The sequence below is a fragment of the Streptomyces sp. NPDC088707 genome, from assembly GCF_044752725.1.
Lineage (GTDB): Bacteria > Actinomycetota > Actinomycetes > Streptomycetales > Streptomycetaceae > Streptomyces.
Genome location: NZ_JBIVLV010000007.1, coordinates 281301 through 337559 on the forward strand (window position 1 = coordinate 281301; position 56259 = coordinate 337559).

Below are 56259 nucleotides of genomic sequence, written 5' to 3' on the forward strand. Positions count from 1 at the left end.
CTGCTCGAGATAGGCAACCTGACCGGCGGGGTCTTCAGACCCCCGCCCCGGCCGGATGCCGCGGTTGATGTCGTCGTCGTGGGCTGCCACGGTCCTCACCTCCTCCAAGGGGAGCTGGACGCTTCCTGACCCTACCTGCGTGGGTGGTGATTGAAACCCCTAGATCAAAAAGACTCCGAGGTGTGTCCGATCTTCACCCTTGCGCTTCCCCTGTCGACAGGGGAATACCCACCCTTCGCAGGTTGAAAGCGGGCGGTTGTATCGTCGTCGTGGGTCAACACCCGTCAGAGGCGGCCCGACTTACCCGCGAGAAGCGACACGCGAAGCAGAAACGGCAGGAGATATGACCGTGCAGCACGAGGCTCCGTCCACGGGCGCCGCAGAGGCGCTGGAGGTCTGGATCGACCAGGACCTGTGCACCGGGGACGGGATCTGCGCGCAGTACGCTCCCGAGGTCTTCGAGCTGGACATCGACGGGCTCGCATATGTGAAGAGCGCCGACGACGAGCTGCTCCAGGACACCGGTGCCACGACACCGGTCCCGCTGACGCTGCTCCAGGACGTGGTGGACTCGGCGAAGGAGTGCCCGGGCGACTGCATCCATGTGCGCCGGGTCGAGGACAAGGTCGAGGTGTACGGCCCCGACGCGGAGTGACGGGTCAGGCGCCGCGCGCTTCGGCCTGTCCGGTGCGGACGAAGGCGCCGCCCTTCCAGTGCCAGCTGACCTGCTCCTTCTCGTCGGGGCAGCAGCTGGGCACGTCGGGGGACGAGTAGCCGAGCAGGGTGGCGTGCACCGCTCCGTCGCGTACGGAGAAGTCGGTGACGCTCTTGAGGAGCTCGGGTGCGACGAGGGTGGCCACCACGCGCGCGGGCGCGCCGGCCCGCTTGCCGCGGGTGAGGACGTAGACGCCGCTCGGCGGCGTGCCGGAGCCCGCTTCGCAGTGCACGACCGCAACGGTCTCGGGGTTCCCGTCTCCGTCGAGGTCCCCGGACGCCCGCTTGGCGACCTTGTGGGGCGCTCCCCCGCAGTCCAGCGGGTAGGCGACCCCGGCGGCCTCGGGGGCCGGTGCGGGGCGCGGTGCCGTGGCGGTGGTCGCGGTGGCTCCGGCGGGGCCTGGCTGCAGGAGGCCCGCGAGGGCGACGACCGCGGCGGTCGCGGTGGCGGTGGCGAGCCAGTGGGCCGGCCGGGCGTGGGTGTGTGCGAGGTCCGCGAGGTCCGGGGCGGCGGAGGGCTGCACGCGAGACGTCTCCTGTGGGGTGGTGCGGCGGTTTCGGGCATCGTGCCACACGTCACAGGGGGACGGAACCGTCGGGGTCGGCCTCGTGCGGGGCCGCGTGCCCGTCGAACATGAGGACGCCGCCGCCGAGTTCCGCGCGGGGGCGGAGAACTCGGCGGCGGCGCGCCGTGGGTGTCGGGACGTCAGCCCTTGTTGGGGCCCTCGTAGTCCTCGCCGTAGGCGCCCTTGGCCGGCCGGCGGCGGCGCATCGGGGGCTCGACGCCGTCCGCGAGGCGGCGGGCGGTGACGAGGAAGCCGGTGTGGCCGATCATGCGGTGATCGGGGCGGACGGCGAGGCCCTCGACGTGCCAGTTGCGGATCATGGATTCCCAGGGCTGCGGCTCGGCGTAGCAGCCGAACTCGCGGATGGACTCCACGGTGCGGGCGAGCTGGGTGGTGGTCGCCACGTAGCAGCAGAGGATGCCGCCGGGGACGAGCGCCTTGGAGACGGCCTCCAGGCACTCCCAGGGGGCGAGCATGTCCAGGATGACGCGGTCGACGTCGGTGTCGGACAGGTTGTCCTGGAGGTCGCCGACGGTCAGCTGCCACGCGGGGTGGGGGCCGCCGAAGTAGCGTTCGACGTTGCCCTTCGCGATCTCGGCGAAGTCCTCGCGGCGCTCGTAGGAGTGCAGCATGCCGCTGTCTCCGATGGCGCGCAGGAGGAAGCTGCTCAGCGAGCCCGAGCCCACTCCCGCTTCCACGACGCGGGCGCCGGGGAAGATGTCGGCGAAGGCCAGGATCTGCCCCGCGTCCTTGGGGTAGACCACGGCGGCGCCGCGGGGCATGGACAGGACGTAGTCGGGGAGCAGGGGGCGCAGCGCGAGGTAGGCGACGTTTCCGGTGGTGCGGACAACGCTGCCCTCGGGGGCGCCGATCAGTTCGTCGTGCGGGAAAGAACCCTTGTGGGTGTGGAAGTTCTTTCCCTCTTCGAGCGTGAACGTGTAGTGACGGCCCTTGGGGTCGGTCAGCTGAACCTGGTCCCCGACCTTGAAGGGCCCGCGTCGGCGGGCGGCACCGGTCGGTTCGGACATGTGACCAGAGTACAAGGACTACGAGGAGGGTCGTGCCATGGCCTTGACGAAGGCGCGCTCGACGTCGGTGGTGGAGAGGACTCCGTAGATCTCGCCGGTGTCCTCGACGACGAGGTACTCGGTGGCCGGGCTGGCGCGGAGGTGGTCGAGGAGGGGCTGGCCGGTGAGTTCGGCGGGGACGCGCATGCCGTCGGTGAGGTCCTGGGCGAGGGTGCTGACGGCGACCCAGGGGCGGCGGTGCTCGGGGACGGCGGCGATGGCGGCCTCGCGGACGATCGCGGTGGGGAGGCCGTGGCCGTCGACGACGACGAGGGCGCGGGCGCCCGCCTCGTTGGCGCGGCGGAGGGCCTCAGAGAGGGGGGTGACGGGCTCGACGGGGATGGCGCGGCGGGTGAGGGTGCGGGCCCGGAGCTCGGGGAGGTGTTCGCGGAGGCGGGCCATGCGGAGGCTGTTGCCCGCGCCGGTCCAGATGATGGCGGCCAGGATGGCGGCGAGCAGGGCGTCGGTGACGGTGTTGAGGCCGCTGATGTCCTCGGTGGAGTTGCCGAGGAAGCCGGTGCGGGTGAGCAGGGGCAGTCCGACGAGGACGAGGACGGCGAGGGCGCGGCCGACCCAGGCGGCGGCGATGGTGCCGCTCATGGGCTTGCCGGTGATCTTCCAGACGACGGCGCGGAGCATCCGGCCGCCGTCGAGGGGGAGGCCGGGGAGCAGGTTGAAGATCGCGACGATGAGGTTGGAGATCATCAGGCCGGCGAGGAGGACGCCGGGGACGGTGCCGGGCTCGACGGCGTACATCGAGAGATAGAACACGCCGGCGAGGACGAGGGAGAGGAGGGGGCCGACGAAAGCGAGGACGAACTCGCGGCCGGGGGTCTCGGTCTCCTTCTCGATCTCGGAGACGCCGCCGAAGAACTGGAGCTGGATGCGGCGCACCGGGAGCTTGAAGCGGAGCGCGGCGATGGTGTGGGCCAGTTCGTGGACGAGCACGGAGGCGTAGAAGGCGACGGCGAAGAAGAGGGAGACGAGGTAGCGGGCGGCGCCCAGTTCGGGCAGGACGCGCTCGATCTGGTCGCCGAAGACCCAGGTGATGAGGGCGGCGACGAGGAACCAGCTGGGGGCGACGTAGACGGGCACGCCGAAGGGGCGGCCCATGAGGATCCCGCCGCCGGGCTCCTCGGTCCGCTGCGGCTTGGGCTCGTCCTGGTTCACGGGTTCCTTTCGTCGCGGAGGGTGACCCACGTCGGTGTGTCACGGTTCGATCATGCAGTGCGACGGGGTCCCAGGTCGATGGTATTCCGCTCGCTGTCGGTGGCGGGTCGTAGGGTCTTCGTCATGAGTACGAGCGAGCAGGTGCCGGCGGAGCCCCGGGCGCCCATGTCGTTGTCGCCGTCGCGGGCGAGCGATTTCATGCAGTGTCCCCTGCTGTACCGGTTCCGGGTGATCGACCGGCTCCCGGAGAAGCCGAGCGAGGCGGCGACCCGGGGGACGCTGGTGCACGCGGTGCTCGAGCGGCTCTTCGACGATCCCGCGGTGGAGCGGACGGCTCCGCGGGCGCGGGCGATGGTCCCGGGCCAGTGGGACCGGCTCCTGGAGTCGAAGCCGGAGCTGGGTGAGCTGTTCGCGGAGGATCCGGAGGGCGAGCGGCTCGCGGGCTGGCTGGGTGAGGCGGAGCGGCTGGTCGAGCGGTGGTTCACGCTGGAGGACCCGACGCGCCTCGAGCCCGCCGAGCGGGAGCTGTTCGTGGAGACGGAGCTGGATTCGGGGCTGCGCCTGCGCGGGGTGATCGACCGGATCGACGTGGCGCCGTCGGGTGACGTGCGGATCGTCGACTACAAGACGGGCAAGGCGCCGCGGCCGGAGTACCGGGACGGGGCGCTGTTCCAGATGACGTTCTACGCGCTGGTGGTGTGGCGGCTGCGGCAGGTCATCCCGCGGCGGCTGCAGCTGGTGTACCTGGGCAGCGGGGAGGTGCTGACGTACGACCCGGTGGAGGCGGATCTGCTGCGGGTGGAGCGGAAGCTGCTGGCGCTGTGGGAGGCGATCCGGCTGGCGACGGAGACGGGCGACTGGCGGCCGCGTCCGACGAAGCTGTGCGGCTGGTGCGATCACCAGGCGGTGTGTCCGGAGTTCGGGGGGACTCCGCCGGTCTATCCGCTGAAGATCGTTCCCGCGCGCCCGCCGGAGTCGGGCGATTCGGGGCAGGGCAGAATGGGCCTGGCCCCGCCGGCGCCGTAGTGCCGGTGTACCTCGTGAGCTCAGCCCCGTGAAGGAGCCCTTGTGACGATCCGCGTCCTCTTGGTCGACGATCAGCCGCTGCTGCGCACCGGCTTCCGGATGATTCTGGAGGCGGAGCAGGACATCGCGGTGGTGGGTGAGGCCGGGGACGGCCTCCAGGCACAGGACCAGGTGCGGGCGCTGCAGCCGGACGTGGTGCTGATGGACATCCGGATGCCGCGGATGGACGGGGTGGAGGCGACCCGGCAGATCACGGGTCCGGGCCGGGACGGTCCGGCGAAGGTGCTGGTGCTGACGACCTTCGATCTCGACGAGTACGTGGTGGAGGCGCTGCGGGCGGGGGCGAGCGGTTTCCTCCTGAAGGACGCCCCGGCGAACGAGCTGGTGCAGGCGATCCGGGTGGTGGCGGCCGGTGAGGCGATGCTGGCGCCGTCGATCACGCGCCGGCTGCTCGACAAGTACTCGGCGCATCTGCCGACGGGCGAGGAGCAGGTGCCGGACACGCTGAACACCCTGACGGACCGTGAGGTCGAGGTGCTGAAGCTGGTGGCCCGGGGCCTGTCGAACGCGGAGATCGCGGCGGACCTGTTCGTCAGCGAGACGACGGTGAAGACGCATGTGGGTCATGTGCTGACGAAGCTGGGCCTGCGGGACCGGGTGCAGGCCGCGGTGTACGCGTACGAGAGCGGTCTGGTGCGGCCGGGGGCCAACGGGCAGTAGCCCCGGCGGCCCGAGCGGGTACGGCGGGAGCGGATACGGCGGGAGGGGCCCGGGGCGCGTGGTGCGCGCCGGGCCCCTCCTGCCGTGTCCGGGGACGGATCTCGTGTCCGGGGACGGATCGCCTGGCCGGGGACGGATCCCCTGGCCGCTGACGGATCGCCTGGCGGGGACGGATCGCCTGGCCGGTGGCCTGTCAGCCCTTGCGGATCTCCCAGAAGCGGAAGACCGTCGAGGCGTCGAGGGTCCATTCCAGGCCCGTGACGCCCTGGCGGGCGACGGCGTACTGCTTGCCCTGCCAGAGCGGCAGGAGGGGCAGCTGCTCGGCGACGAGGTCCTGGAGCTTGCCGTACTCGTCGGCGGTGGCGGCGCGGTCCGGGGCGGCGGCGGTCTTGGGGAGGAGGCTGCCGGTGATGGTGGCGTTCTCGTAGCGGTTGCCGAGGACGTTGCCCTCGCCGAAGAACGGGGTGGTGAAGTTGTCGGCGTCGGGGTAGTCGGGGACCCAGCCCTTGACGTAGACGCCGTACTTGCCGGCCGCGATGTCCTTCTCGTACTGGTCGTAGGCGACGGACTTGACGTCGGCGTCGAACAGGCCGCTGGCGTTGAGCTGCTCGGCGATGGCCTTGAGCTCCTGGTCGGTGGACGGGCCGTAGCGGCTGGGCGTGGACCAGAGGGTGAGCTTCACCTTGTCGGTGATGCCGGCGGCGCGCAGGGCCTTCTTCGCCTTGGCCGTGTCAGGGACGCCGTAGGTGTCGTAGAAGGCGGTGTTGTGTCCGGCGATGCCGGCCGGGACGATCGAGTACAGCGGCGTGGCCGTGGACTTGTAGACGCCTTCGACGAGGGCCTCGCGGTCGACGAGGTGGGCGATGGCCTGGCGGACGCCGAGCTTGCCGGCGACCGGGTCCTTCATGTTGAAGACCAGGTGCTGGACCTCGGCGCTGCTGCCCTGGACGACCTCGATGCCCTTGTCGTCCGTGGTCTCGGAGGTCTCGAGGGTCGCGATGTCCTCGGCGGAGAGGCCTCGGTAGGCGACGTCGACGTCTCCGTCGGCGAGACCCTTGGCGAGGGCGGAGCGGTCGCCGCCGTAGAGCTTGAGGGTGACGGCTTCGTTCTTGCGCTGCGCGGTGCCCTTGTAGCCGGAGTTGGCGGAGAAGGTGGCCTCGGTGGCGCTGAAGGAGTCCAGCTTGTAGGGGCCGGAGCCGGTGGCCTTGCCGTCGGTGCGCAGGGCGTCGGCGGGGTACTCGCGGTGGTCGACGATGGACCCGGCGCCGGAGGCGATCTTGCTGGGGAAGGTGGCGTCGGGGACCTTGAGGTGGAAGACGACGGTCCTCTCGTCCGGGGTCTCGATGCTCTTGATGGTGGCCAGCAGCGGCGCGGGGCCCGAGGGGTCGGCGATCCTGAGGGCGCGCTCGAAGGAGAACTTGACGTCCTCCGAGGTGAGCTTGTTGCCGTTGGAGAAGGTCAGGCCGTCGCGCAGGGTGCAGCTGTACACGGTGCTGCCGGTGGTGAAGCCGCACTCGTCGGCGGCCTCGGGCTCCGGCTCTGAGCCGCCCTTGGGGAAGGCCAGCAGGGACTGGAAGACGTTGTTGAACAGCAGCCAGGAGCCGGGGTCGTAGCCGGCCGCCGGGTCGGTGGCGACGATCTCGTCGGACATGCCGACGCGTATGCCGTTGCCGGAGTCGCCCGAGCCGCCCTGCTCGGTGCCGCAGCCGCTGAGGAGGGCGGCGGACAGACCGGCGGCGAGGGGGGCCGTCAGCCACTTGTTGTGCGTCTTCACAGAACGTGCCTCGTGATCTCTTGTCAGGCCGGCCGCGCGCGGGTGCGCGGCCGGTGTAACCGATCCAGTCGACGGGGTTATGCGGTACCGCGGCCCAGTTCCCAGAGCAGGAGGTCGGAGGACGTGTTGAGGGCGTACTCGACTCCGTTGAGGTCGTCGCGCGCGGCGACGTACTGCTTGCCCTGCCACAGCGGCAGGACGGGTACGTCCTCGGCGACGATCTTCTGGATCTGGTTGAAGACGGGGCTCGCGGCGGTGCGGTCGGCCTGGCGGCGCGAACGCGGGATGAGCTGGTCGCGGACGACCTTGTTCACGTACGGGGTGTTGAGGAAGTTGTCGCTGTCCAGGAACGGCGCGATGTAGTTGTCCGGGTCCGGGTAGTCGGGGAACCAGCCGAGTCCGTAGACGGCGTAGTCGCCGCGCTTCTGTGCGGTGCGGAACGTCGACCACTCGGCGCCCTGGACGGTGACGTCGAAGAGCTCGCTGGAGACGAGCTGCTTCTTGAGCGCCTCGAACTCCTCGGCGGTCTCGGCGCCGTAGTGGTCGGTGGTGTAGTTCAGCGTCAGCTTGACCGGGGTCTTGACGCCGGCGTCCTTGAGGAGCTTGGCGGCGCGGGCCTGGTCGGGCTCGCCGTAGGTGTCGAAGAAGGGGGTGGCGTGGCCGGTGATGCTGGAGGGGATCAGCGAGTACAGCGGCTCGGCGGTGGTGCCGTACACCCGGTTGACGAGGGCGCCGCGGTCGACGACGGCGGCCATGGCCTGACGGACGGCCTTCTCCTGGACGGCGGGGGCCTTGGTGTTGAAGCCGAGGTAGCGGATCTCCAGGCCGGGGACCTCGATGACCTCGATGCCGTCCTTGGGCGTCTCGGTGAGGTCCTTGACCTGCTTGCGGGACAGGGAGCGGGCCATCATGTCGATGTCGTCGCTCTCCAGGGCCCGGCCCATGGTGCTCGCGTCGGCGTAGGGGCGCAGCTCGACCTTCTCGTTGCGCAGGGTGATGTCGCCCTTGTAGGCGGGGTTCCTGGTGAAGACGAAGCGGGTGGCCTTGTCGCCCTCGCGCTCGACCTTCATGGTGTACGGGCCCGAGCCGTCGACGTCGAAGCCCTCGCGGAGCCGGCCGGCCTCGTACTTGTCCTTGCTGAGGATGCCGGCGACGGGGGTGGAGAGCTTGTACGGGAAGGTGGCGTCGGGGGTCTTCAGGTGGAAGACGACCTCGTCGGTGCCCTTGGTCTCGATGGTGTCGATGTTCGAGAGGAGGGCGGCGGTGCCGTTGTCCGACTTGATCTTCAGCACGCGCTCGATGGAGAACTTGACGTCCTCGGCGGTGATCGGGGTGCCGTCGGCGAAGGTGAGGCCGGCGCGCAGCTTGCAGCGGTAGCTCTCGCTGGCCTTGTCGGAGAATCCGCAGTTCTGGGCGGCCTCGGGGACGGGCTCGCCGCTGTCGCGGGGCACGTGCATCAGGGTCTGCACGGTCTGTCGCAGGATGTTCCAGGCGCCGGTGTCGTAGGCGAAGGCCGGGTCGAGCGGCGCGGGGGCGTCCGCGGTGGCGATGAACTGGTCCGTGGTGCCGACGACGATCGCTCCGCCTTCCTCCGCACCGCCGCAGGCGGCGAGCAGGGGGGCGAGCAGTCCGGCCACGGCCGGCAGCACCAGGGTCTTGCGGTTCATCAGGGACGATCTCCTCATCCGGCACTGGGATACAGCGGTCAGTGGAACTCCGCCGCCGGCCGCCCGGTCTGGGCGGGAGCGATCGGGCCGGGTGTTGCGATCGGTCCTGTGTTCACGGCGACTTGGGTGTGCGCCGGTGCACGCGGGTTATGCGGCGAAGTACTCGCGAAAGATTAGTGGGCGGCGCCGCTATTGCCTGACCACGGGGGGCCGCGGGGGTAATCGCACAGTGATCATGAATACGAGGGTCTCGATAGTCATGCGCCGGATGATGCGGACGGTGCCGATCGAAACGGGACACAGGGGGCGCCAAAACACGCCCCAATCGGACAGGGAACGCACGGAGGCCACCCACCGTCCGGCACTCTGCGTGACCAACGTCACGCAGGGGCCTTTTCGGCGAATGGCCTGATCGTTTTCTCCGGGCGTTCCCCGGGTGCACCGCGGGTGTCCCCCGGGTGCCCCCGGGGGTGTCTCCGCGGTATCTCCGGGGCGAAATCGCATTCGCCCGGGGGAAGCTCAGATAAAGCTCAGATTCCGGTGATCAATGTACGGAGGAAGGGCACGTCGACCTCTTCGAGGGAGCGCACGACGACCCGGCCCGGGGAGGGCGCGATCGGGGCGACCGAGGGCACCGCGACGACCCGGCAGCCGGCCGCCTCGGCGGCCGCCACCCCGGTCGCGGTGTCCTCGATGACGGCACAGAGCACGGGGTCGGCCCCGACCCCCTGGGCGGCCGCCAGGTACGGCTCCGGGTGCGGCTTGGTCCGGACGACCTCGTCGCCCGCGACGGTGAGCGCGAAGCGGTCGCGGCCGAGCGAGTGGAGGACCTTGTCGATGATCCGCCGGTGCGAGGCGGAGACCAGTGCGGTCGGGATGGAGTGCCGGCTCAGCTCGGCGAGGAGCCGTTCGGCGCCGGGCATGAGGGGCACACCGCGCGCGATGCGCTGCTCGAACTTCTCGTTGAGCAGGACGGTCAGCTCGGCGACGGTGATGTCGGCGCCGGTGGCCTCGATGAGGTAGCCCGCGCTGCGCGTCATCGGGCCGCCGACGACGACGTCCCGCCAGGCCTCGTCCAGCCGGTGTCCGAGGTCGGCGAAGGCCTCGACCTCCGCGTCCCACCAGAAGTCCTCCGTGTCGACGAGGGTCCCGTCCATGTCGAGGAAGACCGCCTGCAGGGCGGAGCTTCCGTTGGTACGGATCAGGGACGCGGGGACCGTACTGGTCATCCGGCACACCTCCATGGAGGGACGAGAAGGCCGGCCCCCCTCCCCGGTACGGGGAGGAAGACCGGCCTGCACTGGACCGATAAGTGTACGTCCGGATCACCGAAAGGGCGCGTATTTACCCCCGGGGTCCCCCGGGGCGCCGTCCGGGACGGTTGTCCCGCCGGGTTCCGGCGGGACACCCCGGACCCCGGTCACCGGGCGTTGAAGTACTTCGCCTCGGGGTGGTGGATCACGATGGCGTCGGTGGACTGCTCGGGGTGGAGCTGGAACTCCTCGGAGAGGTGGACGCCGATCCGCTCCGGACGCAGCAGCTCCGCGATCTTCGCGCGGTCCTCCAGGTCGGGGCAGGCCCCGTACCCGAGGGAGAAGCGCGCGCCGCGGTACTTGAGGTCGAACATGTCCTCGACCGCGTCCGGGTCCTCGCCGCCGAAGCCGAGCTCGGCGCGGACCCGGGCGTGCCAGTACTCGGCCATGGCCTCGGCGAGCTGGACGGAGAGGCCGTGCAGCTCCAGGTACTCGCGGTAGGAGTCGGACTCGAACAGCTTGGCGGTGGCCTCGCCGATCTTCGAGCCGACGGTGACGACCTGGAGGCCGACCACATCGGTCTCGCCGGAGTCCTCCGGACGGAAGAAGTCCGCGAGGCAGAGCCGGCGGCCGCGGCGCTGGCGCGGGAAGGTGAAGCGGGTCCGCTCGTTGCCGGCCTCGTCGAGGATGATCAGGTCCTCGCCCTTGGAGACGCAGGGGAAGTAGCCGTAGACGACGGCCGCCTCGAGCAGGTTCTCGGTGTGCAGCTTGTCGAGCAGGCCGCGCAGCCGCGGCCGGCCCTCGGTCTCGACGAGCTCCTCGTACGTGGCGCCGCCGACGCGGGCCTGCTTGAGGCCCCACTGGCCCTTGAAGAGGGCGCCCTCGTCGAGCCAGGAGGCGTAGTCCTTGAGCGGGATGCCCTTGACGACGCGGGTGCCCCAGAACGGCGGGGTGGGGACGGGGTTGTCGACGGCGACGTCGGAACGGCCGGCCGGCTCGTCCGCCTCCTCCGCCTGGAGGACCGGCGTGTCCCGCTTGGGGACGCGGCGCTGCTTGAGCTCGGGGAGCTTGGCGCCGGGGACGCCGCGCTTGACGGCGACGAGCGCGTCCATGAGGCGCAGGCCCTCGAAGGCGTCCCGGGCGTAGCGGACCTCGCCCTGGTAGATCTCGTGCAGGTCCTGCTCGACGTACGCCCTGGTCAGGGCGGCGCCGCCGAGGATCACGGGGTACTTGGCGGCCAGCTCGCGCTGGTTCAGCTCCTCCAGGTTCTCCTTCATGATCACGGTGGACTTCACGAGGAGGCCGGACATGCCGATCACGTCGGCGCTGTGCTCCTCGGCGGCCTCCAAGATCGCGGAGACGGGCTGCTTGATGCCGATGTTGACGACGTTGTAGCCGTTGTTGGAGAGGATGATGTCGACGAGGTTCTTGCCGATGTCGTGGACGTCGCCGCGTACGGTGGCCAGCACGATCGTGCCCTTGCCCTCGGCGTCCGTCTTCTCCATGTGCGGTTCGAGGTGGGCCACCGCGGTCTTCATGACCTCGGCGGACTGCAGCACGAACGGCAGCTGCATCTGGCCCGAGCCGAACAGCTCGCCGACCGTCTTCATGCCGTCGAGCAGGATCTCGTTGACGATCTCCAGAGCGGGCCGGATCGTCAGGGCCTCGTCGAGGTCCGTCTCCAGGCCGTTCTTCTCGCCGTCGACGATCCGCCGCTTCAGACGCTCGTCGAGGGGCAGGGCGAGGAGCTCCTCGGTCTTGCCCGCCTTCATCGACTTGGTGTTGACGCCCTCGAAGAGGGCCATCAGCTTCTGCAGCGGGTCGTAGGCCGGTTCGTCCCCCTGCTGGGGGCGTCGCCGGTCGTAGATCAGGTCGAGCGCGGTGGTGACCTGCTCGTCGTCGAAGCGGGCGATCGGCAGGATCTTCGAGGCGTGGACGATCGCCGAGTCGAGTCCGGCCTTGACGCACTCGTCGAGGAAGACGGAGTTGAGCAGGATGCGCGCGGCCGGGTTCAGGCCGAAGGAGATGTTGGAGAGGCCCAGGGTGGTCTGGACGTCCGGGTGGCGGCGCTTGAGCTCGCGGATCGCCTCGATGGTGGCGATGCCGTCCTTGCGCGACTCCTCCTGACCGGTACAGATGGTGAAGGTCAGGGTGTCGATGAGGATGTCGGACTCGTGGATGCCCCAGTTCCCCGTCAGGTCCTCGATGAGCCGTTCGGCGATGGCGACCTTGTGCTCGGGGGTACGGGCCTGGCCCTCCTCGTCGATGGTGAGGGCGATGAGCGCGGCGCCGTGCTCCTGGGCCAGCCGGGTGACCTTGGCGAAGCGGGACTCGGGGCCGTCGCCGTCCTCGTAGTTGACGGAGTTGATGACGGCCCGGCCGCCGAGCTTCTCCAGACCGGCCTGGAGGACGTCCACCTCGGTGGAGTCGAGGACGATCGGCAGGGTGGAGGCGGTGGCGAAGCGGCCGGCGAGCTCCTGCATGTCGGCGACGCCGTCGCGGCCCACGTAGTCGACGCAGAGGTCGAGCATGTGCGCGCCCTCGCGGATCTGGTCGCGGGCCATCTCGACGCAGTCGTCCCAGCGGGCCTCCAGCATGGCCTCGCGGAACTTCTTGGAGCCGTTGGCGTTGGTGCGCTCGCCGATCGCCATGTACGCGGTGTCCTGGCGGAACGGCACGGTCTGGTAGAGCGAGGCGGCGCCGGGCTCGGGGTGCGGCTCGCGCGCGGCGGGGGTGAGGTCCCGGACGCGCTCGACGACCTGGCGCAGGTGCTCGGGGGTCGTACCGCAGCAGCCGCCGATCAGGGAGAGGCCGTACTCGCGGACGAAGGTCTCCTGGGCGTCGGCGAGCTCGGCGGGGCTGAGCGGGTAGTGGGCGCCGTCGGAGGTGAGGACGGGCAGGCCGGCGTTGGGCATGCAGGAGAGGGGGATGCGCGAGTGGCGTGCCAGGTAGCGGAGGTGCTCGCTCATCTCGGCGGGGCCGGTGGCGCAGTTCAGGCCGATCATGTCGATGCCGAGCGGCTCCAGGGCCGTGAGCGCGGCGCCGATCTCGGAGCCGAGGAGCATGGTGCCGGTGGTCTCGACGGTGACGGAGACGATCAGCGGCACGTCGGCGCCGAGGGTGTCGAGGGCGCGGCGGGCGCCGATGACGGAGGCCTTGGTCTGGAGCAGGTCCTGGGTGGTCTCGACGAGCAGGGCGTCGGCGCCGCCGGCGAGGAGGCCCTCGGCGTTCTGCTGGTAGGCGTCGCGCAGCAGGGTGTACGGGGCGTGGCCGAGGGTCGGCAGCTTGGTGCCGGGGCCGATGGAGCCGAGGACCCAGCGCTGGCGTCCGGTGGAGGCGGTGAACTCGTCGGCGACCTCGCGGGCGATGCGGGCACCGGCCTCGGAGAGCTCGTGGACGCGCTCGGGGATGTCGTACTCGCCCAGGGCGGCGTGGTTGGCACCGAAGGTGTTGGTCTCGACGCAGTCGACGCCGGCGGCGAAGTACTCCTGGTGGACCGATCGGACGATGTCGGGCCTGGTGATGTTCAGGATCTCGTTGCATCCTTCGAGGTTCTGGAAGTCCTCGAGGGTGGGGTCCTGTGCCTGGAGCATGGTGCCCATGGCGCCGTCGGCGACGACCACTCGGCTGGCGAGTGCCTCGCGGAGGGCTGCGGCGCGGTTCCGGCTGTCTGCGGAAGGGGTCGGCAACGAGGCCATGGATGAGCTCCCTGGGATGCGACGGCTGTCGGCTTTGCACCTTCGGAGGAGGGTGCACGGGGCCAGCGTAACCGCGCTCCGGCCAGGGTGGACACGGCGTCTCGCGGGGCGGACGGCATCCTGTGTGCGGGGACTCCCGGTTCTGACCGTTCTTGACTGACACTGTCATGTGTTCTGCAAGGTCGGCATCGACCGATAGTGTTCAGCATTGTCGAACAGCGTGAGAGGGAGAAGGGGTCGGGCGATGGCGAAGAACATCCAGTCGCTTGAACGGGCGGCGGCCATGCTGCGACTGCTCGCGGGCGGCGAGCGCCGGCTGGGCCTGTCCGACATCGCGTCCTCGCTGGGACTCGCCAAGGGCACCGCCCACGGCATCCTGCGCACGCTCCAGGCGGAGGGCTTCGTGGAGCAGGAGGCGGCCTCGGGCCGGTACCAGCTCGGCGCGGAGCTGCTGCGGCTCGGCAACAGCTACCTCGACGTGCACGAGCTGCGCGCGCGGGCGCTGGTCTGGACGGACGACCTGGCGCGGTCCAGCGGCGAGAGCGTGCACCTGGGGGTGCTGCACCAGCAGGGCGTCCTGATCGTGCACCACGTCTTCCGGCCGGACGACAGCCGCCAGGTCCTGGAGGTGGGGGCCATGCAGCCGCTGCACTCCACGGCGCTGGGCAAGGTCCTCTCGGCGTACGACCCGGTGGCGCACAGCGAGGTCCTGGAGGTCGAGCGGAAGCCGTTCACGCCCCGTACGACCACCGAGCTCGGGGAGTTCGAGTCGCTGCTCGACATGACGCGGGCCAAGGGCTGGGCGGCGGATGTGGAGGAGACCTGGGAGGGGGTCGCCTCGGTGGCGGCGCCGATCCACGACCGGCGGCGGATGCCGGTGGGCGCGGTGGCGGTGACGGGCGCCGTGGAGCGGCTGTGCCCGGCCGGGGAGCTGCGTCCCGAACTCGTCGCGGCGGTACGCGACTGCGCCCGCGCGGTCTCGCGGGACCTGGGGGCCGGGCGCTTCTGACCCTGCGCCACCGCGCCCCCCGAGCTGAGTGAACCCGCCGGTAACGATCGCGTTATCGGCGGGTCTTTCGCTTCCCGGGGCCTTGACGTGCTGTTAACCCGGGGGCAAAACTTCCGTTCATCGGTCGGCAATGCCGAACACCTAACGGCAATACGCGCTAAGGTGTGGCAGTGCCAAGGGCCGGAAACAGCCCTCACACGAGGGTGCGGACCTCCGGAGGGACCCGGAGTCCGCCGTTCCCCTGGACGAAGGACAAAGGAGTCGCGGGTGTCCAGCTCCGACATCTTCCTCGGCGAGACCATCGGTACCGCCGTTCTGATTCTGCTCGGCGGCGGCGTGTGCGCCGCTGTCACGCTCAAGGGCTCCAAGGCCCGCAACGCGGGTTGGCTCGCGATCACCTTCGGGTGGGGCTTCGCCGTCATGACGGCCGTCTACATGACGGCTTCCCTCTCGGGCGCCCATCTGAACCCCGCCGTCACGGTCGGCATCGCGATCAAGGACGGCGACTGGGGCAACGTCCCCGTATACATCGCGGGCCAGATGCTCGGCGCCATGATCGGCGCGGCGCTGGTCTGGGTGGCCTACTACGGCCAGTTCCAGGCGCACCTCGACGACCCCGAGGCCTCGGGCCAGAAGCCGATCGAGGGCCCCGGCCCGGTGCTCGGCATCTTCTCCACCGGCCCCGAGATCCGGAACACCTGGCAGAACCTGGCCACCGAGATCATCGGCACCGTCGTGCTCGTCCTGGCCGTGCTCACGCAGGGCCTCAACGACAGCGGCAAGGGTCTCGGCGTCATAGGCGCCCTGATCACCGCGTTCGTCGTGGTCTCCATCGGCCTCTCGCTCGGCGGCCCGACCGGCTACGCGATCAACCCGGCCCGTGACCTCGGCCCGCGCATCGTGCACGCCCTGCTCCCGCTGAAGCACAAGGGCGGCTCCGACTGGAGCTACGCCTGGATCCCGGTCGCCGGTCCGCTGATCGGTGGAGCCATCGCCGCGGGTATCTACAACATCGCGTTCGCCTGAGCCGTCCTTCTTCCAGACCTCCCTTGGAGCCAACCGTGACCGACGCACACACCTCCGGCCCGTTCATCGCGGCCATCGACCAGGGCACCACCTCCTCCCGCTGCATCGTGTTCGACAAGGACGGCCGGATCGTCTCGGTCGACCAGAAGGAGCACGAGCAGATCTTCCCGAAGCCGGGCTGGGTCGAGCACGACGCCGCCGAGATCTGGACCAACGTCCAGGAGGTCGTCGCCGGCGCCCTGACGAAGGGCGGCATCGCCGCCGCCGACGTCAAGGCCATCGGCATCACCAACCAGCGCGAGACCACGCTGCTCTGGGACAAGAACACCGGCGAGCCCGTCCACAACGCCCTCGTCTGGCAGGACACCCGCACCGACGCCCTCTGCAAGGAGCTCGGCCGCAACGTCGGCCAGGACCGCTTCCGCCGCGAGACCGGCCTGCCGCTGGCGAGCTACTTCGCCGGCCCGAAGATCCGCTGGATGCTCGACAACGTCGAGGGGCTGCGCGAACGCGCCGAGGCCGGCGACATCCTCTTCGGCACCATGGACTCGTGGGTCATCTGGAACCTCACGGGCGGCACCGACGGCGGCGTGCACGTCACCGACGTCACCAACGCCTCGCGCACCATGCTGATGAACCTGCACACCCTGGCCTGGGACGAGAAGATCGCGGAGTCGATGGGGGTCCCCCTCAACGTCCTCCCCGAGATCCGCTCCTCCGCCGAGGTCTACGGCCACGTCAAGGACGGCGCCCTCGCCGGCGTCCCGGTCGCCTCCGCGCTCGGCGACCAGCAGGCCGCCCTCTTCGGCCAGACCTGTTTCGCCGAGGGCGAGGCGAAGTCCACGTACGGCACCGGCACCTTCATGCTGATGAACACCGGTGACAAGATCATCAACTCCTACAGCGGCCTGCTGACCACGGTCGGCTACCAGATCGGCGACCAGAAGCCGGTCTACGCCCTGGAGGGCTCGATCGCCGTCACCGGTTCGCTGGTGCAGTGGATGCGCGACCAGATGGGCCTCATCAAGTCCGCCGCCGAGATCGAGACCCTCGCGTCCTCGGTCGAGGACAACGGCGGCGCCTACTTCGTGCCGGCCTTCTCCGGCCTGTTCGCCCCGTACTGGCGCTCCGACGCCCGCGGTGTGATCGCCGGCCTCACCCGGTACGTCACCAAGGCGCACATCGCCCGCGCCGTCCTGGAGGCCACCGCCTGGCAGACCCGCGAGATCACCGACGCCATGACGAAGGACTCCGGCGTCGAGCTGACCGCGCTCAAGGTCGACGGCGGCATGACCTCCAACAACCTGCTGATGCAGACCCTCTCGGACTTCCTGGACGCGCCCGTCGTGCGCCCAATGGTCGCCGAGACCACCTGCCTCGGCGCCGCCTACGCCGCCGGCCTGGCCGTCGGCTTCTGGCCGGACACCGACGCGCTGCGCGCCAACTGGCGCCGGGCGGCGGAATGGACCCCCCGCATGGACGCCGACAGGCGTGACCGCGAGTACAAGAGCTGGCTCAAGGCCGTGGAACGTTCCATGGGCTGGCTCGATGACGCCTCCGAGGAGTAATTCGACATGACCACCCTGCAGAGCGTCCCCGCCCTTGGGACGCACCCGGCGTCCGGCTCCCTCCCGAGCCGCGCCGAGACCCGGGACCAGCTTTCCAAGGCGACGTACGACCTCCTGGTGATCGGCGGCGGCATCCTGGGCATCTCCACCGCCTGGCACGCCGCGCAGTCGGGCCTGCGGGTGGCCCTGGTGGACGCCGGCGACTTCGCCGGCGCCACCTCCTCCGCCTCCTCGAAGCTGCTCCACGGCGGTCTGCGCTACCTGCAGACCGGCGCGGTGAAGCTGGTCGCGGAGAACCACTTCGAGCGGCGTGCGGTCTCCCGCCAGGTGGCACCGCACCTCGCCAACCCCCTCACCTTCTACCTGCCCGTCTACAAGGGCGGCCCGCACGGCGCGGCCAAGCTGGGTGCCGGTGTCTTCGCCTACAGCGCCCTCTCGGCGTTCGGTGACGGCGTCGGGCACCTGCTCTCCCCCGCCAAGGCCGCGCAGGACGTGCCGGAGCTGCGCACCGACAACCTCAAGGCCGTGGCCGTCTACGGCGACGACCAGATGAACGACGCCCGCATGGCGCTGATGACGGTCCGCGCCGCGGTCGACGCCGGCGCCACCGTCCTCAACCACGCCGAGGTCACCGGGCTGCGCTTCACCAAGGGCCGGGTCACCGGCGCCGAGCTCAAGGACCGCACCAGCGGCGACGAGTTCGGCGTCACCGCCCGTCTCGTGCTCAACGCCACCGGCCCGTGGGTCGACCACCTGCGCAGGATGGAGGACCCGAACGCGGCCCCCTCCATCCGCCTCTCCAAGGGCGCGCACCTGGTCCTCAAGCGGACCTCGCCGTGGAAGGCCGCCCTGGCCACCCCGATCGACAAGTACCGCATCACCTTCGCCCTCCCCTGGGAGGACATGCTGCTCCTCGGCACCACCGACGAGGAGTACGAGGGTGACCCCGGCCAGGTCGAGGTCACCGAGAAGGACACCGCCCAGATCCTGGACGAGGCCGCCTTCTCCATCCGCGACCAGCAGCTCTCGCGCGATCTGATCACCTACGCCTTCGCCGGTCTCCGGGTGCTCCCGGGCGGTCCCGGCGACACCTCGAAGGCCAAGCGCGAGACGGTCGTCACCGAGGGCCGCGGCGGCATGCTGTCGGTGGCCGGCGGCAAGTGGACGACCTTCCGCCACATCGGCCGTACGGTGATGAAGAAGCTGGAGCAGCTCCCCGGCCACCCGCTGGGCGAGGACTACGAGTCGGTGTCGACGCTTCCGAAGCGACTGCCGCTGCCCGGCATCGCCAACCCGAACGCGGTCGCGCACCGGCTGCTCGTCGACGGTCCGGCACCCGGCCCGCGCATGGCCGCCGACACCGCCAAGCACCTGGCGACGCACTACGGCTCGCTCTCCTTCGACATCGCCCGCATGGCGAACGAGAACCCGGAGCTGGCGCGGCGCATACACCCGGACGCGCCGGAGATCTGGGCGCAGGTCGCCTACGCCCGCGATCACGAGTGGGCCGAGACGGCCGACGACGTACTGCGCCGCCGTACGACCCTGACCATCCGCGGCCTCGCGACGGACGAGATCCGCGCGGACGTCGAGAAGATGCTGGACAAGTAGCGCCGGGATCCAACTCCCGTGAGCGCAGGGGCGGTTCCTCTCAGGGGGGCCGCCCCTGAGGCGTGCCACACGCCGTCCACACCGCCGCAACACTCGGCGCGCAGAGTGGAGCGCATGAAATTCCAGGTGCTCTCGATCGTCCACCACTCCCCGCACCCGCTCACCGGCGAACTCCTGTCCGCCGCCGACCGGTTGGAGCAGGTCGTCACGCTCGGCGAGACGGCCGAACGGCTCGGCTTCGACGCGTACGCCGTCGGCGAGCGGCACGCCGGCCCGTTCCTCTCCTCCGCCCCCACCGTGCTGCTCGCCGCGCTCGCCGCCCGCACCACCCGGATCAGGCTGCTCACCGGTGTCACCGTCGTCGCGATCCTCGACCCGGTCCGGGTCGCCGAGGACTACGCCACCCTCGACCAGCTCTCCCGCGGCCGGATCGAACTCGTCGTCGGCAAGGGCGCGGAAGCCGGCCACTTCGACCTCTTCGGCCTGGACGAGGAGCGGCAGTGGGACCTCCAGAAGGAGAAGTACGAGCTGCTCCGGCGGCTGTGGACGGAGGAGGGCGTCGACTGGGAGGGCGAGTTCCGGCCCTCGCTGAAGAACGTCACCACGGTGCCGCGCCCGTACGCGGGACCGCCCCGGATCTGGCACGGCTCGGCCACCAGCCTCAACTCCCCCGAACTCGCGGCGAAGCACGGCGATCCGCTCTTCACCGCCAACGCGATCCAGCCCCGCGAGGCGTACGCGCGGCTCATCGCCCACTACCGGGAGAAGTTCGAGGAGTACGGGCACGACCCGGCGCACGCGCGCGTGGCGGCCGGTTCCGGCGGCCTGCTCATCGCCGACACCACCGAGGAGGCGATCGACCGCTACAAGGGCCTGTACGAGGCGAAGGTACGGCAGAGCTTCAAGCCGCATCTGGAGGGCAAGGCCGGTTACAACACCCCGTTCCGCACGATCGAGGACGCCGTCGCGGACGGCCCCCAGCTGATCGGCTCCCCGCAGCAGATCATCGACAAGATCCTCGGCTACCACGCCCACTACGGGCACGACCTGCAGTCCGTCACGGTCGACACCTTCGGCCAGTCGACGGCCGAGCAGATCGAGACGCTGCAGCGCTTCGCCGAGGAGATCGCGCCGGTGGTCCGGAGGGAGGCGCCGAGCACGCTCTGGGAGGAGTGAGACCGCCGTGTGCGGAGGCGAGTTCCTGGGTAGTCGATCAAGGCCGCACGGGTTTTCGGGGATGTCCGGGGGCTGCGGACGGACCTGGAGAAAGCCGTAAGGTTGGTCCGTACGACAGGAACTTCGAAAAGGAGGCGCTGGGTGATCGAGCTCGAGGGGGTACCCGAGCTGATCGACCCGGTCATGGTGGCCGCGTTCGAAGGCTGGAACGACGCCGGCGACGCCGCCTCCACCGCGGTCGCCCATCTGGACCGGGAATGGAAGGGCGAGGTCTTCGCGGCACTCGACGCCGAGGACTACTACGACTTCCAGGTCAACCGGCCCACGGTCTTCCTGGAGAACGGCGTCCGGAAGATCACCTGGCCGACGACCCGGCTCTCCGTGGTCCGGGTCGGCGGCGAGAAACCCCGTGACCTGGTGCTGGTACGCGGGATCGAGCCGTCGATGCGCTGGCGCTCCTTCTGCAACGAGATCCTCGCCTTCGCCCACGAGCTGGGCGTGGAGATGGTCGTGATCCTGGGCGCGCTGCTCGGGGACACCCCGCACACCCGGCCGGTCCCGGTCAGCGGCGTGACCTCCGACCCGGACCTGGCGCGCACGATGGACCTGGAGGAGACCCGGTACGAGGGCCCGACGGGCATCGTGGGCATCCTCCAGGAGGCGTGCACCCACGCGGGCGTGCCGGCGGTGAGCCTGTGGGCCGCGGTGCCGCACTACGTGTCGCAGCCGCCGAACCCGAAGGCGACCCTGGCCCTCCTCAACCGCCTCGAGGACCTGATCGGGCTGCGCATCCCGCTGGGAGAGCTGCCCGAGGACGCCCGGGCCTGGCAGGTGGGCGTGGACCAGCTGGCCGCCGAGGACAGCGAGGTCGCCGAGTACGTGCAGACCCTTGAGGAGGCCCGGGACACGGCGGAGCTGCCGGAGGCCTCGGGCGAGGCGATCGCCCGCGAGTTCGAGCGGTATCTGCGGCGGCGGGAGCCGGGCGCGGGGCCCGGCGGCCCCGGAGTGGCGATGGAGGGCGGCGACACGCCGTTCCTCCGGGACACCGGCAGCGGCCGTACGCGTCCTCCGAAGCCGGAGCAGCCGGGACCGGAGGCGGTCCCGGGCGCGGAGGCCGCCGAGGGGGCCGCGGCACCGGAGGAGCCGGACGCTCCCGAGGTGCCGGAGGGGTCCGCCGACGGTTCGCCGGACGGGGACACGGCGCCGGACACGGTCACGCGTACGGGCCCGGACACCGCCGCGGACCTGGACAGCGGCACGGACCGCCGCGCGGACGGGGACACGGATCGCGGCGTGGACGGCGACACGGACGGCGAGTCCGGCACGTAGCCGCCTCCGCCGGGGAGTCGGGACGGAACGGAACGGGAGGGGTGCCCGGGGGCGCCCCTCCCGTCGTCGTGTCGGCCGTGGATCAGATCATGCGTCAGGCGCAGCCGAACCGGGCCGCCGCCCAGTCCCCGTGGTCGCCGCTCTTGGACCCGTTGGTGTCCGTGATCCGCAGCCGGACGTGCCGTGCCCCGGTCACGTCGACGTTCACGGGCAGGGTGGCGGAGGCGCCGGTGAGCCGGGGCGAGGTCCACAGGACCCTGCCGTCGGCCTCGACGGAGAAGGCCACGTCGCCGTAGCCGTTGATCTCGTCGTCGATGCCGACGTCGGCGGTGAAGGTGGTGCAGCGGCCGCCGAGGTAGACCTCGACGTCGGAGTCGGCGTGGGCGCCGATGCCCTTCGCGTAGGTCGTGCCGGCCAGGGTGAGGGTCCGGCCGTCGGCGGCGCCGGACTCGCCGTTGGAACGGTCGCGTTCGGGCGGGCCCCAGCCGTTGGTGGAGCGCAGCCAGACGAGGTCGCTGGCCCAGGCGTCGCCGGTGGGCGGCGGGGGCATCACGCCGACCGCGAACCGCTGGGTGGCGGTGCGGTCGGTGCCGGCGGCGCGGTGCCCGGCGGTGGCGGTGAGGGTGGCCTCGCCGGGCTTGGCGTCCGGGGCGGGGGTGACGGTGACCTCGACCCGGCGGGTGGTGCCGGCCGGGACGCGGTCGACCGGCGCGGCCGGGGTGACCTGCCAGCCGGCCGGGGCGGCCAGGGAGACCCGTACGTCGGTGGCGTCCCGGGTGCCGGCGGTGACGTCCACGGCGACGGTGCCGGGCGCTCCGGCACCGAGCTCCTGCGCCGTGGGGACGGCGAGGGTGGCGGGGGCGCCCGGTACGGCGCCCCCCACCGCGCTGGTGTCGGTCAGCCGCAGCTCGAAGTCGCGGGCGGTGGAGAGGGCGGCCGTCTTGACCCGGACCACTCCCCCGCGCTCGTCGCGGTCGTACCACCAGCCCTGGGACGCCGCGTCGAAGGCGGCGCGGGAGGTGAGGGCGGGCAGCTTGCGCCCGTCGAGCCGGACGGTGCCGGGGGCGTCGCCGGTGTGGACCGTGAAGGCGTACGGCCGGGCGTTCGCCTTTCCGGTGTACGTGCCCTTGCTCGCTCCGATGCGGACGGTGACGTCGCCGGCGCCGCGCTGCGGGGCGCGGACCTCGGCGCGCTGGGTGGCGTACCGGCCGGTGCGGTGTTCGCGGGTGACGCCGTCGTCCTCGTACAGCTCGAAGGAGGAGGTGCCCTTCGGGTAGATGTCCCAGGCGATCGGGTCGCCGGGGGCGCGGTCCGTGTACGAGCGGATGTCGCCGGGCCACATCGGGACGGTCGCCCCGGCCCGTACGAAGAGGGGCAGGGTGTCGAGCGGGGCGCTGTAGTCGTCGACGGTGACGGGGCCTTCGTAGGTGCGGCCGCTCCAGTAGTCGATCCAGGTGCCCTTGGGGAGGTAGATGCCGTCGCGCTCCACGGCGTCCTGGTAGACGGGGGCGACCAGGAAGTCCTCACCGCTGAGGAACTCGTACTTCGCCGCCTCGGTGGCGGCCCTGGGGTCGTCCGGGTACTCCAGGGCGAGCGGCCGGGCGAGGCCGATGCCGGTCTTCGTGGCCTGGTGGGCGTGGCTGTAGATGTACGGGAGGAGGGCCTCGTGGAGCTTGAGGGAGGCGCGGTTGACGCTGGTGTAGGGCTCGCCGTAGCGGAAGGGCTGCTTGTCGCTGGCGGCCCAGCCGTCCATGGTCATGGTGACCGGGAGGAAGGTCTTCCACTGCAGGTCGCGGGTGTAGGTCTTGGCGCTGCCGCCGAAGATGCCGTCGACGTCACCGGTGGTGTAGGCGAGTCCGGACATGGACGCGCCCGCGTAGGTGGGGATCTGCCAGCGGATGTACTCCCAGCTGCCGGACTGGTCTCCGGACCACTGGACGCCGCAGCGCTGGGCGCCGGACCAGCTCTCGGGGGCCCAGGTGAAGCCGCGGGCGTCGCTGTGGGCCTCGATGCCGGCGTGGGCGTCCTTGCAGCCGTCGAGGGCGAACTTGTAGCCCTCGCCGACCCAGGCGACGTCGAGCTTGGCGACCCGCTGGCCGGCCTTGACCTGCTCTTCGAGCGTGTCGATGCCGTCCTCGGTCCAGAGGCCGAGCTTCATGCCGCGCTCGCCGAGTCCTGCGGAGGCCTCGGCGAGGTTCTCGTAGCCGCAGCCGTAGCCGTCGTTGACGAGCATCCAGCCGTTCGGCATGTCGTTCTCGACGTAGCCGTCGGCGACCTTCAGGGCGTCGAGGGTGCGGCGCTCGCCCCGGTTGGCGTTGTGGAGGTAGCAGTCGGCGTCGCCGATCTCCAGGCCGTACACGGGCGGCAGGAAGGGCTTGCCGGTGAGCCGGGTGTACTGGCCGATGACGTCCTTGGCGGCGTCACCGCCGGTGCCGGCGAAGTAGTAGGCGTCGAAGCGCCGTTCCTGGGCGCTGGTGGTGACGGGTTCGGTGAAGGCGTAGGTGTTCGGCGCGTAGGTGTTGCGGTAGACGCCGTATCCGGCGGAGGAGAGGTAGAACGGGACGGAGTTGGGGTGGCCGCCGTCGTTCCAGTTGTAGTCGACGCCGACCTCGACGGTCTTGTCGCGGTGGGAGGTGTTGCCGCGGCCGTTCTGCATGCCGGCGCCGTAGAACTGCTCGGTGGCGCCGCGGGCGAGGGTCTGGGTGGTGCGGTCGGCGGTCCAGCTGAGGCCGCGGGACTCGCTCCAGAGCGGGGTGCCGTCGGCGCGCAGGGCGGCGAAGCGGAGCGGTGACTTGTAGGCGCGCAGGGTCACCTGGGCGCTGCTCAGTTCGTAGCGGTCGCCCAGGTCGCGCCAGCGGGTGGCCGGGGGCGGGCCCTGGGGCAGCGTGATGTCGCTGCCGGTGGGGTCGGTGAACGTGCCGTCGGGGGCGAGTTCGATGCGGAAGGTGTCGGCGGTGACGAAGCTGACCCGGGCCTGGGCCTGACCGGCGGTCAGCCGGTAGACGGATCCGGCGGCGGCGAACCCGGTGAGGTCGCCGACCGTGGTGGCGGGCTCCTGTGCCGTGGTGTCGGCCTTGTCGATGCTGTCGGTGGGGAGGGCCGACGCGGTGGTGCCGGGTCCCGCGAAGGCCGCGAGGAGCCCGAGGACGGCTCCGGCTAGTGCAACTTTCATGCGCGATGATGATTGCATGGAGCTTCTTTAGCGCAATATCAAGCATCGCCGCCAGGACAAAACGGAACCGCCCTCGGACTTCGGCGAGAAGTCCCAGGGCGGTTGCCTGAAAGGGCGTTGTGCGGTCCTGCTCGTTACAGGGCCACACCGAGCAGTGCGTCGACGGCACGGGAGACGAGACCGGGAGCGGAGTCGTCGGTGCCGCCCTCGGCCGTCTGGAGCGCGGCCCAGCGGTCGACCGCGGCGAGTGCGGTCGGCGTGTCGAGGTCGTCGGAGAGGGCCTCGCGGAGCTCCTCGACGAGCGCGTCGGCGGACGGGCCGTCGGGGCGCGACACGGCGGCGCGCCACCGGCCGAGGCGCTCCACCGCGTCCTCAAGGACCCGGTCGGTCCACTCCCAGTCCTCGCGGTAGCGGTGGGAGAGCAGCGCGAGCCGGATGGCGGCCGGGTCGACGCCGTCACGGCGGAGCTTCGAGACGAAGACCAGGTTGCCCCGGGACTTGGACATCTTCTCGCCGTCGAGGGCGACCATGCCGGCGTGGACGTACGCCTTCGCCATGGGGAACTCGCCGGTGAGGGTCTGGGCGTGGGAGGCGCCCATCTCGTGGTGCGGGAAGATCAGGTCGGAGCCGCCGCCCTGCACGTCGAAGCCCATGCCGAGGTGGTCGAGGGCGATGGCGACGCACTCGATGTGCCAGCCGGGGCGGCCGGCGCCGAGGCTCGCGCCGTCCCAGCTCGGCTCGCCCTCACGGGCGGCCATCCAGAGCATCGGGTCGAGCGGGTTCTTCTTGCCCGGACGGTCCGGGTCCCCGCCGCGCTCGGCGGAGAGGTGACGCATCAGCTCGGTGGTGTAGTTCGAGACCTGCCCGAAGTGCGGGTCGGCGTCGACGGAGAAGTAGATGTCCCCCTCGAGCTCGTAGGCGGCCCCGGAGTCCCGGAGGCGCTCGACGAGCGGGACGATGCCGGGTATGGCCTCGACCGCGCCGATGTAGTGCTGCGGGGGCAGCATCCGCAGGGCGGTCATGTCCTCGCGGAAGAGGGCGGTCTCCCGCTCGGCGAGGCCGACCCAGTCGATGCCGTCGCGGATCGCGCGCTCCAGGAGCGGGTCGTCCACGTCCGTGACGTTCTGGACGTAGTGCACCTGCCGCTTGGTGTCGAGCCACACGCGCTGAACGAGGTCGAACGCGTTGTAGGTCGCCGCGTGACCCATGTGGGTCGCGTCGTACGGCGTGATGCCGCAGACGTAGATACGGGCGACGGGGCCGGGGGCGAGGGTCACTCGTCCACCGGTCGCGGTGTCGTGGATCCGGAGGTCGCGGCCCTTGCCGGGAAGGGCGGGGACCTCAGAAGCGGGCCAGGCATGCATGACCCGAGCGTAACCGGACAGGTGTTCCGGATACGAACCGGATCCGGGATCTTGACCTATTAGGCACTCTTGCGGGTCGGAGGCCTGCATGCATACCCCCCAGGGGTGCACGGCCCCGAGAGGCCGTGCGCAGGGATGGCCGAAACCTTTCGGTCCCTCAGACGGGCGGCCAGGGGATCGCCGGCCACTGCCCCGAGGGCTGCGGGTGCCGCCCCGTGCTCCGCAGCGCCTCCACGCGGGCGCGTACGGCCGCCACCTCGGCATCCGTGAGCAGTTCGGCCAGACGGGCGGCGAGCGGCTCTCCCGCGGCCAGGCAGCGGCCGAGGGTGTCGAGCACCCCGGCCGCCTCCGCGGGCAGCTCCTCGCCCGCCCAGCCCCACAGAAGGGTGCGCAGCTTGTCGTCGACGTGGAAGGTCACCCCGTGGTCGATGCCGTAGAGGTGTCCGCCGGGGGCGGGCAGCAGGTGCCCGCCCTTCCGGTCGCCGTTGTTGATAACCGCGTCCAGGACGGCGAGCCGCCGCAGGTCGGGGGTGTCCGCGTGGACGAGGAGCGCGGTGCGGTCCTCGTCGACCTGGGCGGGACCGACGGCCTTCCAGCCCTCGCCCGCCTCGTCGTCCTCGGTCAGGGCGAGCAGACGCGCCCCCGGATCGGCCTCGATCCACAACTGGACCATGCCCTCCCCGTACGGACCGTCGCGGAGCACGGTGGGCGGGACCAGGCCCCAGCCGGTGGCCTCCGAGATCTCGTACGCGGCGACCTCGCGCTGGGCGAGCGTGCCGTCGGGGAAGTCCCACAGCGGCTGCTCCCCGGCGACCGGCTTGTAGACGCAGGCCGCCTCGCGTCCCTCGTAGGCGACGGAGCAGTAGAGCACGGCGTTGGAGGCCTCGCGGACCTGGCCGCGCACGGTCAGCTCACCGTGGGCGAGCAGCTCGGCGTCGGGCGGCGTCGGGGGGCTGCTGCTCATGCTCCGCGGCGGTATCCGTTCTGGCGCGGGCAGACGTGGCCCTCGGGGTCGAGCGGCAGGCTGCACAGCGGGCACGGCGGACGGCCGGCGTTGACGACGTCCAGGGCCCGCTTCGCGAAGGCGCGGGCCTGGGCGCCGCTGAGGCGGACCCGGAGCATCGGCGGGCCGTTCTCCTCGTCCTGGAGCAGCCGCTCCTCGGCCTCGGCGAGGTCCTCCTCGGACTCCACGTCGAGTTCGACGAGCGCCTGCGCCTCGACGATCATGCGCTGCTCCTCGCCGTCCCAGGCGAGCGCCATGGTGCCGACCCTGAACTCCTCCTCGACGGGTACGTCGAGGGGGGCGGTGTCGGCGACCTCGGCGGGCGCGACGGCGGGGACCGGGGCGTTGCCCCCGGTGCGGCGGACGACCTCGTCGAGGAGTTCGTCCATGCGCTCGGCGAGCGCGGCGACCTGTGTCTTCTCCAGGGCGACACTGGTGACCCGGCCGGCGGCGGACGCCTGGAGGAAGAACGTACGGCGGCCAGGCAGCCCGACGGTACCGGCCACGAAACGCTCCGGTGGGTCGTAGAGGAACACCTGACGGGACACGTTTCCCGGCTCCCTTGCGTCTCGACAGTCGTACTACGGCGGCGCGTCCACCCTACTGCGCGAGGGGATCACGGTGCGCCCGCACCGCCCCCGACCTCAGCGGTCCCGCTGCTGTCGGGGTTCTCGCGCGGGGCGAAGCCGGCGAAGTCCCCGGTGTCACCGAGGCGGACGAGGAAGGGACGCAGGCGCGTGTAGCGGATGACGGTGACCGAGCACGGGTCGACGTGGATGCGCTGGAAGAGGTCGAGGTGCAGGCCGAGCGCGTCCGCCACGATCGACTTGACGATGTCGCCGTGGGAGCACATGACGTAGGCGGCGTCCTCGCCGTGCTCGGCCTCGATCCGCGCGTTCCAGTCCCGCACGGCGTCGACGGCGCGGACCTGCATCGCGCGCATGGACTCGCCGCCGGGGAAGGCCGCCGTGGAGGCGTGCGCCTGGACGACCTCCATCAGGGGTTCGTCGTTGAGCTCGGCAAGCTTCCGGCCGGACCAGTCGCCGTAGTCGCACTCGCTGATCCGGTCCTCGACGTGCAGCGGGAGGTCCGGGCGGGCGTCCAGGAGCGGCCGTACGGTCTCCCGGCAGCGCTGGAGGGGGCTGGAGACGACGGCGGCGAGCGGGACCTGCGCCAGGCGTCCGGGGAGCGCGGCGGCCTGCGCGGCGCCCCGCTCGTCGAGGGAGATCCCGGGGGTGCGCCCGGCGAGGACCCCGGAGGTGTTGGCGGTGGAGCGTCCGTGCCGGACGAGGATCAGCGTGGCCATGGCGGCCAGCCTAGGCGGTGCCCGGAGGTGTCCGGCGGGTCCGGCCCCCTGGGGCCGGGAGCCTCCGGGCGGATCCACGCGTGCGTCGCGAGGCCGTTCGAGGGAGAATACGCCGCGTGATCGTGGACTCAGCCATCTACCGGGACGGGCGCCGTACGGACGGCCCCGCCGACCTCTCCGACGCGCTCGACGAGGCGCGGGCCGCAGGGGACGCCTTTCTGTGGGTGGGGCTCCATGAACCCACGGAGGCGGAATTCGACCATGTCGCCTCGGAGTTCGCGCTGCACCCGCTGGCCGTCGAGGACGCCCTCAAGGCCCACCAGCGTCCCAAGCTGGAGGTCTACGACGACTCGCTGTTCGCGGTCCTCAAGCCGGTCGACTACGAGCCGGAGAGCGACCGGGTCTCCTCGGGCGAGCTGATGGTGTTCATGGGCGACTCCTTCGTGGTGACCGTCCGGCACGGCGAGGGCGCTCCGCTCGCGCAGGTCCGTCGGCGGCTCGAAGCCGATCCGGAGGTCCTGAAGCACGGGCCGACGGCGGTGCTGTACGCGGTGAGCGACGCGATCGTGGACCACTACCTCGACGTGGCGGGCGAGCTCCAGGTGGACCTCGAGGAGCTGGAGGCGGACGTCTTCGCGCCCACCGGCGGCAATCCCGCGAACACGGCGGAGCGGATCTACACGGCGAAGCGGCAGGTCCTGGAGTTCCGCCGGGCGAGCGGGCCGCTCGCCGGGCCGATGTCCCGGCTCACGAGCGGTTCGGTGCCCTTCGTGAACGAGCGGTCGCAGCCCTTCTTCCGGGACGTCAACGACCATCTGCTGCGGGCCAACGAGCAGGTGGAGGGGCTCGACCGGCTCCTCTCGGACGTGCTGTCGGCCCATCTCGCGCAGATGGGGGTGCGGCAGAACGACGACATGCGGAAGATCTCGGCGTGGGCGGCGATGGCCGCCGTCCCCACGATGGTCGCGGGCGTCTACGGCATGAACTTCGACCACATGCCGGAGCTGCGCTGGGTGGGGTCGTACCCGGTGGTGCTCGTGGCGATGGCCGGCATCGTCGTCACCCTGTACCGGATGTTCAAGCGGCGCGGCTGGATGTGAGCCGCGGGCCCGCGGGAGGCGGGCCGGCGGCCGCCCCGGAGCGGGTCGGAACGCCGGTCCGGGGCAGCAGGCGGGGGCGGGTCAGAAGGCGGGGGCGGGGGTCGCGGGCCCGCCGAGCGCGTCGAGCCGTTCGGGCATCCGCAGGCTGACCATCCGGTGCCAGCCCGCGGCGCGCTCGTACGCGTACATCCCGCGGATGCCGGCGGCGAGAACGGCCGCCTTGGGCTTGGGCCAGTGCAGGATCCGCCCCATGTGCCCCATCACGGCGAGGCTGACGTCGCGGTAGACCTGGATCTCGACGAGGGCGGACTCGCGCAGGGTCCGCTGGATGAGCCGGCCGTGGCCCGCGCGCGCGAGGCGCAGCAGTTCCTCGTGGCAGTAGGCGAGGTGGTTCGCCTCGTCGTTGTCGATCATGTGGATGGCCTTGCCGAGTTCGGGATGGTCACCGAAGTACGTGACCAGCATGTCCATCTGGTCGGCCGCCCGCTGCTCGGTGACCCGGCTGTGGGCGAGGTAGACGATGACGTCCTGCTCGCTCAGCGGTTCGTCACGGCGCAGCTTGTCGTGCGCGAGGCCGATGCCGCGCTGTTCGAGCAGCATCGTGTAGTCCGTGTCGGGCGGCACCGGGACGGGTTCGAGGCCTCGCTTCTTCATCAGGGCGTTGAAGATCCGGCCGTGCTTGTCCTCGTCGGCGCCGTGCCGGGTGATCTTGGGGGTGAGATCCCTCATCCCGGGGGCGACGAGCGCCGCGATCCGGGCGTTCTCCCAGCCGCCCTGGGACTCTCCGCTCGCCGCGATCGAGCAGAAGAGCGCGAAGGACTCGTCGTTGTCGATGATTTCCTGGAACAGACCCTTGGCCGTGAGCATCGCCGCCACCTCCGTGCGCATGTCCGCACTCCGTCCGGCCCCCGGGACAACGAGTCAAGTGCGGTACGCGGCGAGGGGCAACAGGAGGGCCGGACGGCTCGGCCGAAAGAGTGAGTCCCGAGGGCGTAACCGAGGGCCCCGCGAAGCCGTTGTGCAGCGTGACGGCCGTGGCGGGGAAGACCCCCGAGCCCCCACCACGGCCGCAGAACCCCTTCCGGACGGCGCCCCCTCGGGGTCACGCCAGTCCGGCTCGCTCCATCGCCTCGACGCCCGCCCGCAGGGCCGCCACCCGCTCGTCCAGGGTGAAGCCGGCCGGGGCGAGGGTGAGGGTGGTGACGCCGGCCTCCGCGTAGGCCGTCATCCGCTCGGCGATGCGCTCGACGGAGCCGAGCAGCGAGGTCTGGTCGATCAGGCTCTGCGGTACGGCCGCGGCGGCACCCGCCTTGTCGCCGGCCAGGTACTTGTCCTGGATCTCGGCGGCCTCCTTCTCGTAGCCCATGCGCTGTGCGAGCTGGTTGTAGAAGTTCTGCTTGCGGCTGCCCATGCCGCCCACGTACAGCGCGGTGTAGGGACGGAACACGTCGGCGAGGGCGTCGACGTCGTCCCCCAGGGCGAGCGGCACGGTGGGACAGACGTCGAAGCCGTCCATCGTCAGGCCGGCCTTCTCGCGGCCCGCGCGGATGTGCCGGAGCGCCGTCTCCTCCAGGTGGGCGGCGGAGGGGAAGATCAGCAGGGCGCCGTCGGCGATCTCGCCGGTCTGCTCCAGGTTCCTGGGGCCGATCGCGGCGATGTAGAGCGGGATGTGCTCGCGCTCCGGGTGCACGGTGAGCTTGATCGGCTTGCCGGGGCCGCCGGGGAGCGGCAGGGTCCAGTGCTCTCCCTCGTAGCTGAGGCGTTCCCGGGTCATCGCCTTGCGAACGATCTCGACGTACTCGCGGGTCCTGGCCAGCGGCTTGTCGAACTTCACGCCGTACCAGCCCTCGGAGACCTGCGGGCCGGAGACGCCGAGGCCGAGGCGGAAGCGGCCGCCGGTGAGCGAGTCGAGGGTGGCGGCGGTCATGGCCGTCATCGCGGGCTGCCGGGCCGGGATCTGCATGATCGCGGAGCCGACGTCGATCCGCTCCGTCTTCGCCGCGACCCAGGCGAGCACGGTGGGCGCGTCGGAGCCGTAGGCCTCGGCGGCCCAGCAGACGTCGTAGCCGAGGCGGTCCGCCTCCTGGGCGACGGCGAGGTTGTCGCCGTCCATGCCCGCACCCCAGTAGCCGAGGTTGATGCCGAGCCGCATGTCCACGCACCCCTTACCCATCGGTAACGTTCTTGTGGGCGGGACTCTAGCGCGCGGTCGGGGCATCCGACAGGACGTGGTTGTCCACAGGCTCTCTCCGCGTGGTGCCCTGGCCAGTAATCTCGCGCCCATGGAGCAGAGGCATCTCGGACGTACGGGCCTGCGTGTGTCGCGCATCGGACTCGGCACCCTCACCTGGGGCCGGGACACCGACGAGCACGACGCCGCCGAGCAGTTGAAGTCGTTCTGGGACGCGGGCGGCACGCTCGTGGACACCGCCGACGTGTACGGCGGGGGCGAGGCGGAGTATCTGCTCGGCCGTCTCATGGAGCGGCTCGTGTCCCGGCAGGACCTGGTCCTTTCGACCAAGGCGGGCAGCGTGCCGGACCCCGACCGGCGTACGGACGGCTCGCGCGGGCATCTGCTCGCCGCTCTCGACGCCTCCCTCGCCCGGCTCGGCACGGACCACGTGGACCTGTGGCAGCTGCACGCCTTCGACCCGTACACACCGCTGGAGGAGTCGCTCCAGGCGCTCGACATCGCGGTACGCAGCGGGCGCGCGCGGTACGCCGGCGTGGCGAACTTCTGCGGCTGGCAGCTCGCCAAGGCCGGCACCTGGCAGCTCGGCGGGGACCGGACCCGGCTCGCGGGCGCGCAATTGGAGTACTCGCTGCTCCAGCGGGGCGTGGAACGCGAGGTCCTGCCGGCGGCTCAGGACCTCGGGATAGGCCTGCTGCCCTCCTCCCCGCTGGGGCGCGGGGTCCTGACGGGCAAGTACCGCGGTGGGACCCCGTCCGACTCGCGCGGTGCCTCGGAGACGATGGCGCCGTTCGTGGAGCCGTACCTGGACGATGCGGCGAGCAGGATCGTGGACGCGGTCGCGACGGCCGCCGACGGCCTCGCGACGACCCCGCTGCACGTGGCGCTCGCCTGGGTCCGCGACCGGCCGGGGGTGACCGCGCCGATCGTCGGCGCGCGCACGGCGCGCCAGCTCGCGGCCGCGTTGTCGGTGGAGACCCTTAGTCTTCCTGACGAGATCTGTCGGGCGCTGGACGATGTGTCGGCGCCCGTGCACCGCTATCCGGATCACGACTGGAGCACCTTGTGACCGAGCCTTCCGGGGAGACCGCGCCCGAGGCACCCGAGGACGTGGCACCCACCGAGGACGTCCAGGAGGACGTACGGCAGGGAGCCGCCGAGCCGGAGGAGCCGGGGACGGCCGAGGAGCCGGCGTCGGCCGAGGAGCCGGCGACCGGCGAGGAGCCGGCGTCGGCCGAGGAGCCGGCGACCGGCGAGGAGCCGCCGCGGGCCGAGGAGCCCACGCCGGCTCAGGAGCCCGCCGCGTCCGAGGAGCCGGACGAGCCCGCCACGGACGACGGGGCGGAGGACTCGGAAGAGCCCGCTGCGGCCGACGCGTCCGCGGAGTCCGCCGACACCGAGGCCGCCGGGGCCGCGTCCGCAGCGTCCGGGACCGCCGAAGCGTCCGGCACTGCCGAGTCGGCCGCGTCGGCGGCCACCGCCGAGGAGCCCCGCACGGACGGCGTCGCCAAGACCTCCGACCCGCCCGAGTTGAGCGACGCGCAGGCCGAGCTCGCCGCGCAGCGGGAGCTGCGGGCGAGGATCGAGGCACGCAAGGCCGAGAAGGAAGGGCCCCTGACCAGCGGCGCCAAGCTGAGCGGCACGGCCGCCGATCTGCTCGCCGCCGTCCGGGCGGTGGAGGGCGGCGCGGCCTCCGGCAGCGCGTTCTACGAGGCCCCCGAGCCCGCACCCCGCCGGAGCACCCCCGAAGCGGCCCCCGCCATGACGGTGCGGCCCCCCGCGCCGGCGCAGGCGTCCGCCCCGGCTCCCGGCACCACCGCCGCCGTGCGGGAGGTCCTGGCCAAGGGCGGCGCCCCCGAGGACCTGGCCGGCCAGGTCGCCGCCGTGCTCGGCGACGGCGCGGCCCAGGCCCTGCTCGACGACCCGTGGCAACTGCTCGCGGTCTCCGGGGTCCGCCCCGAGCAGGCCGACGGCTTCGCGCGGGCGCTGCTCGGCGCCGCGTGCGGCCCCGACGACCCGCGCCGGACGGTCGCCCTGACGGTGTGGCTCCTGGAGCGGGCCGCGCTCCAGGGACACACGGCGCTGGAGATCGACACCGTGCGCGCCGGCCTCGCCGGGCACGCGGTGCCCGACCCCGGGTCGGCCGTCGAGGAGGCGGTGTCCGCGGGCGCCGTCCTCGTCTTCCAGGAGGAGGAGACGGCCGAGGAGGAGCCCGAGGAGGACGAGGAGTCGCCGGAGGCCGCGGAGGCCGCCGCCGATGAGCCGGCCTCGCCCGTGCTGCTCGGGCTCGACCGGTACGCGCTCGCGGAGGAGAGCCTCGCCGACGGCCTCGCCCGGCTGGTCAAGACGGCGGCGACGGCCGACACCTGGGAGGGCTCCGAACTCGCACGGGCCGCCGGGGCGCACGGCCTCGTCCTGCACACGGGCGGCGAGGCCTCCCGCGCCGAGCCGGTCGCCCTCGCCGCGGCCGCCCGCGAGCGCGGGCTCCGCACTCTGGTCGCCGTCCACGCGGACGGCGGGCGGCGCGCGCTCGGCCCCGCCGGGACAGAAGCGGTGACGGTCGCCGCGCTGCTCTCCGGAGCGGCCGGACCGGGCCGTGACGAGGAGGGTGCCTTCGCCCTTGACCTCCTGGTGGTGCTCGACGCGCCGCAGCTGGACGTGGAGACCGCGGCCATGCTCGTGGAGTCGCTGCCCGACGGCTGCCGACTCGTGCTGAGCGGCGACCCGGCGGTGCTCGGCGCGCCGGGGGCCGGTCAGGTCTTCGGCGACCTGCTCGCGGCCCGGGTGTGCCCGCGGATCGCCTCCCGCGTGCCCGACCCCGGCCCGCTCGGCGAGCTGGTCTCGGGCATCGGCGCCGGCGAGCTGAACCAGGTCGAGGCCCCCGGCAAGGAGATCGTGATCGTCCCCGTGCGGGACGCCGGCGAGGCCGTGCACCGTACCGTCCAGCTGGTGGCCGACTCGGTGCCGCGGGCGATCGGGGTACCGGCCGAGCAGACGCAGGTCGTCACGGTCGGCCACGGCGGCTCGGCCGGTACGCGCGCGTTGAACGCCGCGCTCAAGCAGCGGCTGAACCCCGGTCCCGGCCGGTTCGGCGGCTACGACCCCGGTGACCGGGTCGCGTACGCGCCGGTGCCGGGGCGGACGGTGACCGGCACGGTCCTGTCGGCCGACCCCGAGGGGCTGCGGCTGCGGTGCGGCGACGAGGAGCTCGTCGTACCGAAGGAGCGTGTGGAGTCGGCGCTGCGGCACGGCTGGGCGCTCACCGCGCACCAGGCGGCCGGGCTGCGCTGGCCCGCGGTGGTCGTGGTACTGCCGGGCGACGCCGCCGGGGGCCTGACCAGGCCGTGGGTGTACACGGCGTTCGGCCGCGCGGAGCGTCATCTGTCCGTCGTGCACGGCGTCGACCAGGCACTGCCCCGCGCGGTCGCCGAGGGCGTGGCCCCGGAGCGTACGACGCGGCTGCGGCCGCTCCTCGAAGCGCTGCTCGCCGTGCCCGAGGAGTAGGAGCCGAGGCGCGAGCACCCCGGGGAAGGGGTCCGCACGCGGAACGGCGGAGGGCCGGGACACCGATCGTGGTGTCCCGGCCCTCCGCCGTCTCCCCGCGTCTCGCGCGCCCCCGGGTCTCCGTCAGGAGGCGGAGCCGCCGGCCCCGTCCTGGTCGCCGCCGTCGTCATCGCCGTCGGCGTCGGCGTCTGCGCCGTCATCGTCGGCGTCGTCATCGGCGTCCTCGTCGAAGACGGAGCTGACGTCGAAGCGGCAGACGATCCGCTCCGGATCGGCATGCTCGAAGGGGGCGTTGAGCCACTCCCCCGGCTCCGGGAGCTCCTCGGCGGCGGTCACCCAGAGCGTGGAGTCGCCCTCCTCCAGGCCGAACTCCTTGTGCCGGGAGGCGATCTCGTCCGGTTCGTACTCGCCGAAGAGCACCCCGAGAGCGGCGAGCGGCGAGACGCCCGCCCGAGCGCCGGGACCGGTGGCGTCCGCCCCGCCGTCGATCTCGGCGATGCGGCGCGCCTGGGCGAGCAGACGCTTGGGTTCCGCCACGGCGTAGTCGCGGCGGATCAGGAGGCTGAGCGCATGCGGTTCGTCGGGTCCGGCGTACGGCGGCAGCGAACCGTCCGCTCCGGGGATCTCGAAGGGGGTGACCTCGTCGTAACGGTCGTAGAGGAGTTCGTCGTACGCCTCGGCCGCCCCCGCGAGGGCGTTGAAGGCTTCGTAGACGGCCGGGTCGTCGTCACCCGTGCGGCGTTCGACCGCCGTGAGGTGACGGTCCAGTGCGGCTTTGACCGCCTCGGCGGCGGCACGTACCTCGGCAGCGGTGGGCTGCGCAGCATCAGACATGGGACGCACGCTATCCGTAGCGGGCCTGTGCCCGCACAATAGATGCGATGCCGGAATACGAATTTGTCGACGTGTACGTGCCGCGCGGTGTCTCCCGCAAGGAGGCGACGCGGCTGTTGACCGACCATGCCGAGTACGGACACTGGGAGTTGGACCGTCTGAGCCTGCACCGGGACGGGAGCCGCAGAGTGCGGCTGAAGCGGCGGATCATCCGCCAGGTACGAGCGACCTGGTAGAGCGACGAGAAGGGGCCCCGCGGTCTGCGGGGCCCCTGTGCGTGGTGCGTCGCGGGTCAGGCGGCGCTGCGGGACCGGCGGTAGATCAGCGCACCGGCGAGCAGCAGACCAGCCCCGGCGGGGACGATCACGCCGAGCGGACCGGAGCCGGTCTCGGCGAGCTCCTCGACGGCGCGGGGCGGGGTGACGCTGTGCTCACCCGGGGTGTTCGGCCCACCCTCGCCGCCAGGGGTGCCGGGCGTACCCGGGTTGCCCGGGGTCCCGGGGGTGCCGGGGGTGCCGGGCGTACCCGGAGTGCCGGGGGTCCCAGGAGTACCGGGGTTGCCAGGAGTACCGGGGTTACCCGGATTCCCAGGGTTACCGGGGTTACCCGGATTCCCGGGGTTGCCGGGGTTACCCGGATTCCCAGGGTTACCGGGGTTGCCCGGGTTGCCCGGGTTCCCAGGGTTGCCCGGGTTCCCAGGGTTACCGGGGTTGCCCGGATTCCCAGGGTTGCCCGGGTTGCCGGGGTTCCCCGGATGCGTCGGCTCGATGCCGTTGCCGCAGCTGTTGCCCGCGGCGGCGTTGCCCAGGCCGATGCCCGTGACGCTGTTGCCGCACACGTTGACCGGGACGTCGACGGGCACCTGGACGGTGTTGCCGGAGCCGACGCCCGGGGAGTTGCCGGTGTGGCCGCCGGCGGAGGAACCGCCACCCGGCTTGCCGGGCTTACCCGGCTTGGAGATGTTGGCGCACTTGTTGCCCATCGCCGGATTGAGCACTCCGACGACGTTGACGGTGTTTCCACAGGCGTTCACCGGGACGTGCACCGGGACCTGGACGGAATTTCCGGACGCGACGCCCGGGGAATTCATGGCCGCACCGTGCGCACCGGAATCGGCGTGCGCATAACCGCCGCCGACGGCGGCGAAAACGCCTCCGGCTGCCGCAACGGTGACAAGACCCTTGCGCGTGACCTGTCGCATAGCTTGTTCCCTGCCTGCTCGGCTTCGAAAGAGTGCCACCGGGTGGAACACCCGGGGCGGAAATGGCCACCGGCCCCGGAGTGCATGGCACGCACTCCGGGGCCGGACCGGCTCACACCCTCACGGGGCGAGGCACAACGTCAGGCGTTGACGCAGGTGTTGCCGAAGGCGGGGTTCAGCAGCCCGATCACGGAGACCGTGTTGCCGCACACGTTCACGGGGACGTGAACCGGCACCTGGACGACGTTGCCCGAGAGGACACCGGGGGAACCGATGGCCGCACCCTGGGCACCCGAGTCGGCAACGGCCATGCCCGCGCCCGCGAGAACCAGACCGCCAGTGGCAGCCGCAGCAGCGACGACCTTCTTGATCATTATTCCTCCTAGTTGGAAATGCGGTCCCAGCCGCGGACCGCACCACCTGTAACGAGGGGGAATGGTGGGGGCTACGAGCCCCCGAGTGCATTCACTCTTTCCGGTCACATGCAAACGCGCGGACGAATTTCGGCGAACGAGGTGCACGCACGTCGTGCACGGACGTCGCGGGCGTCGTCAGCAGGCGTCGATGAAACGGTCCAGGACGCGGGCGCCGAACTTCAGGCCGTCCACCGGCACCCGCTCGTCCACGCCGTGGAACATGCCGGCGAAGTCGAGCTCCGGCGGCAGCTGGAGCGGGGCGAAGCCGAAGCAGCGGATGCCGAGGTCGTCGAAGGACTTCGCGTCCGTACCGCCGGACAGCATGTACGGCACGGCGCGGGCGATCGGGTCCTCGGCGCGCAGCGCCAGCTGCATGGCGTCGACCAGGGCGCCGTCGAAGCTGGTCTCCAGGGCCTTGTCGCCGTGGACGTCCTCGCGCTTCACGTTCGGTCCGAGGATCCGGTCGAGGTCGGCGAGGAACTCCTGCTCGTAGCCGGGCAGGAACCGGCCGTCGACGTGCGCGGTGGCCTGGCCGGGGATCACGTTCACCTTGTAGCCGGCGCCGAGCATGGTCGGGGCGGCCGAGTTGCGCAGGGTGGCGCCGACCATCTTGGCGATGCCGCCGAGCTTGGCGAGGGTGCCGTCCATGTCCTCGGGGTCGAGCGGGGTGCCCAGCGCGTCGGAGAGCTCGTCCAGGAAGGAGCGGACGGTCTTGGTGACCCGCACCGGCCACTGGTGGCGGCCGAGCCGGCCGACGGCCTCGCACAGCTCGGTGATGGCGTTGTCGTCGTTGGTCATCGAGCCGTGGCCGGCCGTGCCCTCGACGGTCAGCCGCATCCAGTGCATGCCCTTCTGGGCGGTCTCGACCAGGTAGAGCCGCAGGTTCTCGTTCACGGTGAAGGAGAAGCCGCCGACCTCGCCGATGGCCTCGTCGACCCCGTCGAAGAGGTCCCGGTGCTTGTCGACCAGGTGCCGGGCGCCGTAGGTGCCGCCGGCCTCCTCGTCGGCGAGGAAGGCGAGGACGATGTCGCGCGGGGGCTTGCGGCCGCTGCGCAGCCGGTCCCTGACGACCGCGAGGGTCATCGCGTCCATGTCCTTCATGTCGACGGCGCCGCGGCCCCAGACGCAGCCGTCGGCGATCTCCCCGGAGAAGGGGTGGTGGGTCCAGTCCTCGGCGTTGGCCGGGACGACGTCGGTGTGGCCGTGGATGAGCAGGGCCGGCCGTGACGGGTCCTCGCCCTCGATGCGCGCGACGGTGGAGGCCCGGCCCTTGTGCGACTCGATGATCTTCGGCTCGAGTCCGACCTCCGCGAGCTTCTCGGCGATGTACTCCGCCGCCGCCCGCTCACCCGGCCCGGAGTGGTCGCCGTAGTTGCTGGTGTCGATGCGGATGAGGTCGCGACAGAGGTCCACGACCTCGTTCTCGGCGGTCTCGGCGTTGCCGCTTCGACCCGTGTTCGACTCGCTCACGCTGCTTCCTCCCACTACGTGCCCCACGTGATTGCTTCGGTCCTCGTCCCATCCTCCCGCGTGCCCCCCTCCCCGCCCAAGGGCGGCCCTCGTCCGACACGCGGCTGTCACATGACGGGGGCGACCAGGGGTGGTGATCGACCACCCCGAATGTTTGCTATGGTTTTCCTCGTCGGAAGGGCCCAGCGGCCAGGAAGACAGACACCTTGTCCGGGTGGCGGAATGGCAGACGCGCTAGCTTGAGGTGCTAGTGCCCTTTATCGGGCGTGGGGGTTCAAGTCCCCCCTCGGACACCACACGAAGTCCCGGTCGATCTCATCGACCGGGACTTTCGGCATGAGTACGTGCAGGTGCAGTCACGAGGCGGAGCCGTGAGACGGAGAGCGAAGGCGCCGGCCGCGCCGTTGCCGCAGCGGGACGGGGTCGATCCCGTGCGGCTGCGGTTGCCGGAGGATCCGGGCGGGGTCTGGGCGACCGTGCGGGAGCATCTGGTCGACCGCTACGGGGCGGCCGTCGGGCCCGGGCGGGTCGAGGAGATGCTCGGTGAGGGCCGGTTCGTCGGGGTCGACGGGCCGGTGGCCGGGGACGAGCCGTACACCGTGGGCCGGTATCTCTGGTTCCACCGGGACTTTCCGGTGGAGGAGCCGGTGCCGTTCCCCGTCGGGGGGGTCCACCGGGACGAGCGGATCGTCGTCGCGGACAAGCCGCACTTCCTCGCCACGATGCCCCGGGGGCGGCACGTCACGGAGACCGTGCTCGCACGGCTGCGGCGGGAGCTGGGGCTTCCGTCGCTGCAGCCCGCGCACCGGCTCGACCGGCTGACGGCGGGCCTGGTGCTCTGTGTCGTACGGCCGGAGGACCGGGGGGCGTACCAGACGCTGTTCCGGGACCGGATGGTGCGCAAGGAGTACGAGGCGGTGGCGCCGTACGACCCGGGGGTGGAGCTGCCGGTGACGGTGCGGAGCCGGATCGAGAAGGAGCGCGGGGTGATGGCCGCCCGGGAGGTGCCGGGCGAGCCGAACAGCGAGAGCCGGATCGCGCTCGTGGAGCGGCGGGGCGGGCTGGGGCGGTACCGGCTGGTGCCGGAGACCGGGCGGACGCATCAGCTGCGGGTGCACATGAACGCGCTGGGGCTGCCGATCCTGCACGATCCGATCTATCCGGTGGTCCGTGAGGACGGGCCGGAGGACTTCCGGCGTCCGCTGCAACTGCTGGCGCGGACGCTGGAGTTCACCGACCCGTTCACGGGTGTACCGAGGCGCTTCGAGAGCCGGCTGGCTCTCAGTGGCCTCGATTGATCCATTCCTGGAGGTGCGGGGCCTCCGCGCCGATCGTGGTGCTGTCGCCGTGGCCGGTGCGGACCACGGTCTCCGGCGGCAGGGTGAGGAGTTTCTCGCGGATCGAGTCGACGATCGTCGGGAAGTCAGAGAAGGACCGGCCGGTGGCGCCGGGGCCGCCCTGGAAGAGGGTGTCGCCGGTGAAGACCGTGCCCAGGTCGGGGGCGTACAGGCAGATGCCGCCGGGGGCGTGGCCGGGGGTGTGCAGGACCGTGAGGTCGGTGCCGGCGATGGTGAGGACCTGGCCGTCGGCCAGGTCCCCGTCGGGGCTGTGGTCGGGGTGGGTCTGCTTCCACAGCGGCTGGTCGGCGGGGTGGAGCAGGATGCGGGCGCCGGTGGCGGCCGCGAGCGCCGGGGCGGCGTCGATGTGGTCGTTGTGGGCGTGGGTGCAGACGATGGCGCGCAGGGCGCGGCCGTCGAGGGCGGCGAGGATGGCCTCGGCGTCGTGGGCGGCGTCGATGACGATCGCCTCGCTGTCGTCGCCGACGATCCAGACGTTGTTGTCGACGTCCCAGGTGCCGCCGTCGAGGCTGAAGGTGCCGGAGGTGACGAGGTGGTCGACGCGGGCGGCCATCAGAACACCACCACCGAGCGCAGGACGTCGCCCTCGTGCATGCGGCCGAAGGCCTTCTCGACGTCGCCGAGGCCGATGGTCTCGGTGACGAAGGCGGCGAGGTCGATGCGGCCCTGCTGGTGCAGGTCGACGAGCATGGGGAAGTCGCGGGAGGGCAGGCAGTCGCCGTACCAGGAGGACTTGAGCGCGCCGCCGCGGCCGAAGACGTCGAGGAGCGGGAGTTCGAGCTTCATCTCGGGGGTGGGGACGCCGACGAGGACGACGGTGCCGGCGAGGTCGCGGGCGTAGAAGGCCTGCTGGTACGTCTCGGGGCGGCCGACGGCCTCGATGACGACGTCGGCGCCGAAGCCGCCGGTGAGCTCGCGGATCGCCTCGACGGGGTCGGCGGAGCGGGAGTTGACGGTGTGGGTGGCGCCCATCGTCTTCGCCGTCTCCAGTTTCCGGTCGTCGATGTCGACGGCGATGATCTTCGCGGCTCCGGCGAGGCGGGAGCCGACGATCGCCGCGTCGCCGACGCCGCCGCAGCCGATGACGGCGACGGTGTCGCCGCGGCCGACGTCTCCGGTGTTGATGGCGGCGCCGATGCCGGCCATCACGCCGCAGCCGAGGAGGCCCGCGACCTCGGGGGCGACGGCGGGGTCGACCTTGGTGCACTGGCCGGAGGCGACGAGGGTCTTCTCGGCGAAGGCGCCGATGCCGAGGGCCGGGGACAGCTCCGTGCCGTCGAGCAGGGTCATCCGCTGCGTGGCGTTGTGGGTGTCGAAGCAGTACCAGGGGCGGCCGCGCAGACAGGCGCGGCACTGGCCGCACACCGCACGCCAGTTGAGGATCACGAAGTCGCCGGGCTCGACGTCGGTGACGCCCTCGCCGACCGACTCGACGATTCCGGCGGCCTCGTGGCCGAGCAGGAAGGGGAACTCGTCGTTGATGGCGCCCTGCTTGTAGTGGAGATCGGTGTGGCAGACGCCACAGGCCTGGATCTTCACGACGGCCTCACCTGGGCCGGGATCCGGGATCACGATCGTCTCGACCCGTACCGGTTCGTTCCTGCCGGGGGCGATGACCCCCTGGACGTGCTGCGGCATCGCGAACTTCCCTTCCTCCGACCGGATCTTGTAAGGCTCTTGCGTACCACTATCTCCTGACAAAAGGCGAGACCCCCGCAGGCCGTGCCTGTGGGGGTCCCGCCGTTCCCGTGGGGGGAGGTCAGTCGCGGTTCGCCGCGGCGGTCGTACGGACCCGCTTGCGGACGAGGAACCAGCCGCCGACGAGGGCCGCCGCGATGAGCGGCAGGCAGTTGACGGTGGTGCGGCTGATGCCGCCGTCCATCCACATGAGGACGAGGACGGAGCCGAGGAAGACGAGGGTCACGATCTGGGTGTACGGGGCCCAGGGCAGGTTGTAGCCGGGGCGGGTCAGCCTGCCCTCCTGGGCGTTGCGCCAGAACAGGAGCGAGCAGACCATGATCATGGCCCAGGTGCCGATGATGCCGATGGAGGCGAAGTTGAGGACCAGCTCGAAGGCCTCGCCGGGCATCACGTAGTTGAGCGCGACACCCATGACGCCGAAGGCGGCGGTGAGCAGGATGCCGCCGTAGGGGACGCCGCCCTTGTTCATGACGCCGGTGAACTTCGGCGCGGAGCCGGAGAGCGACATGGAGCGCAGGATGCGGCCGGTGGAGTAGAGGCCCGAGTTGAGGCTGGAGAGCGCGGCCGTGAGGACGACGAGGTTCATCACGCCGGCGGCGCCGGGGATGCCCAGCTTGTCGAAGACGGTGACGAAGGGGCTCTGGTCGCCGGAGTACGCGGTGTACGGGAGGATCAGCGCGAGCAGGACGACGGAGCCGACGTAGAAGAGGCCCACGCGCCACATGATCGAGTTGATCGCCTTCGGCATGATCTTCTCGGGGTTCTCGGTCTCGCCGGCGGCGACGCCGCACAGCTCGACGGAGGCGTAGGCGAAGACGACGCCCTGGATGAGCAGCAGCATCGGCATCATGCCGTTGGGGAAGATGCCGCCGTTGTCGCTGATGTTGGCGAGACCCGGGGTGCTGCCGCCGACGTCGTGGGAGGTCACGACGAGGAAGATGCCGATCAGCATGAAGGCGACGAGGGCCCCGACCTTGATGATCGCGAACCAGAACTCCATCTCGCCGAAGTACTTCACGGAGATGAGGTTGGCGGCGAGGACGACCGCGAGGGCGATCAGCGCGAGGATCCACTGCGGGACGTCGCTGAACATCGACCAGAAGTGGGCGTACGTCGCTGCCGCGGTGATGTCGGCGACGGCGGTGGTCGACCAGTTGAGGAAGTACAGCCAGCCGGCGGTGTAGGCGCCCTTCTCGCCCATGAACTCGCGGGCGTAGGAGACGAAGGCGCCGGACGAGGGGCGGTAGAGCACGAGCTCGCCGAGGGCTCGCACGACGAAGAAGGCGAAGACGCCGCAGACCGCGTACGCGATGAAGAGGGAGGGGCCCGCCTGCGACATCCGGCCACCGGCGCCCAGGAAGAGGCCGGTGCCGATCGCGCCGCCGATGGCGATCATGTTGATGTGGCGGGACTTGAGGTCCTTGCGGTATCCGGCGTCGCCGGCGTCGACGTGGGGGGCGGCCGGGTTCGCCGTGGCGGCGGACAGCGGGTCGGCCGCGGTGACGCGGTCACTCATGGAGTTGTTCGCCTTCGTGAGGGGGCTGTGCGGTACCCGGCCGTGCCTGGTGGGGGGTCACCCCGGCACGGCCAGCGCACATCCTCACGGCAAGGAGCCGTAAATGACTGTGGCGCATGTCACTGAACGCCCGTATTTGAGCTAGTTCAGAGCTTGAAGGCGTCTCTACGGGGCCTTACGGAGCGAGGACGTCCAGCTCCTGGAGGGCGCCGACCGCGATCTGCCGGGTGAGCTCCTCGGCGCGGGCCGCGTCCCGCTCCCGTACGGCCTCGGCGACCTGGACGTGGAGGGTGACGGCGGCCGGGTCGGGGTCCTCGAACATCACGTGGTGGTGGGTGCGGCCGGTGAGGACCTCGGCGACGACGTCGCCGAGGCGGGCGAACATCTCGTTCCCGGAGGCGTCGAGCACGACCCGGTGGAAGGCGATGTCGTGGACGAGGTACTCCTCCAGGCGCCGGCCGCGCGAGGTGGCGACCATGCCGAGGGCGTGCTCGGTGAGCTCGCGGCACTGCTCGGGGGTGGCGTTCTCGGCGGCCAGGCCGGCGGCGACGGGCTCGACGGCCGAACGGAGCACGGTGAGCGAGCGGAGCTGGCGGGGCCGCTCGGCGCCGGCCAGGCGCCAGCGGATGACCTGGGGGTCGTACACGTTCCAGCCGGCGATGGGGAGGACGGTCACGCCGACGCGGCGGCGGGACTCGACGAGGCGCATGGACTCCAGGACGCGGACGACCTCGCGGACCACGGTCCGGGACACGTCGAAGCGCTGGGCGAGCTCGTCGGTGCGCAGCACGGTGCCGGGCGGGTACTCCCCCGCGGTGATCGCGAGACCCAGGGTGGCGAGGACGTGCGAGTGAAGCCCCTGGGCCGGTGTCGTCATGGTGGCAAGCCTATGCGCGCTCGCGGGGATGATCACATCGGGAATTAAAAGTACTACTTTTATGTCACAGCCTCTTGAATACGTCGTACCCAATGGGTTTCATGGGCGCGACGGATCGATGTCGAAGAAGACAGCGAGGCACCACCCATGAGCACCACCCCCCAGCCCGGGACGAGGACGGTCGTCGTCGTGATGGGCGTCGCCGGGACCGGCAAGACCACGATCGGTCCGCTGGTCGCCGAAGCCCTCGGCCTTCCCTACGCCGAGGGCGACGACTTCCACCCGGCGGCGAACGTCGCCAAGATGTCGGCCGGCACCCCCCTGGACGACAGCGACCGCGAGCCCTGGCTGGACGCCATCGGCTCCTGGGCGCACGACCGGGCCGGGCTCGGCGGTGTGGTGAGCAGCTCCGCGCTGAAGCGCAGCTACCGGGACCGGCTCCGCGCCGCGGCCCCCGGTGTGGTCTTCCTTCATCTGACCGGTGACCGGGAGCTGATCGAGCAGCGCATGAGGGCCCGCAGGGGCCACTTCATGCCGACGGCGCTCCTCGACTCCCAGTTCGCCACCCTGCAGCCGCTGCAGGAGGACGAGGCCGGCGTCGCCGTCGACGTCTCCGGCACCCCCGAGGAGATCGCCGCCCGGGCCGCCGCCGCGCTGCGCGGCCTCGCCGGCTGATCCCCTTCCCGTCCCCGTCCCCCGTTCCCCCGCTCGTACGAAGGACACCACCGTGCCCAGTCTCAGCGTCGAGATCCTGGCAGCGGACGCCGCCGAACCGATCACCTCGGCAGGCAACGCCCAGCTCGGCATCGCCGTACTCGCCGGCATCGCCGTCATCGTCGTGCTCATCACCAAGTTCAAGCTGCACGCGTTCCTGGCGCTGACCATCGGGTCGCTCGCCCTCGGGGCGTTCGCCGGTGCGCCGCTCGCGGACACCATCAAGTCGTTCACCACCGGCCTCGGCAACACCGTCGCCGGCGTGGGCGTCCTGATCGCCCTCGGCGCGATCCTGGGCAAGCTGCTCGCCGACTCGGGCGGCGCCGACCAGATCGTCGACACCATCCTCGCGAAGGCGAGCGGCCGGGCGATGCCCTGGGCCATGGTCCTGATCGCCTCGGTGATCGGACTGCCGCTCTTCTTCGAGGTCGGCATCGTGCTGCTGATCCCGGTGGTGCTGCTCGTCGCCAAGCGCGGCAACTACTCCCTGATGCGGATCGGCATCCCGGCGCTCGCGGGCCTCTCCGTGATGCACGGCCTCATCCCGCCGCACCCCGGCCCGCTCGTCGCGATCGACGCGGTCGGCGCCAACCTGGGCGTCACCCTGGCCCTCGGTCTCGTCGTCGCGATACCGACCGTGATCATCGCCGGTCCGCTGTTCGGCCGGTACGCGGCGCGCTGGGTCGACATCCCGGCCCCCGAGAACATGATCCCGACGCGCCCCTCCGAGGACCTGGACAAGCGCCCCGGCTTCGGCGTCACCGTCGCGACCGTGATGCTGCCCGTCGTCCTCATGCTGGTGAAGGCGCTCGTCGACATCGTCGTCGACGACCCGGAGAACGGCGTCCAGAAGGTCACCGACGTCATCGGCTCCCCGCTGATCGCGCTGCTCGCGGCCGTCATCGTCGGCATGTTCACCCTGGGCCGCGCGGCCGGCTTCACCAAGGAGCGGCTGTCCTCGACCGTCGAGAAGTCCCTCGCCCCGATCGCGGGCGTGCTGCTGATCGTCGGCGCGGGCGGCGGCTTCAAGCAGACCCTGATCGACATCGGCGTCGGCCAGATGATCCTGGAGTTCTCCGAGAACTGGTCCATCCCCGCCCTGCTGCTCGCCTGGCTGATCGCCGTCGCGATCCGGCTGGCGACGGGCTCCGCGACGGTGGCGACGATCTCGGCGGCGGGCCTCGTGGCTCCGCTGGCGGCGGGCATGTCGACGACCGAGACGGCGCTGCTCGTCCTGGCGATCGGCGCGGGTTCGCTCTTCTTCAGCCACGTCAACGACGCAGGGTTCTGGCTGGTGAAGGAGTACTTCGGGATGAGCGTCGGCCAGACGATCAAGACCTGGTCGGTGATGGAGACGATCATCTCGGTCGTGGGCATCGGGTTCGTGCTGCTGCTGTCGCTGGTGTTGTAGCCCGGCGCTTCCGATACGGCTCCGAGGGACGGTCGTGGCTGACAGACTGTCGGCCATGACCGGCCCTCACGCGCTCAAGCCCTTCCTCCTCGCGTTCCCCGGCCCCTTGCGGGACCAGCTCGTCGCGGCGGTCCTCTCCGGTGAGAAGGTCGCCACGACGGGGCTCCTCGTGGAGTACGAGGTCGAGAACGAGGAGCTGCCGGAGGCGGGCGAGCGCTCGGCGCTGATCGACTCGGACGGCCGCGAGGTGGCCGTCGTCGAGATCACGGAGGTCGAGGTCCTGCCTCTGGGCAGCGCGGACCTGCGGCTCGCGCTCGACGAGGGCGAGGGCTTCCTGTCGGTCGCGGACTGGCGCGAGGCGCACGAGCGCTTCTGGCACAGCGCGGAGATGCGGGAGGGGCTGGGGGACCCCGGATTCGTGGTGGACGACACGACGATGGTGGTGGTGGAGCGGTTCAGAGTCGTGGAGTTGATCCAGGGGGACTGAGGGGCGAGGCCGCGGGGAGGTGACGGCGAGATCGCCCCGGCGAGGAGTCCTCCGTCAGCTCACCGCCCTGGCCGCCGCCCTGCCTGCCGCGCGGCCCGAGAAGATGCAGCCGCCGAGGAAGGTGCCCTCCAGGGAGCGGTAGCCGTGCACGCCGCCGCCGCCGAAGCCGGCCGCCTCGCCCGCCGCGTACACGCCCTCCAGCGGCTCGCCGCCCTCCGTGAGCACGCGGGAGTCGAGGTCGGTCTCCAGGCCGCCGAGGGACTTGCGGGTCAGGATGTTGAGGCGGACGGCGATCAGCGGGCCCGCCTCGGGGTCGAGGATGCGGTGCGGGGCGGCCGTGCGGATCAGCTTGTCGCCGAGGTACCTGCGGGCACCGCGGATCGCCGTGACCTGGAGGTCCTTGGTGAAGGGGTTGGCGATCTCGCGGTCGCGGGCGGTGATCTCCCGGCGGAGGGCGTCCTCGTCGATGAGGGGCTCGTCCGTGAGCGCGTTCATGCCCCGGACGAGGGCCGGGAGGTCGTTCTCGACGACGAAGTCGACGCCCTTGTCCATGAACGCCTGGACCGGGCCCGGCACGTCGGCGCGGGCGCGGCCGATCACGTCGCGGATGGACTTGCCGGTGAGGTCGGGGTTCTGTTCGGAGCCGGAGAGGGCGAACTCCTTGCCGATGATCCGCTTGTCGAGGACGAACCAGGTGTGGTCGTGGCCGGTCCGCATGATGTGTTCGAGGGTGCCGAGGGTGTCGAAGCCGGGGAAGAGCGGGACGGGCAGCCGCTTGCCGGTCGCGTCCAGCCAGAGCGAGGACGGTCCGGGGAGGATGCGGATGCCGTGCCTGGCCCAGATGGGGTTCCAGTTCTCGATGCCCTCGGTGTAGTGCCACATCCGGTCGCGGTTGATGTGGTGGGCGCCGGCCTTCTCGGCGATGCCGAGCATCAGGCCGTCGACGTGGGCGGGGACGCCGGAGAGCAGCTTGGCGGGCGGGGTGCCCAGGCGTTCGGGCCACTGGGCGCGGACGAGCTCGTGGTTGCCGCCGATGCCTCCGGAGGTGACGATCACCGCCTGGGCGCGCAGTTCGAAGGCGCCGGTGGCCGTACGGGTGCTGGCGGTGCCGCGTTCGGCCGTGGAGGGTTCCAGGATCTCGCCGGTGACGGTGTCGACGGCTCCGGCGGTGCGGCCGAGGGCGGTGACCCGGTGGCGGAAGCGGAGCTGGACGAGGCCGCGGGCGACGCCCTCGCGGACCTTCCGCTCGAAGGGGGCGACGAGACCGGGGCCCGTACCCCAGGTGATGTGGAAGCGGGGGACGGAGTTGCCGTGGCCGTTGGCGTCGTAGCCGCCGCGCTCGGCCCAGCCGACGACGGGGAAGAACCGCACCCCGCGCGCGTGGAGCCAGGAGCGCTTCTCGCCGGCGGCGAAGTCGACGTACGCCTCGGCCCACCTCTTCGGCCAGTGGTCCTCGGTCCGGTCGAAGCCGGCGGTGCCGTACCAGTCCTGGAGGGCGAGGGCGTGGCTGTCCTTGACGCGCATCCGGCGCTGCTCGGGCGAGTCGACGAGGAACAGTCCGCCGAAGGACCAGTGGGCCTGGCCGCCGAGGGACTGCTCGGGTTCCTGGTCGAGGAGGATCACGGTGCGGCCGGCGTCGACCAGCTCGGCGGTGGCGACGAGGCCGGCGAGGCCCGCCCCGATCACGATCACATCTGCGTCGTAGGACATGGACCGCATCTTGGATACACGGATGTATCGAGTCAACCTTTTCGCCGTTCCCGCGTGACTCCCACCCCCCTCCCGTTTTCTAATGTCGAGCATTAATATGAATGCATGGCGAGGACATCGGGGCCCGAGACCCGGGACAGACTGATCCGCGCGGCGGAGGAGCTCTTCGCCGCCCAGGGCGTCCACGGCGCGCAGCTGCGGGACGTCGTGAGCCGCGCCGGGCAGGCCAACCCCTCCGCGGTCCAGTACCACTTCGGCTCGCGCGCAGGGCTGCTCGACGCCGTGATGGCCGGCCGCCAGGCCCGTACGGAGGCCGTGCTCGCCCCGCTGCTCGCCGCCGCCCCCGACGAGACGCACGCCCTGGTCGGCGCCCTCGTCACGGCGGAGGCCAGCGAGCTGCGCACCGAGCGGGGCCGCCGCTGCCTGCGGATCTCCGCGCAGCTCAGCCACGAGAGCGGCGTGCGCACCCGGACCCCCCATCCCACGCTCGCCGGCACCGGCTACTGGCGTCTGATCGAGCGGATCGCGGACCGGCTCGCCGCCGACGGCCTGCCCGAGCCGCTGCTCCTCGAACGCCTCGACCTGGCGCTGACCGTGGTGGGCGCGGCGCTGGCGGACCGGGCCCGGCAGTACCTCGACGGCACCGAACCCCTCACCAGTGAGGCACTCTTCCTCGCCGACCTCGTCGAGACCACCACCGCCCTGCTGCGTGCCGCACAGCCGGAGCAGGCGCCTCTCCCCCGAAAGGACCTTCCATGAACGACCTCACCGGCAGGACCGTCCTCGTCACCGGCGGCGCCCGCGGTCTCGGCGCGGAGGCCGCCCGGCAGGCGGTCGCGGCCGGCGCGAACGTCGTCGTCACCGACGTGCTCGACGAGGAGGGCCGGGCGACCGCGGAGGCGCTCGGCGAGCGGGCGCGGTACCTCCACCACGACGTGACGTCCGAGGAGGAGTGGGCGGCGGCCGTCGCGTACGCCGTGGCGGAGTTCGGCGGGCTGCACGGACTAGTGAACAACGCGGGCATCTCCACGGGCGCGTTCCTGGAGACCGAGTCCGTCGAGCACTTCCGCAGGGTCCTCGACATCAACCTGACCGGTGTCTTCATCGGCATGAAGGCCGCGATACCGGCGATGAGGGCGGCCGGCGGCGGCTCCATCGTCAACATCTCCTCGGCCGCGGGCCTGATGGGCCTGGCGCTGACCGCCGGTTACGGCGCCTCCAAGTGGGGCGTGCGCGGGCTGACGAAGATCGGCGCGGTGGAGCTCGGCACGGCGGGGATCCGCGTCAACTCGGTCCACCCCGGCATGACGTACACCCCGATGACAGCCTCCGTGGGCATCGAGCGCGGCGAGGGCAAGTACCCGAACACTCCGATGGGCCGGGTCGGCGAGGCCGACGAGATCGCCGGCGCGGTCGTCTTCCTGCTGTCGGACGCCGCCTCGTACGTGACGGGCGCGGAGCTGGCGGTGGACGGCGGCTGGACCACCGGGCCCACGGTCAAGTACGTGATGGGGCAGTGATCCGGGCGGCGCCGCCCCGCGGGCCCGGCGGTTTGCTTGGATGGCGCGATGAGCGCCGCTGAAGAGATTCTCGATGTCGTCGACGAGCACGACCGGGTGATCGGGCAGGCCCCGCGCGGTGAGGTGTACGCGCGGGGCCTGATCCATCGCTGCGTCTTCATCCGGGTCCGGGACGCCGAGGGCCGGATCTTCGTGCACCGCAGGACGCCGACCAAGCTGGTCTTCCCCTCGATGTACGACATGTTCGTCGGCGGGGTCGTCGGCGCGGGCGAGTCCTACGACGAGGCCGCGCTGCGCGAGGCCGAGGAGGAGCTCGGAGTCCGGGGCCTGCCCCGGCCCGAGCCCGTCCTGACCTTCTTGTACGACTCCGCGGGCGTGGCCGGCAAGTGGTGGTCGGCGGTCTACGAGGTGCGGTGCGAACTGCCGGTGAACCCGCAGGTGGAGGAGGTCGCCTGGCACTCCTTCCTGACGGAGGAGGAGCTGGCGGAGCGGCTCGGTGACTGGGCGTGGGTGCCGGACGGGCTCGCGGCGTACGAGCGGCTGCGGGAGCAGGGGGCGGACGAGGTGCGCCCGGCGGGCTGATCATTCGAACGTTAGGGTGCGCGTGTGAGCGATTTCGTACAGAGCCTGCGGATGTGGTTCGCACCGCAGCGGATCCGGGACGAGGGAGACACCCCGGACTACCGGTTCTCCCTCGCCAACGAGCGGACGTTCCTGGCCTGGATCCGGACCGCGCTCGCCCTCGTCGGCGGCGGTTTCGCCGTCGACCAGTTCCTGCCGGACCTGCGCTGGGGCGTCCGGGTCGGGCTCGCGCTCGCGCTGCTCGCGGCCGGGGTGCTGTGCGCGCTGCGGGCGGTGAACCACTGGGTGCGCTGCGAGCGTGCCATGCGGCGCGGCGAGGACCTGCCGGGGTCCCGCTTCCCGGCGGTGCTGAGTCTGGTCGTGGCGGTGGTGGCGGTCGCGATGGTGGTGGTCGTGCTCTTCGGCTGGGCGGAGCGGTGACGGAGGCCGTCTCCGGGATCGACGCGCGTGATCCCGGGCTCCAGCCGGAGCGGACCCGGCTCGCATGGCGGCGGACCACCTTGTCGTGCACGGTGGTGGCGGTCCTCGCCGTCAAGCTGGCCGTGAGCGACGAGATCACCGCCGTGGGGATCACCGGGCTGGCGCTGTCGGCGCTCGTGTGGATCGGGTTCCTGGCCGTCGCCCACCGCCGGATCCGCTCCCTCGGCCCGGCCAGACCGCAGGCCCTCTCCCGCCGGGGCGCGCTGCTCGCGGCCTGCTGCACGATCGCGCTCGCCGTCTTCGGGGCGGCGATGATCTGGTGAGCCGCCGGATCAGGGGACGGTGACGACGACCTTGCCGTTCAGGCCGCCCGCGGCGTTGGCGCGCTGCGCGTCCGCCGCCTGTTCCAGGGGGAACGTCCTGGCCACCCGTACGGAGAGCACGCCTTCGTCGACCAGGTCCGCGAGTGCCGCGAGGTCGACCGGGTCGGGGCGGACCCAGAAGTAGCGGCCGCCGAGGGCCAGGACCTCGCCGTCGGCGATGGAGGCGAGCCGGCCGCCGGCCGCGAGCAGCCCGGCGGAGATCCGCAGGAACGGTCCGCCGATGGTGTCGAGGACGGCGTCCACTCCCTGCGGGGCGAGGGTGCGGACCTGGTCGGCGAAGGTCGCCTCGTCGTAGACGACCGGTTCGGCGCCGAGCTCCGCGACGCGTTCGAGGCCGGCCTCCCTCGCCGCGCCGATGACCCGGCAGCCGAGATGGCGGGCGATCTGCACGCCCATGGATCCGACCCCGCCGGCCGCCGCGTGCACGAGGACGGTGTCGCCGGGGCCGACCGCGAGCGGCTGGTGGAGCGCCTGGTAGGCGGTGAGGCCGGCGAGCGGAAGGGCCGCGGACTCCTCGAAGCCGACCGAGCGCGGCTTGCGGGCGAGGGTGCGGACGGGGGCGGCGACGTACTCCGCGAAGGTGCCCCGGGAGAGGAAGTCCTCCCGGACGTACCCCATGACCTCCTCGCCCTCGGCGAACTCGGTGACGGAGACCCCGGGGCGGACGACGACACCGGCGACGTCCCAGCCGGGGATCACGGGGAAGACCGCGTCCATCATCCCGTCGAGGTACCCGGCCTGGCACTTCCAGTCGACCGGGTTGACCGCGGCGGCCCGCACCCTGACCAGCACCGCGTCGGGGCCGATCTTGGGGTCGGGCCGCTCGCCGTACTCCAGGACCTCGGGTCCGCCGTACCGGCGGTAGCTGATCGCCTTCATGCTCTGACCCTCGATGCAGCGCCGTCGGCCCGCAAGCCGGGGAGACTCTTCCCTGTCCGATCGGGCGCTCACGCCTCTCAACCGGGGGAACCCCAATGTCTGTCACCGAGTCCCACGACGCCTACGCTCCCCACGTGGTCACGCTCGCGCCGAACGTCCACGCCTTCCTCCAGCCCGACGGCGGCTGGTGCCTGAACAACGCCGGCTTCCTCGGCGACGCGCGCGAAGCGCTGCTCGTCGACACCGCCGCCACCGAACGCCGGGCGCGGCTGCTGCGGGAGGCGGTCCTCGCGGCGGGCCTTCCGCTGCCGGGGACGATCGTCTCCACCCACCACCACGGCGACCACACCTACGGCAACGGGGTGTTCCTGCCGGAGGCGCGGATCGTCGGCCACGAGAACTGCCGGAGCGAGCAGCTCGCGGCCGGGCACCAGCTCCATCTGCTGTGGCCCCGGACCGACTTCGGGAAGATCGACATCGTGGCGCCGTCCGTCACGTACCGCGAGCGCATGACCCTGTACGTCGGTGGGACCGAGGTGCGGGTGATCCACCCGGGGCCCGCGCACACGACGGGCGACTCGATCGTGCACCTCCCCGAGCACGGCATCGTCTTCACCGGCGACCTGGTCTTCCACGGCGGGACGCCGTTCCTGCCGATGGGTTCGCTGGCCGGGTCGCTGCGGGCACTCGACCTGCTGCGCTCGCTCGACGCGCCGACGGTCGTCCCGGGGCACGGCCGGGTGACCGACCCCTCGGTGTACGACGCGACCGAGCGGTACCTGCTCCGGGTGCGGGAGATCGCGGCGGAGGGGTACGCGAAGGGGGCGACGCCGCTGGAGACGGCGCGGCGGGCGGAGCTCGGCGAGTTCGCCGCGTGGCGGGAGAGCGAGCGCCTGGTGGCCAACCTGCACCGGGCGTACGCGGAGCTGGCGGGCCTGCCGGAGGCGTCGCCGCTGGATCCGGTGACGGTGTTCGGGGACATGGCGGCGATGAACGGGGGCGTGCCGGTGGCCTGCCACGCCTAGGGCGCCCCCGCGTCGTGGGCAGTCGTCCCTCCCCCGAGGGCTCCCGTCCAGGGGGGACCTCCAGCGGGACGAATGCCCGCACGGCAGGTGGCGAGGGTCGCGGGCGCAGCCCGCGCGGCGGGTGGGGAGGGCGCGGCGGGTGGCGGTCACCAGGTGCGGGGGGTCCAGTCCGGGTTCGCCGCTCGCATGGCCGCGGCGTCGTCGCGGTCCCGGTACCCCCCGTCGTCCTCCCGCCAGCGGCGGTGCAGGGCGGCGAGCGCCTCGCGGTCCAGTTCGACACCCAGGCCGGGGGTGTCGGAGACCGTGAGGCGGCCGTCACGGAAGACGGGGCGGGTGGTGACGACGTCCTCGGTCTGCCACGGGTAGTGGGTGTCGCAGGCGTGGTGGAGTCCGGGCAGGGTGGCGGCGACCTGGGTCATGGCGGCGAGGCTGACGCCCAGGTGGGTGTTGGAGTGCATGGAGAGCCCGACGCCGTACGTCCGGCAGAGCGCCGCGAGTTCGCGGGTGCGCCCGAGGCCGCCCCAGTAGTGGTGGTCGCAGAGGACGATCTGCACCGCCCCCTTCGCGAAGGCCTCCGGGACCTCCTCGAAGGTGGTCACGCACATGTTGGTCGCGAGCGGTACCTCGGTGCCCGCGGCGATCTCGGCCATCGCGTCGGTGCCGCTCGCCGGGTCCTCCAAATACTCCAGCACGTCCTTGAGTTCGCGCGCGACGGCGAGGGAGGTCTCCACGGACCGGGCGCCGTTGGGGTCGAGGCGGAGCGGGCGGCCGGGGAACTCCTCGGCGAGCGCGCGGATCGCGGCGATCTCCTGCTCCGGTGCGAACACCCCGCCCTTGAGCTTGAAGGACCGGAAGCCGTACGCGCGGTCGAAACGGCGGGCCTGCGCGACGACGCCGGCGGGGTCGAGGGCCGCGCCCCAGTCGTCGACGGGGCCGCCGCCGGGGTGGGTGGCCCAGCGGTGGAAGAGGTAGGCGCTGTACTCGACGGAGTCGCGGACCTTGCCGCCGAGGAGGGCGTGCACGGGCAGGCCGAGGGTCTTGCCGAGGGCGTCGAGGCACGCGGTCTCGAAGGCGGAGACGACGGAGAGGCGGAGCTTCTCGGCGGTACGGACGCCGCGCAGACCGCCCGCGTCGACGCCGGCGTCGACGCGGGCGTCGAGGGCGGCTCCGACTCCGGCTTCGAGGGCGGCTTTGTGAACGGCTTGGTGAGCGGCTTCGTCGCCGGTGCCCGATCCCGATCCGGCTGCGGAGCCGGAGCCCGCGCCGGGACCCGCGCCGGGACCCGCAGCGGAGCCCGCGCCGGAGCGGGAGACCCGGCCCGGATCCAGGGTCTCCGCAAGCGCGAACAAGGCGTTCACATCCGTGACCGACCGCCCTGGCAGCGCCTCGGCCAGCGGGCGGGCCAGGTCCAGGTAGACACCGTCGCCGTACGTCTCCCCCAGACCGCTCACACCGCCCCGGGTGATCACCTCGACCACGAGGCGGGGCGTGTACGGCTGGTGAACCCCCTGGACATTGAGGAGAGGCGGGTCGGAGATGAGGATCGGGGTCAGCCGGACTTCGTCGACGATCAGCTTCGCATCCATATGTGAACCCTATTCAGGGATGGGATCGCTGACCAGGGGGCGTCAGACGGTTTCACGACTCCCCCTGGACGACATACCGACTGGTCGGTCATCATGAACGCCGACCGAAGCCGATCCGGAGGTACGCACGAATGAGTTCCGCCCCGCCGCCAGGCCTCGACCCCGAGCAGCTGCGCCGCTTCCTCGACCGCGAGCGCCCCGGCCTGGTGTCCGGCCCCCTCGAAGCCCGGCTGATCGAAGGCGGCCGGTCGAACCTGACGTACGTCGTGACCGACGGCACGGGTCGCTGGGTCGTCCGGCGGCCGCCGCTCGGCCACGTCCTCGCCACCGCCCACGACATGCGCCGCGAGCACCGGGTCATCAGCGCCCTGCACACCACGGACGTGCCCGTGCCGGAGACGCTGCTCCTCTGCGAGGACGACTCCGTGCTCGGGGCGCCCTTCTACGTCATGGAGTTCGTCGAAGGGACGCCTTACCGCTCGGCGGCGGAACTCGCCCCGCTCGGCCCCGAGCGCACCCGCGCCGCCGCCCTCGGCCTGGTCGACACCCTCGTCGATCTGCACGCCGTGGACCCGGCCGCCGTCGGACTCGCCGACTTCGGGCGACCCGAGGGCTTCCTCGACCGGCAGCTGCGCCGCTGGGGCAAGCAGCTCGACGCCTCGCGCGGCCGCGAGCTCCCCGGGATCGACGAGCTGCACGCCGCCCTCGGCCGCGCGCTGCCCGTCTCGCCTGCGCCCACCGTGATCCACGGCGACTACCGGCTCGACAACGTCCTCGTCGACGGGGACGACCGCATCCGGGCCGTCCTCGACTGGGAGATGTCGACCCTCGGCGACCCGCTGACCGACCTCGGACTGCTCGTCATGTACAGCACGCCGCTCGACCTGCCCGACTCCCCCATCTCCACCACCGCCACGGCCCCCGGGCACCCGACCGCCGCCGAACTGGCCGAGCGCTACGCCGCCCGCTCGGGCCGCGACACCTCCGCCCTCGCCTGGTACACCGCCTTCGCCTGGTTCAAGCTCGCCGTGATCCTGGAGGGCATCCACTACCGCTGGACCCTCGGGCAGACCGTCGGCGCGGGCTTCGACCGCATCGGCGAACTCGTCCCCGTCTTCATCGAGCACGGCCTGACCACCCTTCAGGAGGGCTGAA

General features: G+C 71.6%; 50 protein-coding genes and 1 tRNA gene (1 of these 51 cut by a window edge). 25 read left to right on the plus strand and 26 right to left on the minus strand.

The window, feature by feature from the left end:
* Window positions 1-90: the 5' portion of a proteasome ATPase gene (arc, locus tag ACIP84_RS22715; RefSeq protein WP_073915061.1), read on the minus strand. It extends 1677 nt beyond the left edge of the window; the window shows 90 of its 1767 coding nt (coding positions 1-90); its start codon is at window positions 88-90; its stop codon lies beyond the left edge, outside the window.
* 253 nt (window positions 91-343) lie between these two features.
* Between arc and ACIP84_RS22720 the strand changes: the two genes are divergently transcribed.
* Window positions 344-655, plus strand: a complete 312-nt coding sequence (locus tag ACIP84_RS22720) for a ferredoxin (protein ID WP_355969114.1) — start codon at window positions 344-346, stop codon at window positions 653-655.
* A gap of 4 nt (window positions 656-659) precedes the next feature.
* Here the strand turns inward: ACIP84_RS22720 and ACIP84_RS22725 are convergent, their stop codons facing one another.
* The 3 genes from ACIP84_RS22725 to ACIP84_RS22735 all read right to left on the minus strand — a co-directional run bounded on the left by ACIP84_RS22725 (window position 660) and on the right by ACIP84_RS22735 (window position 3460).
* Window positions 660-1238, minus strand: coding sequence for a hypothetical protein (locus ACIP84_RS22725; protein WP_401799741.1), 579 nt, complete (start codon window positions 1236-1238; stop codon window positions 660-662).
* Window positions 1239-1420: 182 nt separating this feature from the next.
* Window positions 1421-2308, minus strand: a complete 888-nt coding sequence (locus tag ACIP84_RS22730; RefSeq protein ID WP_015032448.1) for a tRNA (adenine-N1)-methyltransferase — start codon at window positions 2306-2308, stop codon at window positions 1421-1423.
* Between the two features lie 18 nt (window positions 2309-2326).
* Entirely contained in the window at window positions 2327-3460 is a 1134-nt protein-coding gene (locus ACIP84_RS22735; RefSeq protein ID WP_401800031.1) for a site-2 protease family protein, read from the minus strand.
* 180 nt (window positions 3461-3640) lie between these two features.
* Between ACIP84_RS22735 and ACIP84_RS22740 the strand changes: the two genes are divergently transcribed.
* Both ACIP84_RS22740 and ACIP84_RS22745 read left to right on the plus strand, forming a co-directional pair.
* A complete protein-coding gene (locus ACIP84_RS22740) occupies window positions 3641-4543 on the plus strand; it encodes a RecB family exonuclease (RefSeq protein WP_389035476.1) in 903 nt (300 codons plus the stop codon).
* A gap of 42 nt (window positions 4544-4585) precedes the next feature.
* Window positions 4586-5263: a response regulator transcription factor gene (locus tag ACIP84_RS22745; protein WP_073915076.1), complete on the plus strand. Its 678-nt coding sequence runs from the start codon at window positions 4586-4588 to the stop codon at window positions 5261-5263.
* A 193-nt stretch (window positions 5264-5456) separates the two neighbouring features.
* Here the strand turns inward: ACIP84_RS22745 and ACIP84_RS22750 are convergent, their stop codons facing one another.
* The 4 genes from ACIP84_RS22750 to metH all read right to left on the minus strand — a co-directional run bounded on the left by ACIP84_RS22750 (window position 5457) and on the right by metH (window position 13655).
* Window positions 5457-7037, minus strand: a complete 1581-nt coding sequence (locus tag ACIP84_RS22750) for an ABC transporter substrate-binding protein (protein ID WP_401799745.1) — start codon at window positions 7035-7037, stop codon at window positions 5457-5459.
* Window positions 7038-7114: 77 nt separating this feature from the next.
* Window positions 7115-8704 carry an ABC transporter substrate-binding protein gene (locus ACIP84_RS22755; RefSeq protein ID WP_401799748.1) on the minus strand — a complete coding sequence of 530 codons (1590 nt, stop codon included), beginning with the start codon at window positions 8702-8704 and terminating at the stop codon, window positions 7115-7117.
* Between the two features lie 530 nt (window positions 8705-9234).
* The gene (locus tag ACIP84_RS22760) at window positions 9235-9933 is read right to left on the minus strand and encodes an HAD family phosphatase (protein ID WP_355969099.1); all 699 of its coding nucleotides are present in this window, start codon (window positions 9931-9933) and stop codon (window positions 9235-9237) included.
* Window positions 9934-10124: 191 nt separating this feature from the next.
* Window positions 10125-13655: a methionine synthase gene (metH, locus tag ACIP84_RS22765; protein ID WP_401799750.1), complete on the minus strand. Its 3531-nt coding sequence runs from the start codon at window positions 13653-13655 to the stop codon at window positions 10125-10127.
* 244 nt (window positions 13656-13899) lie between these two features.
* On the opposite strand from metH, the gene ACIP84_RS22770 reads away from it, so the two are divergent.
* The 6 genes from ACIP84_RS22770 to ACIP84_RS22795 all read left to right on the plus strand — a co-directional run bounded on the left by ACIP84_RS22770 (window position 13900) and on the right by ACIP84_RS22795 (window position 21374).
* Window positions 13900-14664 carry an IclR family transcriptional regulator gene (locus tag ACIP84_RS22770; RefSeq protein ID WP_355969094.1) on the plus strand — a complete coding sequence of 255 codons (765 nt, stop codon included), beginning with the start codon at window positions 13900-13902 and terminating at the stop codon, window positions 14662-14664.
* 267 nt (window positions 14665-14931) lie between these two features.
* Window positions 14932-15690 carry an MIP/aquaporin family protein gene (locus ACIP84_RS22775; RefSeq protein WP_209493956.1) on the plus strand — a complete coding sequence of 253 codons (759 nt, stop codon included), beginning with the start codon at window positions 14932-14934 and terminating at the stop codon, window positions 15688-15690.
* A 35-nt stretch (window positions 15691-15725) separates the two neighbouring features.
* The gene (glpK, locus tag ACIP84_RS22780; RefSeq protein ID WP_355969090.1) at window positions 15726-17258 is read left to right on the plus strand and encodes a glycerol kinase GlpK; all 1533 of its coding nucleotides are present in this window, start codon (window positions 15726-15728) and stop codon (window positions 17256-17258) included.
* 6 nt (window positions 17259-17264) lie between these two features.
* Window positions 17265-18869, plus strand: a complete 1605-nt coding sequence (locus ACIP84_RS22785) for a glycerol-3-phosphate dehydrogenase/oxidase (RefSeq protein WP_355969088.1) — start codon at window positions 17265-17267, stop codon at window positions 18867-18869.
* A gap of 114 nt (window positions 18870-18983) precedes the next feature.
* On the plus strand, window positions 18984-20045 hold the full coding sequence (locus ACIP84_RS22790) for an LLM class flavin-dependent oxidoreductase (RefSeq protein WP_401799754.1): 1062 nt from the start codon (window positions 18984-18986) through the stop codon (window positions 20043-20045).
* A gap of 141 nt (window positions 20046-20186) precedes the next feature.
* Window positions 20187-21374 (plus strand): PAC2 family protein, encoded by a 1188-nt coding sequence (locus tag ACIP84_RS22795; RefSeq protein ID WP_401799757.1) that lies wholly within the window; start codon window positions 20187-20189, stop codon window positions 21372-21374.
* A 94-nt stretch (window positions 21375-21468) separates the two neighbouring features.
* Here the strand turns inward: ACIP84_RS22795 and ACIP84_RS22800 are convergent, their stop codons facing one another.
* The 5 genes from ACIP84_RS22800 to ACIP84_RS22820 form a co-directional block, all read right to left on the minus strand.
* On the minus strand, window positions 21469-24564 hold the full coding sequence (locus tag ACIP84_RS22800) for an NPCBM/NEW2 domain-containing protein (RefSeq protein ID WP_401799759.1): 3096 nt from the start codon (window positions 24562-24564) through the stop codon (window positions 21469-21471).
* Between the two features lie 116 nt (window positions 24565-24680).
* Entirely contained in the window at window positions 24681-25910 is a 1230-nt protein-coding gene (gene mshC, locus ACIP84_RS22805; RefSeq protein WP_355959285.1) for a cysteine--1-D-myo-inosityl 2-amino-2-deoxy-alpha-D-glucopyranoside ligase, read from the minus strand.
* A gap of 157 nt (window positions 25911-26067) precedes the next feature.
* Complete coding sequence (locus ACIP84_RS22810) at window positions 26068-26874, minus strand: SCO1664 family protein (protein WP_401799762.1); 807 nt, start codon at window positions 26872-26874, stop codon at window positions 26068-26070.
* Window positions 26871-27461 (minus strand): DUF3090 domain-containing protein, encoded by a 591-nt coding sequence (locus ACIP84_RS22815; protein WP_030315944.1) that lies wholly within the window; start codon window positions 27459-27461, stop codon window positions 26871-26873. Before ACIP84_RS22815 ends, ACIP84_RS22810 begins: the two co-directional genes overlap by 4 nt.
* Before the next feature lie 68 nt (window positions 27462-27529).
* Window positions 27530-28219, minus strand: a complete 690-nt coding sequence (locus ACIP84_RS22820; protein ID WP_401799764.1) for a histidine phosphatase family protein — start codon at window positions 28217-28219, stop codon at window positions 27530-27532.
* Window positions 28220-28326: 107 nt separating this feature from the next.
* Here ACIP84_RS22820 and ACIP84_RS22825 point away from each other — a divergent pair, with 107 nt between their 5' ends.
* Window positions 28327-29319: a magnesium and cobalt transport protein CorA gene (locus ACIP84_RS22825; protein ID WP_401800033.1), complete on the plus strand. Its 993-nt coding sequence runs from the start codon at window positions 28327-28329 to the stop codon at window positions 29317-29319.
* 81 nt (window positions 29320-29400) lie between these two features.
* Here the strand turns inward: ACIP84_RS22825 and ACIP84_RS22830 are convergent, their stop codons facing one another.
* Both ACIP84_RS22830 and ACIP84_RS22835 read right to left on the minus strand, forming a co-directional pair.
* The gene (locus tag ACIP84_RS22830) at window positions 29401-30186 is read right to left on the minus strand and encodes a ferritin-like domain-containing protein (protein ID WP_355959493.1); all 786 of its coding nucleotides are present in this window, start codon (window positions 30184-30186) and stop codon (window positions 29401-29403) included.
* A gap of 235 nt (window positions 30187-30421) precedes the next feature.
* Window positions 30422-31471 (minus strand): LLM class F420-dependent oxidoreductase, encoded by a 1050-nt coding sequence (locus ACIP84_RS22835; RefSeq protein ID WP_319318855.1) that lies wholly within the window; start codon window positions 31469-31471, stop codon window positions 30422-30424.
* Between the two features lie 130 nt (window positions 31472-31601).
* On the opposite strand from ACIP84_RS22835, the gene ACIP84_RS22840 reads away from it, so the two are divergent.
* The gene (locus ACIP84_RS22840) at window positions 31602-32579 is read left to right on the plus strand and encodes an aldo/keto reductase (protein WP_355959292.1); all 978 of its coding nucleotides are present in this window, start codon (window positions 31602-31604) and stop codon (window positions 32577-32579) included.
* Window positions 32576-35014 (plus strand): helix-hairpin-helix domain-containing protein, encoded by a 2439-nt coding sequence (locus tag ACIP84_RS22845; RefSeq protein WP_401799767.1) that lies wholly within the window; start codon window positions 32576-32578, stop codon window positions 35012-35014. Before ACIP84_RS22840 ends, ACIP84_RS22845 begins: the two co-directional genes overlap by 4 nt.
* Window positions 35015-35137: 123 nt before the next feature.
* Here the strand turns inward: ACIP84_RS22845 and ACIP84_RS22850 are convergent, their stop codons facing one another.
* A complete protein-coding gene (locus ACIP84_RS22850) occupies window positions 35138-35848 on the minus strand; it encodes a hypothetical protein (protein ID WP_401799769.1) in 711 nt (236 codons plus the stop codon).
* 47 nt (window positions 35849-35895) lie between these two features.
* Between ACIP84_RS22850 and ACIP84_RS22855 the strand changes: the two genes are divergently transcribed.
* A complete protein-coding gene (locus tag ACIP84_RS22855) occupies window positions 35896-36084 on the plus strand; it encodes a DUF5703 family protein (protein ID WP_015032473.1) in 189 nt (62 codons plus the stop codon).
* Between the two features lie 56 nt (window positions 36085-36140).
* Here the strand turns inward: ACIP84_RS22855 and ACIP84_RS22860 are convergent, their stop codons facing one another.
* The 3 genes from ACIP84_RS22860 to ACIP84_RS22870 form a co-directional block, all read right to left on the minus strand.
* Window positions 36141-37049: a chaplin gene (locus ACIP84_RS22860; RefSeq protein ID WP_401799772.1), complete on the minus strand. Its 909-nt coding sequence runs from the start codon at window positions 37047-37049 to the stop codon at window positions 36141-36143.
* 140 nt (window positions 37050-37189) lie between these two features.
* Entirely contained in the window at window positions 37190-37423 is a 234-nt protein-coding gene (chpH, locus tag ACIP84_RS22865; protein ID WP_030315925.1) for a chaplin ChpH, read from the minus strand.
* A gap of 177 nt (window positions 37424-37600) precedes the next feature.
* Window positions 37601-38935 carry a M20/M25/M40 family metallo-hydrolase gene (locus ACIP84_RS22870; RefSeq protein ID WP_319318433.1) on the minus strand — a complete coding sequence of 445 codons (1335 nt, stop codon included), beginning with the start codon at window positions 38933-38935 and terminating at the stop codon, window positions 37601-37603.
* A 208-nt stretch (window positions 38936-39143) separates the two neighbouring features.
* Here ACIP84_RS22870 and ACIP84_RS22875 point away from each other — a divergent pair.
* A tRNA-Leu gene (locus tag ACIP84_RS22875) sits at window positions 39144-39231 on the plus strand.
* A gap of 75 nt (window positions 39232-39306) precedes the next feature.
* A complete protein-coding gene (locus ACIP84_RS22880; protein WP_401799775.1) occupies window positions 39307-40233 on the plus strand; it encodes a pseudouridine synthase in 927 nt (308 codons plus the stop codon).
* Here ACIP84_RS22880 and ACIP84_RS22885 read toward each other — a convergent pair.
* From ACIP84_RS22885 to ACIP84_RS22900, 4 genes are all read right to left on the minus strand, one after another.
* The gene (locus ACIP84_RS22885; RefSeq protein WP_401799777.1) at window positions 40217-40846 is read right to left on the minus strand and encodes an MBL fold metallo-hydrolase; all 630 of its coding nucleotides are present in this window, start codon (window positions 40844-40846) and stop codon (window positions 40217-40219) included. The genes ACIP84_RS22880 and ACIP84_RS22885 overlap by 17 nt on opposite strands.
* Window positions 40846-41931, minus strand: coding sequence for an S-(hydroxymethyl)mycothiol dehydrogenase (locus ACIP84_RS22890; protein ID WP_401799780.1), 1086 nt, complete (start codon window positions 41929-41931; stop codon window positions 40846-40848). Before ACIP84_RS22890 ends, ACIP84_RS22885 begins: the two co-directional genes overlap by 1 nt.
* Before the next feature lie 121 nt (window positions 41932-42052).
* Entirely contained in the window at window positions 42053-43510 is a 1458-nt protein-coding gene (locus ACIP84_RS22895; protein ID WP_401799782.1) for an amino acid permease, read from the minus strand.
* Between the two features lie 175 nt (window positions 43511-43685).
* Window positions 43686-44387 carry a FadR/GntR family transcriptional regulator gene (locus ACIP84_RS22900; protein ID WP_401799785.1) on the minus strand — a complete coding sequence of 234 codons (702 nt, stop codon included), beginning with the start codon at window positions 44385-44387 and terminating at the stop codon, window positions 43686-43688.
* 147 nt (window positions 44388-44534) lie between these two features.
* On the opposite strand from ACIP84_RS22900, the gene ACIP84_RS22905 reads away from it, so the two are divergent.
* Genes ACIP84_RS22905 through ACIP84_RS22915 form a run of 3 tightly spaced genes read left to right on the plus strand, consistent with a single transcriptional unit; the run spans window position 44535 to window position 46999 of the window.
* Window positions 44535-45062 carry a gluconokinase gene (locus ACIP84_RS22905; protein ID WP_401799787.1) on the plus strand — a complete coding sequence of 176 codons (528 nt, stop codon included), beginning with the start codon at window positions 44535-44537 and terminating at the stop codon, window positions 45060-45062.
* A gap of 52 nt (window positions 45063-45114) precedes the next feature.
* Window positions 45115-46512 carry a gluconate:H+ symporter gene (locus ACIP84_RS22910; protein WP_355959307.1) on the plus strand — a complete coding sequence of 466 codons (1398 nt, stop codon included), beginning with the start codon at window positions 45115-45117 and terminating at the stop codon, window positions 46510-46512.
* Window positions 46513-46567: 55 nt separating this feature from the next.
* Window positions 46568-46999 carry an ASCH domain-containing protein gene (locus ACIP84_RS22915; RefSeq protein WP_401799790.1) on the plus strand — a complete coding sequence of 144 codons (432 nt, stop codon included), beginning with the start codon at window positions 46568-46570 and terminating at the stop codon, window positions 46997-46999.
* A 54-nt stretch (window positions 47000-47053) separates the two neighbouring features.
* Here the strand turns inward: ACIP84_RS22915 and ACIP84_RS22920 are convergent, their stop codons facing one another.
* Window positions 47054-48709 carry an FAD-binding dehydrogenase gene (locus ACIP84_RS22920; protein WP_401799793.1) on the minus strand — a complete coding sequence of 552 codons (1656 nt, stop codon included), beginning with the start codon at window positions 48707-48709 and terminating at the stop codon, window positions 47054-47056.
* 105 nt (window positions 48710-48814) lie between these two features.
* Between ACIP84_RS22920 and ACIP84_RS22925 the strand changes: the two genes are divergently transcribed.
* The 5 genes from ACIP84_RS22925 to ACIP84_RS22945 are packed head-to-tail and all read left to right on the plus strand — an operon-like array spanning window position 48815 to window position 51554.
* Window positions 48815-49468, plus strand: coding sequence for a TetR/AcrR family transcriptional regulator (locus ACIP84_RS22925; RefSeq protein WP_401799796.1), 654 nt, complete (start codon window positions 48815-48817; stop codon window positions 49466-49468).
* A complete protein-coding gene (locus ACIP84_RS22930; RefSeq protein WP_401799798.1) occupies window positions 49465-50229 on the plus strand; it encodes a glucose 1-dehydrogenase in 765 nt (254 codons plus the stop codon). The genes ACIP84_RS22925 and ACIP84_RS22930 overlap by 4 nt, the downstream gene beginning before the upstream one ends.
* A gap of 48 nt (window positions 50230-50277) precedes the next feature.
* The gene (locus tag ACIP84_RS22935; RefSeq protein WP_355959315.1) at window positions 50278-50811 is read left to right on the plus strand and encodes an NUDIX domain-containing protein; all 534 of its coding nucleotides are present in this window, start codon (window positions 50278-50280) and stop codon (window positions 50809-50811) included.
* 51 nt (window positions 50812-50862) lie between these two features.
* On the plus strand, window positions 50863-51231 hold the full coding sequence (locus ACIP84_RS22940; protein ID WP_401800036.1) for a YidH family protein: 369 nt from the start codon (window positions 50863-50865) through the stop codon (window positions 51229-51231).
* Complete coding sequence (locus ACIP84_RS22945; protein WP_355959318.1) at window positions 51228-51554, plus strand: DUF202 domain-containing protein; 327 nt, start codon at window positions 51228-51230, stop codon at window positions 51552-51554. Before ACIP84_RS22940 ends, ACIP84_RS22945 begins: the two co-directional genes overlap by 4 nt.
* Window positions 51555-51563: 9 nt before the next feature.
* Here ACIP84_RS22945 and ACIP84_RS22950 read toward each other — a convergent pair whose 3' ends face one another.
* A complete protein-coding gene (locus ACIP84_RS22950; protein ID WP_401799802.1) occupies window positions 51564-52493 on the minus strand; it encodes an NADP-dependent oxidoreductase in 930 nt (309 codons plus the stop codon).
* Between the two features lie 95 nt (window positions 52494-52588).
* Here ACIP84_RS22950 and ACIP84_RS22955 point away from each other — a divergent pair, with 95 nt between their 5' ends.
* On the plus strand, window positions 52589-53518 hold the full coding sequence (locus tag ACIP84_RS22955; protein WP_355959320.1) for an MBL fold metallo-hydrolase: 930 nt from the start codon (window positions 52589-52591) through the stop codon (window positions 53516-53518).
* Between the two features lie 146 nt (window positions 53519-53664).
* Here ACIP84_RS22955 and ACIP84_RS22960 read toward each other — a convergent pair whose 3' ends face one another.
* Window positions 53665-55104 (minus strand): enolase C-terminal domain-like protein, encoded by a 1440-nt coding sequence (locus tag ACIP84_RS22960; RefSeq protein ID WP_401799805.1) that lies wholly within the window; start codon window positions 55102-55104, stop codon window positions 53665-53667.
* A gap of 131 nt (window positions 55105-55235) precedes the next feature.
* Here ACIP84_RS22960 and ACIP84_RS22965 point away from each other — a divergent pair, with 131 nt between their 5' ends.
* Window positions 55236-56258, plus strand: coding sequence for a phosphotransferase (locus tag ACIP84_RS22965; RefSeq protein ID WP_401799808.1), 1023 nt, complete (start codon window positions 55236-55238; stop codon window positions 56256-56258).
* Window position 56259: the final 1 nt, after the last annotated feature.

Bases quoted from the DNA above. Each gene is read 5' to 3' on its own strand.
- ACIP84_RS22730 (WP_015032448.1), bottom strand. From the start codon at position 2,308: ATGTCCGAACCGACCGGTGCCGCCCGCCGACGCGGGCCCTTCAAGGTC.
- ACIP84_RS22965 (WP_401799808.1), top strand. From the start codon at position 55,236: ATGAGTTCCGCCCCGCCGCCAGGCCTCGACCCCGAGCAGCTGCGCCGC.
- ACIP84_RS22925 (WP_401799796.1), top strand. From the start codon at position 48,815: ATGGCGAGGACATCGGGGCCCGAGACCCGGGACAGACTGATCCGCGCG.
- ACIP84_RS22890 (WP_401799780.1), bottom strand. From the start codon at position 41,931: ATGCCGCAGCACGTCCAGGGGGTCATCGCCCCCGGCAGGAACGAACCG.
- ACIP84_RS22935 (WP_355959315.1), top strand. From the start codon at position 50,278: ATGAGCGCCGCTGAAGAGATTCTCGATGTCGTCGACGAGCACGACCGG.
- ACIP84_RS22785 (WP_355969088.1), top strand. From the start codon at position 17,265: ATGACCACCCTGCAGAGCGTCCCCGCCCTTGGGACGCACCCGGCGTCC.
- ACIP84_RS22950 (WP_401799802.1), bottom strand. From the start codon at position 52,493: ATGAAGGCGATCAGCTACCGCCGGTACGGCGGACCCGAGGTCCTGGAG.
- ACIP84_RS22760 (WP_355969099.1), bottom strand. From the start codon at position 9,933: ATGACCAGTACGGTCCCCGCGTCCCTGATCCGTACCAACGGAAGCTCC.
- metH (WP_401799750.1), bottom strand. From the start codon at position 13,655: ATGGCCTCGTTGCCGACCCCTTCCGCAGACAGCCGGAACCGCGCCGCA.
- ACIP84_RS22770 (WP_355969094.1), top strand. From the start codon at position 13,900: ATGGCGAAGAACATCCAGTCGCTTGAACGGGCGGCGGCCATGCTGCGA.
- ACIP84_RS22810 (WP_401799762.1), bottom strand. From the start codon at position 26,874: ATGAGCAGCAGCCCCCCGACGCCGCCCGACGCCGAGCTGCTCGCCCAC.
- ACIP84_RS22940 (WP_401800036.1), top strand. From the start codon at position 50,863: ATGTGGTTCGCACCGCAGCGGATCCGGGACGAGGGAGACACCCCGGAC.
- ACIP84_RS22895 (WP_401799782.1), bottom strand. From the start codon at position 43,510: ATGAGTGACCGCGTCACCGCGGCCGACCCGCTGTCCGCCGCCACGGCG.
- ACIP84_RS22720 (WP_355969114.1), top strand. From the start codon at position 344: ATGACCGTGCAGCACGAGGCTCCGTCCACGGGCGCCGCAGAGGCGCTG.
- ACIP84_RS22920 (WP_401799793.1), bottom strand. From the start codon at position 48,709: ATGTCCTACGACGCAGATGTGATCGTGATCGGGGCGGGCCTCGCCGGC.
- ACIP84_RS22915 (WP_401799790.1), top strand. From the start codon at position 46,568: ATGACCGGCCCTCACGCGCTCAAGCCCTTCCTCCTCGCGTTCCCCGGC.
- ACIP84_RS22790 (WP_401799754.1), top strand. From the start codon at position 18,984: ATGAAATTCCAGGTGCTCTCGATCGTCCACCACTCCCCGCACCCGCTC.
- ACIP84_RS22840 (WP_355959292.1), top strand. From the start codon at position 31,602: ATGGAGCAGAGGCATCTCGGACGTACGGGCCTGCGTGTGTCGCGCATC.
- ACIP84_RS22885 (WP_401799777.1), bottom strand. From the start codon at position 40,846: ATGGCCGCCCGCGTCGACCACCTCGTCACCTCCGGCACCTTCAGCCTC.
- ACIP84_RS22850 (WP_401799769.1), bottom strand. From the start codon at position 35,848: ATGTCTGATGCTGCGCAGCCCACCGCTGCCGAGGTACGTGCCGCCGCC.
- ACIP84_RS22900 (WP_401799785.1), bottom strand. From the start codon at position 44,387: ATGACGACACCGGCCCAGGGGCTTCACTCGCACGTCCTCGCCACCCTG.
- ACIP84_RS22740 (WP_389035476.1), top strand. From the start codon at position 3,641: ATGAGTACGAGCGAGCAGGTGCCGGCGGAGCCCCGGGCGCCCATGTCG.
- ACIP84_RS22830 (WP_355959493.1), bottom strand. From the start codon at position 30,186: ATGCTCACGGCCAAGGGTCTGTTCCAGGAAATCATCGACAACGACGAG.
- ACIP84_RS22855 (WP_015032473.1), top strand. From the start codon at position 35,896: ATGCCGGAATACGAATTTGTCGACGTGTACGTGCCGCGCGGTGTCTCC.
- ACIP84_RS22930 (WP_401799798.1), top strand. From the start codon at position 49,465: ATGAACGACCTCACCGGCAGGACCGTCCTCGTCACCGGCGGCGCCCGC.
- chpH (WP_030315925.1), bottom strand. From the start codon at position 37,423: ATGATCAAGAAGGTCGTCGCTGCTGCGGCTGCCACTGGCGGTCTGGTT.
- ACIP84_RS22835 (WP_319318855.1), bottom strand. From the start codon at position 31,471: ATGCGGCTCGGCATCAACCTCGGCTACTGGGGTGCGGGCATGGACGGC.
- ACIP84_RS22860 (WP_401799772.1), bottom strand. From the start codon at position 37,049: ATGCGACAGGTCACGCGCAAGGGTCTTGTCACCGTTGCGGCAGCCGGA.
- ACIP84_RS22955 (WP_355959320.1), top strand. From the start codon at position 52,589: ATGTCTGTCACCGAGTCCCACGACGCCTACGCTCCCCACGTGGTCACG.
- ACIP84_RS22905 (WP_401799787.1), top strand. From the start codon at position 44,535: ATGAGCACCACCCCCCAGCCCGGGACGAGGACGGTCGTCGTCGTGATG.
- mshC (WP_355959285.1), bottom strand. From the start codon at position 25,910: ATGCATGCCTGGCCCGCTTCTGAGGTCCCCGCCCTTCCCGGCAAGGGC.
- ACIP84_RS22800 (WP_401799759.1), bottom strand. From the start codon at position 24,564: ATGCAATCATCATCGCGCATGAAAGTTGCACTAGCCGGAGCCGTCCTC.
- ACIP84_RS22820 (WP_401799764.1), bottom strand. From the start codon at position 28,219: ATGGCCACGCTGATCCTCGTCCGGCACGGACGCTCCACCGCCAACACC.
- ACIP84_RS22960 (WP_401799805.1), bottom strand. From the start codon at position 55,104: ATGGATGCGAAGCTGATCGTCGACGAAGTCCGGCTGACCCCGATCCTC.
- ACIP84_RS22735 (WP_401800031.1), bottom strand. From the start codon at position 3,460: ATGGGCCGCCCCTTCGGCGTGCCCGTCTACGTCGCCCCCAGCTGGTTC.
- ACIP84_RS22755 (WP_401799748.1), bottom strand. From the start codon at position 8,704: ATGAACCGCAAGACCCTGGTGCTGCCGGCCGTGGCCGGACTGCTCGCC.